Here is a 57,242-nt window from a genome sequence, read left to right as displayed (position 1 = left end):
GGCACCAGCGACCTGCCCAGCACCGTAGTGGCCGTGCTGCTGCCCAGTGGTGCCATGAAGGCCGTTCGGGTAGAAGAAGGCGCCCCCGACGAGCTGATGGGCTTTATCAACTACCTGCGCGCCCAGCTCGACCCCCTGGCCGGCCTGGTGCAAACAGCCGACCGCTAAAGCGGCCCGGCCCTGTTGTAGCGCGGAATTTTACTCCGCGCCTCCCCTCGCTGCCGGCCGGGGCCGCGGAATAAAATTCCGCGCTATAACAGACCGGGGCTACACCGTAACTTTGGGTAAGCTCCTAGCCTCCTGCAAGCCATGACTGCCGCCACCCGCCTCGACTACGCCAACATTGGCCTGATGCTGCTCTCGTTTGCAGTGGCGATGTTTCTGCCATTCGAGCTGTTCCTGTTTTCCTACGCCGTGCTGGGGCCGGCCCACTACCTCACCGAAATTTCCTGGCTGCACCAGCGCAAGTACTTCACCCACGGCCCGCGCGACTACGTGGCCTTGATTGCGCTGGCCATTGTGGCCGCCTTGTTTTTCCTGAGCTACAGCAGTACGCTGCTCGAACCCATCCGGCCCAGCACAGGGGTGCCCTACAACACGGTGGTGTACCTGGCCTTTGCCGGTGCCCTGATAATGGTGGTAGTAAAAAGCACGTTTTACCGCGTGGCAGCCGTGGCCCTGCTGCTGCTTTGCGCCACGTTTTCGCGGAATTACATCCTGTTTTTCTCGTTTTTTCTGCCCACCCTCATCCACGTCTACCTGTTCACGGGCTGCTTTATTCTGTACGGCGCCCTGAAGTCCAAAAGCCGCACGGGCCTGGTTTCGCTGGCCGTGTTCATGCTCTGCCCCCTTCTTTTTTTGGTGATAAAGCCCCTGGGGGCGCCCGCCAGCGCCTACGCCACCGCGGCCTACCAGATGTTTGAGGGCGTCAACTCCAGCATCATTCACTGGCTCGACCCCAGCGACACCAGCAATGTCAGCATCCTGAGCAAGGTGTATGCTTCGCCGGTGGGTCTGGTCATCATGCGCTTCATTGCCTTCGCCTACACCTACCACTACCTCAACTGGTTTTCCAAAACCAGCATCATTCAGTGGCACCAGATGCCCAAGGCCCGCATTGCCGTGGTATTGCTGCTGTGGCTAGCCTCGGTCGGCGTCTACGCCATCGACTACCAGCTGGGCATGAAGTGGCTGTTTTTCCTGAGCCTGGCCCACGTCTTCCTGGAGTTCCCGCTCAACCACCTCACCATTATGAACATTGGCCGGGAGCTGAAAGGAATGGTGTTCGGGCGGAAGCAGGAGGCTGCGGCCAGGGCAGTGAAAGCGTAGCAACTACACTGGCGCGAGTTTAGGCAAAGCCGTAACTCGTGACAAGCCATGACGGGGAGGCTGCGCCTCCCCTGCCGCGCCAGCGGCAAGCCGGAACCGCGCCATTAAAACTTTTGCCGGAGTCTTGCTGATGCGAGGCGCAGCCTCGCCCGAAAGAACAGTCACGAGTTACGCTTCACTTCGTTACGCTAAACTCGCGCCAGCCCAGCGCCTTGTCTTACTCTTTCCTCACCCGCTCCAGCAGCAGCTGGTTCATGGGGTTGGCTTTCAGGCCGCGCACATTGTTCTGGGTCAGGCGCACCACCTCATCATAATAAAGCGCGATAACGGGGCTTTCGCGTACTACAATGCGGTCCATGGCCTGGTAGAGCGCGGTGCGCTTGCCAGCATCCAGCTCCCGGCGGGCCTGGTCGTAGAGCCGGTCGTACTCCGCGTTTTTGAAGTGGGTTTTGTCGGGCCCGGCCGGGCTGAAGTTAGGGCTGTAGAACAGGGCCAGGTAGTTTTCGGCGTCGGGGTAGTCGCCCAGCCAGCTTTTGGCGAAAAAGGCCGCCTTGCCATTGTCGACCAACTCCTGCTGGGCGGCGCTCTGGTTGATGTCAATCTGGACCTGCACGCCCACGTTGGCCCACTGCTTCTGCATGTACTCGCTGATTTCCTTGCGCTCGGCCACCGTGCTCAGGCGCAGGCGCAGGGGCCGGCCGGGGCCAAAACTTGCTTCCTGCAGCAGCTGCCGGGCCTTCTGGGGCTGAAAGGTGTAGCCCGGCACCTTTTCCTGGCTGAACGAGGGCAAGGCCTGGGGCACGAAGCCGGAAGTGCCCGGCTGCCCCACGTGGTTGAGCACGTAGGCCAGCATCTCGGGCTTGTTGAGGGCATAGTTCAGGGCCTGGCGCACGCGTCGGTCGCGCAGGGCGCGGCCCTGCACCGCCTGCTCCCCCGTCAGGTTGGTCGAATCCATTTGAAAGCCCAGGTACTCGGTGTTCAGGTAGGGCACCTTCTGCACCGTGAACTTGCCCCGGAAGTCCTGGCGCACGCTGCCGTCCGGGTGCAGAATGAGGTCGCGGGAGCCTTCCCGGATACCAGAAAGGAAGTCCAGCTTGCCCTGCATAAAGGTCAGGAACTCGGTTTTGCGGTCGGCAATGAAGCTGATGGCTACCGCGTCGAGGTAAGGCAGGGGCTGGCCCTGCTCGTCTTTGCGCCAGTAGCCGGGGTTGCGGTGGTAAAGCAGCACGTTGCCCTCGTCCCAGAGCTTAAACCGGAAGGGGCCGGTGCCCACGGGGTGCTCGCGGAAGTCCTTGCCGTACTTCTGCACGGCCTCCCTGGGCACCACGTAGGCGTAGGGCATGGTGAGAATGCCCAGGAAGGGAATGAAGGGCTCCTTGAGGTGAATGCGCAGCGTGGAGTCGTTCACGGCCACGAAGCAGGTGTCGCTGGGCTCGCCGGCGGCGTTTTCCAGCACCTTGCCCCGGAAAATCCAGCCGCCGGGGCTGGCCGTGGCCCCATCGAGCAGGCGCCGGAAGGAATACACGAAGTCGGCTGCCTTTACCTCCCGCCCTTTCCCTCCAGGAAACGCCTCGCTGTCGTGGAAGCGCACGCCTGGCCGCAGCCAGAAGGTGTAGCGCCTGCCATCCGGCGAAATCTCGAAGCGCCGGGCCAGGGCCGGGCCGGGCAGCAGGGCCGAATCCAGCTCCAGCAGGCCGTTGTAGAGCTGCGACACGGCCCAGGTGTTGGCCTGGTTGCGGGCAAAGGCCGGGTCGAGCGAGGTCAGGGCCTCGGGCTGGTTGTAGCGGAACACGCGCCGCTCCTCCACGGGCTGCCGGGCAGCATCGTGGCAGCCGGCCAGCCCGGCCAGTACGGCAAGCGGCAACAGCCGTTTAGCTAGCGGAGCGGCTTGGCGAGCCAAAAAAGGGGCCATGCGAACAGGGAAAGAATGTATCTTTGTGCAATGCTACGGCAAAAGTTTTTGGTTGTCAGTTGTCAGTTGTCAGTTGTCAGGTCGTTCTTTTGACCTGCTAACTCCTTACGATTTAACTGACAACTGACAACGAACAACTGACAACTAGTTAAGGACAATGGGAAAAATTATTGCGGTAGCTAACCAAAAAGGCGGCGTGGGCAAAACCACCACCGCCATCAACCTCGCGGCCTCCCTGGCGGCCCTGGACTACCGTACCCTGCTCGTGGACGCCGACCCCCAGGCCAACGCCACCTCCGGCGTGGGCTACGACCCCAAGGACATCCAGAACAGCATCTACGAGTGCATGGTGGACGGCATCAACGCCCAGGACATCGTGCTGCCCACCAACGTGCTGCCCCACCTCGACCTCATGCCCTCCCACATCGACCTGGTGGGCGCCGAGGTGGAGATGATAAACCTGCCCAACCGCGAGGAGAAGATGAAGGAGGCCCTGCGTCCCCTCGCTGCCGAGTACGACTTCATCATCATCGACTGCTCGCCCTCCCTGGGCCTTATCACGGTGAATGCCCTCACGGCGGCTCACTCGGTTATTATTCCGGTACAGTGCGAGTACTTCGCTCTCGAAGGCCTGGGTAAGCTCCTGAATACCATCAAAATCATCCAGAGCCGCCTGAACACGGAGCTGGAAATCGAGGGCATCCTGCTCACCATGTACGACGTGCGCCTGCGCCTCTCCAACCAGGTAGTTGAGGAAGTACGCATGCACTTCCAGCAGCTGGCCTTCGACACCATCATCCCCCGCAACGTGAAGCTGAGCGAGTCGCCCAGCTTCGGCATCCCGGCCATCCTGCACGACGCCGAAAGCAAAGGCTCCATCAGCTACCTCAACCTGGCCCGCGAAATCGTAGAAAAGAACAGCGTGGAAGCCAGCCCCGAGGAAACGGCGGAGGACGAGCGGATTTAGAGTTTGTACCTTGGTGAGGTATGCCTTATGAAATAATTGACAACCCACCTGCTTTCACTCCTGCCGAACAATCAGATGCTCGCTGGAATGAGGCGAAGCAACAGCTTCCTCTTGGCACAACCCTCAGCGGAAAAATCTTTGCCCGGGCTCCTTTTGGTGTATTCTACGATGCTGGCGTAGGCTTCCCGGTGCTCATGGAAATACTGGATTTAGACACCCATAATCCGGGTGGGTTGAGATTCCCTGGGGATTACCCCGCGCTTAACAGCGTTATATCCGGTGAAGTATCAGGTTTTAGGGAGAACAACCGGCAAATACAGGTTGTCAAGGATTACGCAGCCCTCATCAACCCTGACCTTGCTGAGCGACTACGCTACCAAGAAGAAGGCCGTCTGCCAGACCATCCACTAATCAGCATCCACCCCAAAGTCAGATTAGGCTTCGCCTGCCTGATTGGCACTCAGATAAGTGTTATCGATGTACTGGATTGGCTAGCGGGCTCGCTGAGTATCGACAGCACCATTGCAGCATTCCCCGGCTTGACCATGGCAATGGTAAGCGCTTGCTTACAGTACGCCGCCGACCGCGAGAAGCACGTCCGGCCAGCCGGCTGGTAATTCGCCAGGCTGCCTGGCTCGTCCCCGCCCCTACCCGCGTCATCGCCCTCTTTCTTCGTTATGCCCTCCTACTCCGAAACCACCGGGCTGCCGCCCGATTTCCGGGTCAGCTACTCCCTTTTCAGTCCCGAAGAAGGGGGCCGGAAGCGCCCCCATTACCAGCACATCCGCTGGGACTTTTCCTACGAGGCCATTGCCACGCGCAATTTGCTGTTCATGATTTGGCCGGAGTTCATCACGCCAGCGGGCGATATGCTGCCGGAAGGCGTGCCCATGCCTCAGCACGGCCTTGCCGACATGTTTATTATTTCACCCCACCACCGCGAGTTCCATACCCGGCACATTCATCGCGGGCTACGCGGCTACCTGCACGAGGGCCACCGTGTAGGCGTGTGCGAAGTGGTAGAAGTGCTGGGCCTGCACACCAACCCACGCAGGTAGCAAAAGGCAAGCCCCTGCTTTTCTGAATACCCTTTACGCCCTCGAGAATACCCCTTACTCCGCTAAGAATAGTCCTTACACCGCTCCGAACACGGTTTATGCCTGTGTAAGGGGTGTTCGAGGCAGCAGCCCACGGCTTCAGCGGGCTGCCCGGCCTCTCCTTTAGACTCTTCGCCGATTTCTCGCCCGGCATAGCGCAGCCCTGCCTAAGTTTCCGTAATTTTGACTTTCGCTTTTGCCGCCATTTATCGCAAAAGCCCCAAAGCTGAGATGACCGCAGAGAAGAACGACGAGAAAACCACCCCGGCAGCCGCCGCCCAACCCGTGCCCAAGCGAAAAATCGGGGGCCTCGGCCGGGGCCTCAACGCCCTGATTGAAGGCAGCTACGAAAAGAAAGGCGAGCGGCAGGGCGACCGGCTGGTGCCCCACCCCGTCAACTCGGTGGGCTTTATTGCCGTCGAGCACATCGAAACCAACCCCTACCAGCCCCGCACCCACTTCGACCAGGAGGCCCTGCAGGAGCTGGCCGACAGCATCAAGATACAGGGCATCATTCAGCCCGTGACGGTGCGGCAGCTGGGTACTAACGCCTACCAGCTTATCTCGGGTGAGCGCCGCTTGCAAGCCTCCAAGCTGGCCGGCCTCGATACCATTCCCGCCTACATCCGCAAGGCCGACGACCAGCAGATGCTGGAAATGGCCCTGATTGAGAACATTCAGCGCGAAAACCTGAATGCCATCGAAATTGCCCTCAGCTACCAGCGCCTGCTCAGCGAGTGCAACCTGCGCCAGGAAGAGCTGGGCGACCGGGTGGGCAAAAACCGCTCGACGGTGACCAACTACCTGCGCCTGCTCAAGCTGCCGCCCGACGTGCAGATTGGCCTGCGCGATGCCGAAATCAGCATGGGCCATGCCCGTGCCCTCATCACCATCGACGACCCCAAGCTGCAGGTGGAGCTGTTCCGCAAGATTGTGGCCGAGGAGCTGTCGGTGCGCCGGGTAGAAGAGCTGGTGCGCAATGGCTGGGGCCGTCCCACCTCCGCAAACGGCGGCAGCACAACCACCCGCAATGAACCCGCTCAGCCGGTGATTCCGGCCGCCGAGCTGCGCCGCACCGAGCGCCACCTCACCGACCGGTTTGGCTCGCGCGTGCAGGTGCGCCCCGGCCCCAAGGGCAACGGCGAAATTAAAATCGCCTTCGACTCGGTAGAAGACATGCAGCGCATTCTGCACATCCTGCAGCCGTCGTAAGCCGGGTGAAAACCAGAAATAGCACGTCATGCTGAGCGCAGCGAAGCATCTCTACCACGAGAGTAACCCCTCTTTATAGGAGTTACTGCTGCGGACAAGATGCTTAGCCAGGCTTAGCATGACGTTCTTTTTTCATTAACCTCCAGTTCTGGCGCAGCTCAACTTTTAACTAACTGCCAGGTGCTAATTCCGGCTTTTTCCCGTTAAAGGGCTTCATGAGTAACCTATTCTATCTGGTTAGGGCTTTGCTGGGCATTTTCCTGCTGGGACTGGGGCCGGTTAAGGCCCAGGCTCCCGCTACCCGCCCCGATACGGCCCGGGTAAACCAGGCCCCGCCGGTTTCGCGCAAAGCCCAAGCTGCGGCCGACTCGGCCAAGCGCACCGAGCGCCTGTTTGGCCTGCGCCTCACCCGGCCCGGCAAAGCCGCCCTGCTGGCGGCCGTGCTGCCCGGCGCCGGGCAGGTGTACAACCGCAGCTGGTGGAAGCTGCCGCTGGTGTATGGCGCCCTGGGCGGCGTAGGCTACGGCGAGTACTTCTACCAGAGCCGCTTCCGCGAATACGTCGATGCCGAGGAGCTGGTAGCTACCGGAACCCCCATCGGCAGCACCGCCCTGGGGCCCCGCGCCCGGCAGGAGCGCAGCCTGGAAGCCATTCAGCGCGGCATTCAGTTTTACCGGGGCTACCGCGACATCTTTATCCTGTACTGCGGCCTGGCTTATGGCCTGCAAATCGTAGACGCTCTGGTTGACGCCCACCTCAGGGACTTCGACGTGAGCGACGACCTGGCCCTGCACTGGGAACCAACCCTGATGGCGGTGCCCGGGCGGGCCTCGGCCCTGCCCACGGCCCCCGGGGTTATGTTTGCGCTGAAATTGAAATAGGAAGTTAGTTGTCAGTTGTTCGTGGTCAGTTGTCAGATTTCACCGGAGTCTTTGCCAACCGATATCAGAACAACCCGGACAACTGACAACGAGCAACTGATAACTACCACCCATGAACATTCTTCTTATCGGCTACGGCAAAATGGGCCAGACCATTGCTGCGCAGGCTACCCAGCGCGGCCACCAGATTGCCGGCATCGTGGACCCGCACGCGGGTGAGCTGCGCATTGCCGACTTCACCCCGGCCACGGCCGACGTCGCCATTGAGTTTACCCACCCCGACTCGGCGCTGAACAACATAACCGCCTGCCTGCGCCAGGGCATTCCGGTAGTGTGCGGCTCTACCGGCTGGCTGCACCGCTTCGAGGAGGCCCGCAAGCTGACGGAAGAAACCAAGGGCAGCCTGTTCTACGCCTCCAACTACAGCGTGGGCGTAAACCTGTTCTTCCACTTCAACGAGTACCTGGCGGCCAAGATGCACCAGTTCGGCGGCTACGACGTGACCGTGCGCGAGGTGCACCATACCCAGAAAGTAGACCAGCCCAGCGGCACGGCCCTGACCGCAGCCGAAGCCATTATCCGCCACTTCCCGAGCAAAACCACCTGGCGCAACGCCCCGGCCGAAAGCCCCAGTGAGCTGGCCGTGCTGTCGGAGCGCATCGGCAACGTGGTGGGCACTCACGTGGTAAGCTACACCTCGGCCGTCGATACCCTGGAGCTCAAGCACGAAGCCCACAGCCGCGAAGGCTTTGCCCAGGGCGCCCTGCTGGCGGCCGAGTGGCTGCCGGGCCGCACGGGCGTGTTCGGCATGAAAGAGCTGCTGGGGCTGTAGTGTTCCGCAGCCGCGGCTTAGCTTGCACCTTATTTTCGGTTTCACTTCCTCATCTGCACCTCTTTAGCGCCAGCTCTGGCCCGCGCTGCTCCTTATGGCACTGTTAACTTCCCAACGCCGCGACCCCAACGCCCCGCCGCCCCCGCCCAAAACCAAAAGCCGGGAGTGGGCCGACTCGCTGATTTTCGCCGTGGTGGCCGCCACCCTTATCCGCTGGGCCACGTTCGAGGCTTATACCATTCCCACGCCCAGCATGGAAGACTCCCTGCTGGTGGGCGACTACCTGTTCGTGAGCAAGCTGCACTACGGCCCCATCACACCCCAGACGCCCCTGCAGGTGCCCCTCACCCATCAAACGATTTGGGGCACGGGCATTAAGAGCTACTCCGAGCTGATTCAGCTGCCCACCTACCGCCTGCCCGGCTTTTCGGAGGTGAAGCGCAACGACGTGGTGGTATTCCACGTGCCCTGGGAGGCCCAGTACCCCGCCGACCTGCGCACCAACTACATCAAGCGCTGCGTGGCCATTGCCGGCGACACCCTGGAAATTCGCAATGGCCGGGTGTTCCTCAACGGCAAGCCCGGGGAGGCGCCGGTAAACCTGCAAACCACTTACTTCATGCAGGTCGACAGCCCCAACGACGAGGTGCGCAACGCCCTCCGCGAGCAGGGCGTGATTGACTACGACCAGCCCGGCGGCTTTCCCGCCGCCCAGCAGGACCCCGCCACCGGCAAGTACGGCTACGTTATCAGCTGCACCGAGGCCACGGCGGAGTATTTCCGCAAGCAGCCCTACGTGCGCGACATTCAGGTGATTCAGCCCCCGGTAACGCTGTTCCCCGATGTGGCCGACTTCCGCAACACCAATGCCATGAGCGCCGTGCAGCGCAAGTGGCAGCTCGACAACTACGGCCCCCTGCCCATTCCCAAGAAAGGCCAGACCATTGCCCTGACGCCGGCCAACGCGGGCATCTACTTCAAGATTATTGCCTACTACGAGCGCAACCCGGGCATTACCTGGCAGGATGGCATGATTTACCAGAACGGCAAGCCCCTGAGCAGCTACACCATCAAGCAGAACTACTACATGATGATGGGCGACAACCGCCACAACTCCGAGGACTCCCGCTTCTGGGGCTTTGTGCCCGAAGACCACATCGTGGGCAAAGCCGTGCTCATCTGGCTGTCTATCGACCCCCACGCCGACCTGCTGCACAAAGTGCGCTGGAGCCGCCTGTTTAATATTATTTAGGCTGAAGTGATGAAGTGAAAAGACGTGTCATTGCGAGGCGCAGCCGAAGCAAACGAAGTTCGGCGTAGCCAATCCGTCCTCTAGCATTCAGACACACGCTGATGTGATGTATAGAAAAGCCCCAATGCCGGACCTGGCGTTGGGGCTTTTCATATTAGTGGGCTGGTGACGGATTGGCTACGCCGAACTTCGTTTGCTTCGGCGTTGCCTCGCAATGACACATCAGCACATAAGCAAATCAAAAAATCAGCTCATCAAAAAAATTACCACTCAATCGGCGCCATGCCCTTCTCCTGCAGCCAGGCGTTGGTTTTGCTGAAGGGCTGGCTGCCGAAGAAGCCCCGGTCGGCGGCGTAGGGCGAAGGGTGAGCAGCCTTAAGAATCAGGTGCTTGCTCTCGTCAATCAGCTCGGCTTTTTTCTGGGCGTAGGCGCCCCAGAGAATGAACACGACGTGCTCCTTGCCTTCCGATACTTTGCGGATAACGGCATCGGTAAACTCCTCCCAGCCCTTTTTCTGGTGGGAGCCCGGCTCGCCGGCCCGCACGGTGAGGGTAGCATTGAGCAGTAGCACGCCCTGCCGGGCCCAGCGGTCGAGGTTGCCGTTGGGCGGCGGAGGCGTGCCGGGCAGGTCGGCCTGCAGCTCCTTGAACACGTTGTGCAAAGAAGGGGGCGTGCGAATTCCCTCATTCACGGAGAAGGCCAGACCATGGGCCTGATTTTTGCCGTGGTAGGGGTCCTGCCCCAGAATGACCACGCGCACCTGCCCGAACGGGCAGGCATCGAAGGCGTGAAAAATCTGAGGGCCGGGCGGGTAAACCGTGGTAGTAGCGTACTCCCCTTTCACGAAGGCGATAAGGCGCTGAAAGTACGGTTTTTCGAATTCATCGGCGAGCACCGGACGCCAGCTTTCGGCTATCTTTACCATCGGCTTGAAAACAAAATAAACAGACTGACACGGCGTTGAATCGCCGCTTTTGCGTAAAACCAATTCCTGCGGGCTTGTGTTAAGTCCGTAGCCTCTTCAGCCACCCACTGCCATGCCCACCACCACTACGCAGGGCGTCACCGTTTCGGTTACGACCAACTACCTGCCCGATTACTCGAGCCCGGCGCAGGAGCATTTTGTGTTTGCCTACAAGATTGAGATTCGCAACAACAGCGAATTTACCGTAAAGCTGCTGCGTCGGCACTGGTACATCCACGATGCCACCGGCGTTATGCGCGAGGTGGAGGGCGAAGGCGTAGTGGGCCGCCAGCCGGTACTCGAGCCCGGCGAAGCCCACCAGTACGTGAGCGGTTGCAACCTCAAGTCAGGCATGGGCAAGATGCACGGCACTTACCTGATGGAGCGCCTGGCCAATGGCCAGGAATTCTCGGTCGACATCCCTGAGTTTACCCTCATGGTGCCGTACCGGCTCAACTAACCTTAGCATTGCTGCTCCACTCATAGCACGCGTCATGCTGAGCGCAGCCGAAGCATCTTGCCGGCGGCAGTAAACCCAATCGATAGGATTACTGCTGCGAGCAAGATACTTCGACAAGCTCGGCATGACGTTCTATTTTTACAGGCATTAACTGCCTCACGCTTGTTTCAACTCCTCGCTTACCTCCGCTTCTGGCTGCGCTCCGGCAACGAGCACGGCCTGCACTCGCCCTTTGTCTTTACCGTGTACGCCACGGTGGTGCGGCACACGGGCACCTTCGCCGCCTACGAGCGGGTGGAAAAGCGGCGGCAGCAGCTGCTGAGCAGCGACACTGTTATTTCAGTAGCCGACTTTGGCGCCGGCTCCCACACCGGGGCGGGCCGGCAGCGCCGGGTGGCCGACATTGCCCGCACCGCCGCCAAGCCGCCGCGCCTGGCGCAGCTGCTGTTTCGGCTGGCCAACCACTTCCGGCCGGCTACCATTCTGGAGCTGGGCACCTCGCTGGGGCTCACTACGTCTTACCTTGCCGCTGCCGACTCCCGTAGCCGCGTCGTCACCTTCGAAGGCTGCCCCAACACCGCGGCCATTGCCCGCGAAACCTTCGCCGCGCTGAATCTGCGCAACATTGAGCTGGTGGAAGGCAACCTCGACTACACCTTGCCCCCTACCCTGGCCGCCCTGGGCCAGCCCCTGGATTTCGTTTTCTTCGACGGCAACCACCGCTACGAGCCCACCCTGCGCTACTTCGAGCTCTGCCTGGCCCACCGTACCGACAACTCGGTGTTTATCCTCGACGACATTCACTGGTCGGCCGACATGGAGCGGGCCTGGGAAGCTATCAAGGCTCATCCCGATGTGATGCTGACTGTCGACTTGTTTTATATCGGGCTGGTGTTCTTCCGGAAGAATCAGCCCAAGCAGCACTTCTGGCTGCGGGTGTGACGGGCTCTTTACAGCTCGAATCAGATTAGTTTGGAAGCAAGAAATAATTACCAAGTGCTACTACTTTCTGGTCAGTCGTATCCGAAGAAGAGACTTGGAAGTCCCTCAAAATCTTCCTGGCGCTTGCCGTATTGAATTTTGTCAGCGCAACGTATGCATCTGCTCTAATCCACTCTACTTCCGTTTTATCAACCAAAATCTGCCCCAGCATCTTTGTTGCTGGCTTATAGTTAATATCACCAAGCCCGCTAATGGCATACCGTCTGAACTCCATTTGTCGGTCTTCGATTTTCTCAGTCAAAATAGGCCCGATGTAATAGCCAGCTTCTTCAATTGGGCGCTGCAAATACTCTTCCGCAACAGATTGACTAACAAACACTCTGTAATAGGGGAATGCACAGTTTTTATCAACAAATTGCCCTATATAGAAGTAAAAAGCCAACCCCACGCAGGCAGTAGCTACTGCTGCTTGGTTTTGCTTGTTTAGAATACTCTTAGAGATAAAAACCCCAAGGTTGGCAAGCACCAGCCAGAACAATGTCTTGTAGAAAAATATTGTTGAAAGTGCTTGGTTGAGCAGCACTAGCTTGTTGTCAGTTGACGTCGACAGGTCATTGTCTGTCAAGGTGAACAAGTGCCATAGCCCAATGACCGCAGCGCTGGTCAAGGCGTAAGGAAATAGCTTTTTGAGAGCATTCATCCTGTTGCTGCTACCGAATGGCCTCCCGCACCCGCGTAAGTTTCACCAACAAATCCTCCAGCTGGTCGAGCGGCAGCATGTTGGCGCCGTCGCTCTTGGCGGTTTTGGGCGTGGGGTGAGTTTCGATGAACAGGCCGTCGGCGCCCACGGCAATGGCGGCCTTGGCAATGGTTTCGATGAGGGCGGGCTGGCCGCCGGTGACGCCGCTGGCCTGGTTGGGCTGCTGCAGGGAGTGGGTCACGTCCATCACCACAGGCACATCGAAGCGGCGCATCACGGGCAGGTTGCGGAAGTCCACCACCAAATCAGAATAGCCGAAGGAGTTGCCGCGGTCGGTGAGGATGACGTGCTCGTTGCCCGACTGCCGCACCTTATCCACGGCAAACTGCATGGCCTCGCCGTTCAGGAACTGCCCTTTCTTCACGTTTACCACTTTGCCGGTTTTGGCGGCGGCAATCAGCAGGTCGGTCTGCCGGCACAGGAAAGCTGGAATCTGCAGCACGTCGACGTACTCGGCGGCAAAGGCCGCCTCGCCCGACTCGTGAATGTCCGTCACGGTGGGCACCCCGATTTCGCGGCCTACCTTCTGCAGAATGCGCAGCGCGGTTTCGTCGCCAATGCCGGTAAAGGAATCCAGCCGGGAGCGGTTGGCCTTACGGTAGGAGCCTTTGAAGATGTAGGGAATCTGCAGGCGGTCGGTGATGCCCTTCACGCGCTCGGCAATGCGCAGCGCCATGTCTTCGCCCTCAATGACGCAGGGACCGGCCATGAGAAAGAACTGGCCGGAATCGGTGTGGTGAAAGTTGGGAAGGGCGTTGACGAGGTTGGAGAGCATAAGTTGGTATGGAGTAGAGAGTAGTAAGTAGCAGGAGATTATCAGGAGGACTGATTAGACCCTTGTAACTCTCTACTCTTTCTTTTTCAAACAAATAAACAGCTCCCGGCCAGCCCGGGGCTTGATGGAGTTGTAGGCGGTATCGAAGTGCTTGAACTCGAAGAAAGGCGCGAAGTACTCGCGGTATTCTGCGCGGCTGCCGCCGAAGGGCGGCTCGGTGCCCGGGCCTATTTCCCCTTCGAAGAGCAGGCCGGCCAGGGTGCCGCCGGGCCGCAGCAGGCCGGCGCACTGCCGGGCATAGGCTTCGCGCAGCTTGGGGTTGAGGGCGCAGAAGAAGGTCTGCTCCACAATCAGGTCGTAGGGCACATCCTTGGGCAGCTGAAAAAAGTCGGCCAGCAGCAGGTGGGCCTTGGGGAATTCGGGCACCCGCTCCACCAGGGCGGCCAGGGGCTCCCGGGCCAAATCGGCCACGAATACATTCTGAAAACCTGCCCGGTGCAGGTATTCCGCCTCGTAGGCGCGGCCGGCACCGGGAATCAGAATACGAGGCTGCTGGCGCACATCGAGCTGGTCGAAGTAGGCTTGCAGCGGCGGGGTAATGCCGTGCGTGTCCCAGGCATCGCGGCCGTCGAGGTAGCGGGCTTGCCAGTAGGCAGCGTCGAAGGCGGAAAAAACCGTTTGCATGCTGACAAAGTATAACGCCAAGTTGTGCGGGCCAAGAAGTCCGCTATTTTTACACCCAAAGGTACGCCGGCTTCCCTGGCTTCGTTCGTTACCTTACACCCGCATTTTTCGCTTAACCCCTCCTGCATGGACCCAAACGAAACCCCCGAACCCCGCTCCAACAACCGTGTACTGCTCTGGGTAGCCCTGGTGCTTGTGCTGCTTGGCATCAACGGGGTCCTGTTCTACCTCAACCAGCAGAAAGGCCGGCAGAATGAGGTGCTTACCACCGAAGTAAAGGCCAAGGACAGCAAGCTGCAGGAACAAATTAAGCAATACGAGGCCCTCAAGGCCGATTTTGAGCGCCAAAGCCAGGAGCTGCAGGCCCTGGGCCTGAGCAACGACTCGCTGGAGGCCCGCATTGCCGCCATCAATGCCGACCTGCTCAAGCTACGCTCTTTTAAAGCCGGCAGCTTTTCCATTGCCCAGCAGAACCTGTTCAAGCAGCGCGCCCAGAACCTGGAGGGGCAGCTGCGCAAGAAGGACACCGACATTGCCGAGCTGAAGAAGGACAACGAAACCCTCTACACCGAAACCACCACGCTGAAGGAAAAGCAGAATAAGCTGACCGACACCATCAGCACGCTGGCCCGCAGCAACCAGGAGCTGGCCGAAAAAGTGACGGTGGCCTCGCGCCTGCAGGCCGAGAACATCAAGATTGCCATTATCACCTCCAAAAACAAGGAGAAGGACGACGACAAGGACGAGTTCAAAGCCAAGAAGGTGGAGAAAGTGAAGGTGAGCTTTAGCCTGGCCCGCAACGACGTGTCGCCCAAGGAAACCAAGGCCATCTACCTGCGCATTCTGGAGCCCGACGGCGCCGCCCTCTACAACCTGAGCACCGGCGGCGGCACCTTCACCGTGGACGGGCAGGAAGCCTTCTACACCCAGAAGCAGGACGTGGTGTACGACAACTCCAAGCAGCAGCTGCAGTTTACTTACGCCAAAGGAGCCGACTACAAGAAGGGCATGCACACCGTGGAGCTCTACGAGAGCGGCACGCTAATGGGCAAAACCACCTTTACCCTGAAGTAGTCTGAACCACGGATTAGCTTCGCTGAACTTCGTTTGACACGGATTTTTCAGATTTCACGGATTTTGTAGCCGATTCCTCATTCCGGTTCGCGTATAAAAAAGCCCGCTTCGTTGCTGAAGCGGGCTTTTTGTTGCGTCGTATTGTTGGTCGTTAAACCAGCTCTTTGGCGGTCTGGGCAGTAGCGGTTTCGTACTTATCGAGCTTGGCCAGCACGGCGGAGATGTTCTCGGTAAGCAGGGTGATGACGGCGCCTTCGGGTGCGTTTTCCAGCGCGTGGTCGATGGCCTCCATCTCGTTTTCAATGTAAGTAATAGACAGGTCGGGCTTGTCGAGGCGCAGGCCTTTTTCCATTAGGGCCTTGATTTCCTCGGCTGTCTTGCCGCGCAGGTCGCGGTCCTGACGCAGAATTACTTCATCGAAGATGCGGCCCGCGATGCGGGCAAAGCTCAGCGTGTCTTCGTCGCGGCGGTCGCCCAGGCCCGACACCACGCCGATTTTGCGGGTCGCGGTGGTGGCATCCATGAACTCAGCGTACTTGCTGATGCCCGCCGTGTTGTGGGCGTAGTCGACCACCACCTCGCACTTGGGAAACTTGTAGATGTTCATGCGGCCCGGCGTTTTGGCGGCCGAGGGAATGAAGGTGCGGAAGGCCGTCTTGATGTCGTCGCGGTCGAACCCGGCCAGGTAGCCGGCCAGGGCCGCGGCCAGGCTGTTCTCGATGTTGAAGCCGGCCCGGCCCCCGAGGGTGATGGGAAACTCCGCGGCCCGGTCGATGCGCAGCTTGTAGCTGTTCTTGTAGATGGTGATGTAGCCTTCCTCGTACACGGCGGCCACGCCCCCGGCTTCCACGTGCTCGATGATGCGCGGGTTTTTCTCATCCATGCTGAACAGGGCCACGCGGCAGTCCACGGTGCGGGCCATGGCATACACCAAGTCGTCGTCGGCATTGAGCACGGCCCAGCCGTTTTTGCGCACGGTGCGGGGCACCACGCCTTTCACGGCAGCCATTTCCTCCACCGTGTAGATGTCGCGCATGCCGAGGTGGTCGGCGGCTACGTTGGTTACCACGGCAATGTCGCAGGTGTTGAAGCCCAGGCCCGAGCGCAGCATTCCGCCGCGGGCGGTTTCCAGCACGGCGTAGTTCACGGTGGGGTCTTTCAGCACAAACTCGGCGCTGACGCCGCCGGTGCAGTCGCCCTTCTCCAGCTGTACGCCCTGAATGTAGATGCCGTCGGTGGTGGTGAAGCCTACTTTATAGCCTTTGCTGGCCACCAGGTGGGCAATAAGGCGGGTGGTGGTGGTTTTGCCGTTGGTGCCCGTGATGGCAATGATGGGAATGCGGGCCGTGGAGCCGGGCGGAAACAGCATGTCGACCACCGGCGCGGCTACGTTGCGGGGCAGGCCATCGGCCGGCGAGATGTGCATGCGGAAGCCCGGCGCGGCATTCACTTCAATCACGGCCCCGCGGCTTTCGTTGAGCGGCACGGCAATGTCGGTGGCCATCAGGTCGATGCCGCAGATGTCGAGGCCCACAATGCCGGCCACCCGCTCGGCCAGCAGCACATTGTAGGGGTGCATCTGGTCGGTTACGTCGCTGGCCGTGCCGCCGGTGCTGATGTTGGCCGTGCTTTTCAGGTAGAGCGTTTCACCGGCTGGCAGCACCGACTTCAGGCTAAGGTCTTTGCTTTTCAGAATGGCCAGGGTATGCTTGTCGGCTTTGATGGCCGTCAGCACCTTTTCGTGGCCCACGCCCCGGCGGGGGTCTTTGTTTACTTCGTCGATGAGCTGCTGAATGGTGTGCACACCATCGCCGGTTACAGCGGCGGGGGTGCGCTTGGCAGCGGCCACCAGCTTGCCATTTACGACCAGCAGGCGGAAGTCGAAGCCTTCGATAAACTGCTCTACAATGACGGCGCGGGAATACACCTGGGCAGCCTTGAGGCCTTCCACGGCATCCTTCCAGTTCATGATGCGGATGGTGGCGCCCTTGCCGTGGTTGCCATCGAGCGGCTTGGTCACGATGGGAAAGCCCAGCTCGTCGATGGCGTCGCGCAGGCCTGCCTCGGAGTACACGGTGGTGCCGCGGGGCACCTGCACGCCGGCATCCTTGAGCATGGCCTTGGTGCGGTTCTTATTGCCGGCCACTTCCACCCCGGCGTGGGAGGTGTAGCTGGTAGTGGTGGCCCAGATGCGCTTCTGGTTGACGCCGTAGCCCAGCTGAATGATGTTGCTGTTCTTCAGGGCGATGTAGGGAATGTTGCGTGAGGCGGCTTCGGCTACGATGCTGTAGGTGCTGGGCCCGATGAACTCATCCTCCCGGATTTCGTGCAGCTCCTCGATGATGGGCTTGATATCGACCTTCTGCTTGCGGCAGGCCGCTTCCACGATTTCTACGGCGGCCTCCAGGGCCCGGCGGCCGGCCCGCTCTTCCTGGTAGGCAAACACCACGTACTCCACGCCTTCTTCGCGGGCGGGGTAGCTCTTGCCCCAGTACACGGGCATGCCAGCCATGCGCTGCAGCTCCAGCGCTACGTGGTAGATGACGTGGCCCAGCGGCTCGCCGTCGTTGAGCTGCTCCAGGTCCAGCGGGGGGCGGTTGGCCGACTGCCGGCCGCCGCTCATGCCCTTGGGCTGGGGCTGGCCAATTTTGGGAAACAGCTTGATGAGCCGGCTGCCCAACCCCGTCACGGTATTGGACCAGCGCCCGGCAAACTCCTCCAGGTCTACTTTGGAAACAATGAGCTTGGTGTGCTTAACCGACCAATAGCTTGGTCCGCGCATGGTGCGCAAGTCAATAATCTTCATAAATGAAAGAAAGGTGGGAAGGCGTTTGGGCAGCCGTACGTAAGGTTTTCCGGCTTGGGTGCGTAATGTAGGCACAATGCCGAGCAAAACCCAAGGCCCTTGGTATTTCTGCACAAAACAGCCTCCACTGCCGCCTCTATGAACCAGTTCTTCCTAAAGCGTTTTCTAGAAATCGACCGAACAGACTGGCTGAAAAGCAAAAATTCCGCTCCATAAGTCAAAACTTACGAAGCGGAATCAGGCATTGGAGGTGACGAGCGGATTCGAACCGCTGTAGGAGGTTTTGCAGACCTCTACCTAGCCACTCGGTCACGTCACCGGGAGTGGTCTTTGGGAGGGCAAAGGTAAGCAGCCGGGTTGGGGTAGGCAAGGCTTCCACCACAAAAAAAGCTCCAGCCTTGCGGCCGGAGCTTTTTTCTTGTGGTGGAAGCTAAGCCTTAGGCATTGGCTTCGTCGCTGGTCGAAGCAGGGGGAGTCTGCTCGCCATCGGTATTGGCGATGGTAGCGGCGGTTTTGGCAGCTTCCTCCGCGCTGGCGTTGCCGTCGGCAAGCTCCTGCGAGTTGTCGGGGCCGGCAGCGGGGTTTTCTACCTTGGCAGCGGCAGCAGCTTTCAGCTTCTGCTCGCCGGCCTTGCGCTCGTTGCCCATCATCTGGTCGCGCAGGGCGCTCAGGGCGTCGAGGTCGCCGAGGGTCGACTTGTCTTCGGTCTGCTTCTTCAGGTCGCTCATTTTGCCTTCGCCCTGGGCGTCGCCGCCTTTGGCGTTGGTCTTCTTCTTGAACTTGGCGTTGCGGCTGTCGTCTTCGGCAGCAGCGGCGCTGTTGTACACGGCCGTGTGCGAGAGCACGATGCGACGGTCCTCTTTCGAGAATTCCGTTACGCGGAAGTCGAGGGCTTCGCCGCTTTCAGCGTTGGAGCCATCTTCCTTCACCAGGCCCTTGGGGTAGGCAAAGCCTTCGATGCCGTAGGGCAGCTCCAGCACGGCGCCACGCTCCGACTTCTCGGTGATGGTAGCGCGGTGGGTCGAGCCGGGGGTGAACACGGTAGCGAAGGTATCCCAAGGGTTTTCCTCCAGCTGCTTGTGGCCCAGGGCCAGGCGACGGGCGCCCAGGTCCAGCTCCAGTACTACCACGTCGAGACGGTCGCCCACCTTCACCATTTCGGAGGGGTGCTTGATTTTCTTGGTCCACGACAGGTCGGACACGTGCACGAGGCCGTCCACACCCTCTTCCAGCTCTACGAACAGGCCGAAGTTGGTCAGGTTACGCACGAGGCCGCTGTGCTTGCTGCCTACGGCGTAGGTGGTAGCGAAGTCGCCACGGGTCCAGGGGTCTTCGGTCATCTGCTTGATGCCCAGGCTCATCTTGCGGTCTTCGCGGTCCAGCGTCAGAATCTGCGCTTCTACCGTGTCGCCCTGCTTGATGAAGTCCTGCGGGTTGCGCAGGTGCTGGCTCCAGCTCATTTCCGAAACGTGGATGAGGCCTTCTACGCCCGGTACCACTTCCATGAACGCGCCGTAGTCGGCCACGTTTACGATGCGGCCCGAAACCTTGGAGCCCGGCTGCAGGTCGGCCGGCAGCGAATCCCACGGGTGGGGAGTCAGTTGCTTCAGACCCAGCGAGATGCGCTTCTTGGCTTCGTCGAAGTCCAGCACCACGATGTTGAGCTTCTGGTCCAGCGTCAGCACTTCGCTCGGGTGCGCGATGCGGCCCCACGAGATGTCGGTGATGTGCAGCAGGCCATCTACGCCGCCGAGGTCGATGAACACGCCGAAGTTGGTCATGTTCTTGATGTTGCCTTCCAGAATCTGGCCTTTCTCCAGGTTGTTGAGGATGGCTTCGCGCTGCTGCTCGAGGTCCTTCTCGATGAGGACTTTGTGCGACACCACTACGTTGTCGAAAGCGGAGTTGATTTTCACAACCTTCACTTCCATGCGACGGCCAACATAAATGTCGAAGTCGCGGATGGGCTTCACGTCAATCTGCGAGCCGGGCAGGAAGGCTTCTACGCCGTCGAGCTCCATGATGAGGCCGCCCTTGGTGCGACGCTTCACTACGCCTTCCAGGATGGTATCCATCTCCAGCGCATCGTAGATGGCTTTCCAGGCCTGCTTGATTTTGGCTTTCTTGCGGCTCAGGATGAGCTGGCCGTTCTGGTCTTCCTGGTCTTCGATGAACACCTCCACCTCGTCGCCGATTTTCAGGTCGGGCAGGTCGCGGAATTCGGCCAGCGACACCAGACCATCGGACTTGAAGCCGATGTTCAGAATCACATCGCGGTCGGTGATGCCCACCACGGTGCCTTTGATTACTTCTTCTTCCTGGACAGTGGTCAGCGTGTCGCCGTACATCTGCTCCATGCGAGCGCGCTCGTCAGCGGAGTAGTTGCCGCCGAAGCCGCTAGCGCCTACATTGTCCCAGTCGAAATTGTCAACTAATTCAGTTGCCATAAAAAATTGTCGGGCCTCAGTTAATACACGTGGCAGCCGAAGCCCGGGCCGTCACGCATGTAGTTTGATGCTCTTGCCGTTGCGTCGGCAAGGCCCGTCGCCTTGACGGGGGCGCAAAGGTACGGGATTTTAAGGGCTTTTGCTAGTCTGGTTTTTGACTAACGCATGAAGTTTCATGACAGCAATTGCTATTAGAGAAGGCCATAGCACCCAGACACAGTTTACTGCTATAGCAACGAATCCATTATTACTGCCCAGGTAGCCGTTTAAGGTTGCGAGAGTACTGAATGAGATTAGCACAACAATTGGCACAATGAATTTCGAGTAGAAACCAAAAGTGTTTCTGCTCCCAGTTTCAACCGCATACTTGGCTTTCTTCTTGGCTCTGATTACTGCCCATAATTGTATTGGCCAACTGATTGCGGCAAATAAAGCGAAGAAGAAAACGGTGCGAGAGAAGTCAAACATTCAATTAGAACTGTGGGAAATGGGTAAAAGTACCGACACAATTAGCAGTACTAGCTTGCACATGACTTGCAATAGCCCATTTAGTGAAGTGTGTCAACCTCAATTATTTGGCTACCAAATCCCATAATCTTAACACTACGCCGCCAAATACGGCACAACGCCCCTGGCGCGGGTTTAGCGCAGCGTAGCTCGTGCCCACCTTTCGGGCGAGGCTGCGCCTCGCAACAGAACGAGGCAACTGTTTTTCTATGGCGCCGGCCCGGCTTGCCGCTTCGCGGCAGTGGAGGCGCAGCCTCCACAACATAACCTGGCACGAGTTACGCTGCGCTAAACTCGCGCCAGCGAGGCTCTAATCCAATAACCTCACCCCGGCCATAGCAGTAAAGAAAGCTTAACCATTCACCAACTCTTTCTTTCCCTATGAGCTACATCAAAGCCGGTACCGACGCAGCGGGCAACTCCATCAACATCTACTACGAAGACTGGGGGCAGGGCAACCCCGTGGTGCTGATTCACGGCTGGCCGCTCGACCATACCATGTGGGAGCACCAGGCCATCGGGCTGGCCAAAAGCGGCCTGCGCGTGATTGCCTACGACCGCCGCGGCTTCGGCCGCTCGTCGCGCCCCTGGACGGGCTACGACTACGACACCCTGGCCGCCGACCTCAATGCCCTGCTGGAAGAGCTGGATTTGAACAACGTGACGCTGGTGGGCTTCTCCATGGGCGGCGGCGAAATAGCCCGCTACCTGGGCACCTACAGCGACGCCCGCATTGCCCGCGTGGCCTTCGTGAGCGCGGTAACGCCCTTCATGCTCAAAACCGACAACAACCCCGAAGGCGTGCCCGGAGATGTATTCGACCAGATGAAGGACGGCCTGAAAAAAGACCGGTTCGACTTCCTGCGCACCTTCGCCAAGTCGTTCTACGGCATGGGCCTGGTAAGCCACCCCGTGAGCCAGGCGGTGCTCGACTGGCACCAGACGGTAACTTCGCTGGCCGCCCCCAACGCTACCATTGACTGTGCCACCGCCTTCGGTAAAACCGACTTCCGGGCCGACCTGGCGACTATCAAAGTACCTACGCTGGTTATTCACGGCGACAGCGACCAGACCGTGCCCTTTGAAGCCAGCGGGGAGCGCACCGCCAAGCTGATTCCGCAGGCTGAGCTGAAGGTGTACAAAGGCGCCCCACACGGACTGTTCTTTACCGACAAGGACCAGCTGACTACTGACCTGCTGGCTTTTGCCGGACGTTAGACCCCATCCTCTGCCCCTCCCCCGGGGGAGGGAGCCGGTTCTGCCGGAGGTTTAAAGCAAGAATCCCCGTCGCAGCTGGCTGCGACGGGGATTCTCTTTCTAGTAGTATGAGGGAAGTTAAGCCGCCTGCCCCATCTGACGCAGGAAGGCTACGTGCGAGGCAATGGCCGTGCGGGTGTGGCGGTAGTTGTTGTACTTGATGTTGAACTCATCGCACACCTGCTGCACAATCTTGCTGATTTCGGGGTAGTGCACGTGGGAGATTTTCGGAAACAGGTGGTGCTCAATCTGGAAGTTGAGGCCGCCCACAAACCAGCTGACCAGCTTGCTGTTGGTGGCGAAGTTGGCCGTGGTGCGCACCTGGTGAATGGCCCACTCATCTTCGAGCTTGCCCGTGGTGGCGTGGGGCACGGGGAAGGCGGCGTCTTCCACGGTATGCGCCAGCTGGAACACGATGCTGAGCACAAAGCCCGTTACCATCATGCTAATCATGAAACCGGCCAGCCAGCCCCAGAAACCGAAAATGTAGAGAGGCAGGCCCACAAACAGCACCAGGTTCAGCGCTTTAAAGCCCCAGAACACCAGGTGGTCGCTCAGGGTCATGTCCTTTAAACCCATTGAGCCGATTTTGCGGCTGAAGTACTTCTGGTAGTCCATCACGAAAATCCAGGAGATGTACAGCATGCAGTACAGAAACCAGAAGTACAGGTGTTGGAAGCGGTGCAGGCGGTAGCGGGGCTGGTCGGCCGTCATGCGCATCCAGGGCTGAATGTCGATGTCGTCGTCGTGCCCGTCGATGTTGGTGTAGGTATGGTGGATGAGGTTGTGCTTGGCGTTCCACATGTAGGTGCTGCCGCCCATCACGTTGAGGGTAAAGGCCGCTACCTTGTTAAGCCAGCGGTACTCCGAAAAGCTGCCGTGGGCGCCGTCGTGCATCACGTTAAAGCCGATGCCGGCCCCAACCGCTCCAAACAGCGCACACTCCAGCAGGGCCCAGGCCAGGGGCGGTGTAAAAAACACCACGTGGATGTAGAGGCCAACGAAGGCCGTCACCAGCAGCACGGCTTTCAGCACGATGCGGAAGTCGCCCGTCATCTGCTTACCGGACTCTTCGAAGTACTGGTTTATTCGGGTGCGAAGCTCAGTATGAAACGAGCGAGTAGAAGCAAATTTGGGTAAAGCCATAAAAAGAGTACAGGTGGGAATCCGACAAAGGTACCCCCAACCAACGTAACTCGGCCGTAGTAAGTTTACTACCCCCTGCTCTTAGTGCAAATACGCGTGCCAGTTCTGGTCGATGGTGCCGGCCGAAAGCTTGAGAAAGCCGGCCAGCGTGGGCTTCTTGGGCTGCTGCCGAATGGTAAGGCCGGCCTCGCCGGGCGTGCGGTGCCCCTTGGCGTGGTTGCAGCGGGCACACGCCGTCAGCAGGTTAGTCCACGACGACTCCCCGCCCCGGGAGCGGGGCATGACGTGGTCAAGAGTAAGGTTCTTGGTGGAGCCGCAGTACTGGCACTCGTAATGGTCGCGCTTGAAAATATTGTGGCGGCTGAGGGCAATGCCTTTGTAGGGCACGCGCACGTAGCGCTGCAAGCGGATTATACTGGGCTTGGGATACGACTGGGAGATAGTACGCAGCGTGCCGTGTTCCGACTTGGCTATCATCTCGGCTTTGTCGAGAAACAGAAGCACGAAGGCTTTTTGCACGCTGCACAGGGTAATGGCGGTATAGTCGCCATTCAGCACTAACACTTTTTGGTCCATACGCGCTTGGGAAAAGAATCTAACCCGCCGAAAGCTAAGGGATTCTACGCGCATTAACAAGCTGCGTTAGGTTAAGTTCACCCGGCAGTTGTCCGTTGTCAGTTGTCGGTTGTCAGTCCATTTTGACTGGCACAACCTGACAACTAACAACTGTTAACCGACAACTAAAACCCTACTCTGGCAGCAGGCGCTTTATCAGGCGCAGCTTGTGGGTGTAGCGCTGCCACTCGCGGTTGTAGATGCCGTTGTGGTCGAGCGTATCGATGCGCACCTCGCCGTGGGCGTGCATGATTTGGGTGTCTTCCAGCACCATGCCCACGTGCACGATGCGGCCTTCGGCATTGTCGAAAAAAGCCAGGTCGCCGGGGCGGGCCTGGGCCACGAAGTGCACGGGGCGGCCGTGGTCAATCTGCTGGCGGGCATCGCGCGGCAGCTGAATGCCCACCAGGCCGTAGAGCTGCTGCACCAGGCCGGAGCAGTCGAGGCCGAAGATGCTTTTGCCGCCCCACACGTAGGGCGCCTTCAGGTACATGAGGGCGGTTTTGCGCAGCAGATTGGCCTGCCGCGCCGGGTCGGGCGCGGCCGTGGGGTTGGTGGCGGTGCCGTTAAAGAAAAACTGCCGCTCGCCCAGGCGCAGGTTCATGCCATCGAAGAAAGGCAGGCGGCAGCCCAGGGTAAGGGGAATCTTGGTTTTGGCGTCGCTCACGGCCTGCACCACGTCCAGGGCCCGGGGGTGGTCCTGGGCGCACCAGGCGGTGTAGTACTCCGGGCTGACGGGCATGTGCTGCTTAAGGTCAATCCAGCCGATGTACTGGTCGGCCGCCAGCTGCACCTGCACCCAGCTGCCCTGGGTTAACAAAATAAGGTAGCACTCGCCAAACAGCAGCTCGGTCACCAGCTCGGCTTTGTCGGACGGCTCGGCGCGGACGGGGACGGCGCTCAACGCGCAGATTCCTGGGTTCAATGGGTAAACGGGTGAATGGGTGAATGAGCGAACGCAAAGAACGGAAGCAGAACGCGCATCTAGCATCCTTGCCATACGCTCCGCCTATTCTCACATTCACTCATTCGCCCATTCAGCCATTGACTACATCCGTTCCATATCGCGCTTCTGGGCCTTTTCCTTAAGGTCGTTGCGCTTGTCGTAGAGCTTTTTACCCTGAGCCAGGGCAATTTCCACCTTGGCAAAGCCGCGGTCGTTCACAAACAGGCGCAGGGGAATGATGGTCAGGCCCTGGTCCTGGCTTTTGCCGGCCAGCTGCTTGAGCTCGCGCTTGTTAAGCAGCAGCTTGCGCTCGCGCATGGCGTCGTGGTTGTTGTAGGTACCCAGCGAGTAGGGCGCGATGCGCACCTGATGAATCCAGAGGCTGCCATCGGAGTGAAACAGGCAGTAGCCGTCGCCGAGGTTGACGTCGCCGGCCCGGATGCTTTTTATTTCGGTGCCCTGCAGCATGATGCCGGCGTCGTATTTGGCCAGGAAGGTGTATTCGTGGCTGGCGCGGCGGTTGCGGATGTTGATAATGGCGGGTTGGTCGTCTTTCTTGGCCATGCAGATTCTTAGTTTTCGGGCGGTGCTGCCTCGCCTTGCAGCGCGGCGAAGCGGGCCGCCAGGCGGGCGCGGGCCACAATGCGCTGCCCGGTGTGGCCGCTGGCTACCAGCCGCTCCCCTACCCGGGCTTCTACGGCGCAACGCAGCGCCGGGCCGTGCAGGGCCGCAAAGGTAGCCTGAATGGTGAGGGTTTCGCCCGCAAAGGCCGGCGCATGATGCTGAATGCTGAGCTCGGTGCCAATGCCCTCCTCGTCGGCTTCCTTCATCTCCAGCACAAACAGCCGCCCGGCCCACTCCATTTCCCGGGCCAGGGCAAAGGTGCTCAGCACGGCGTGCACCAGGCCGCCGGATTCGGCCCCGAAATCGGCAAAGTCGGCAGGCTGCACGGTGTAGTGGTGGGTTTTGACGTCGCCGGGCTGGAAGGGGTTAGTCATTAGCAAAATAATGAAATTGTGTCATTGCGAGTGAAGCGAAGCGGAACGCGGCAATCCTTCCTCTAGCATTCAGGCGCCAATGAGGTGTGACACCTTAACGTGTAGTAATCAAGAAAAAAGAGTGTATCACATCCTTAGGCTAGTCGCTGAGAACAGGACGGATTGCCGCGCTCCACTGCGTTCCGCTCGCAATGACAAAGACCGGACGTACCATTCCTCAAGTCAGCTTCAGCCGGGGGTCGGGGCTCATAAGCTGGGTGGCCAGGTCGCCCGCCTCGAGCTGGAAGTGGGCCGTGACGGCCACCATGGCGGCGTTGTCGGTACAGAAGGCAAAGTCCGGGATGAACACCTCCCAGCCCTGGGCTTCGGCTTCCTGCTGCAGGGCCGTGCGCAGGCCGGAGTTGGCGGCCACACCGCCCGCCAGGGCTACCTGGCGTAGGCCGGTATCGGTGGCCGCGCGGCGCAGCTGCCGCAGCAGCGTGGCCACAATGGTATGCTGAATGCTGGCGCAGAGGTCGGCCAGGTTTTCGGCAACGAAGCTGGGGTTGGCGGCTACTTCTTTACGGAGAAAGTAAAGCACCGAGGTTTTCAGGCCGCTGAAGGAAAAGTCGTAGCCGGGCATGGCACCCACGGGAAAGGCAAACCGTTGGGGGTCGCCCTGCCGGGCCAGCTTGTCGAGGTGGGGGCCGCCGGGGTACGGCAGGCCCAGCAGCTTGGAGGTTTTGTCGAAGGCCTCGCCGGCCGCGTCGTCGATGGTCTGGCCAATAACCTCCATATCCAGGGCCGAGCGCACCACCACCAGCTGGGTGTGCCCGCCGCTCACCGTGAGGCACAGGAAGGGAAAGCTGGGCTTGGGGTCGCGGATGAAGTGGGCCAGGATGTGCGCCCGCATGTGGTTGACGGCAATCAGGGGCTTGCCCAGGGCCAGGGCAAAGGTTTTGGCAAACATGCCCCCTACCAATAAGGAGCCCAGCAGCCCGGGGCCCTGGGTTACGGCCACGGCGTCGAGCTCGTGCTTGCTGATGCCGGCTTCCTTGAGGGCGGCCGTCACCACCGGCAGCAGGTGCTGCTGATGGGCCCGGGAGGCCAGCTCGGGCACCACGCCGCCGTACTGCTCGTGCACTTTCTGGGTGGCCACGAGGTTGCTCAGCAGCTTGCCGCCGGCCATCACCGCCGCGCCGGTGTCGTCGCAGGATGATTCGATGGCCAGGATGCGGGGAAAGTCAGGCATAGGGAAGCGGGCTAGTAGAAGGCCGCCGCTGTGGTGGGGCCATTCGGGATTTCGCGGTTTGGAACGATATTTAAGGAGTACGAGCCGGAGCTCTGAACCACAAAGTTCGCGCCCCTGTCTTACTTTTTCGGTCAACCCTGAGCCCGCGCAGTGCGTTTCGGCTGGGGGCTGATTGTTTTAACCCGCTAAAAAGCCGCAACTTTGCGGTTTCAACTGCGCTTTTTTTCTGCTCGCTCTTTTGTCCTTAACCGCTGTGCGTCGCGTTCTTTCCGTCGTCTTAAAAGTACTGCTGGGCCTGGTGCTGGTGCTGGTACTGGCGGTGGCCGGCGTGCTCATTGCCCTGCGGGTGCCGAGCGTACAGACGAACATTGCGCGCAAGGCAGCAGCCACCCTCACCCGGCGGCTGGGCCAGCAGGTAAAGATTGGCCGCGTGGACATACGCCCCTTTTCGCGGGTGCTGCTCGAGGGTGTGCAGGTGCTGGACCGGGCTGGTGGTGAGCTGTTCAGCATTGGCCGGGCCGACGCCGACATCGCCCTGTTCTCGGTGCTCAACCCCAACCAGCTGCACATCGGCAAGCTCACGCTGCACGAGCCCCGCTTCGAGCTGAAAAACCTGGCCGGACAGCCCGACTCCACCACGCTGGACCAGTTCATCAGCTCCGTGAAGCGGCTGATAGGCCCCAAAACCGATACTTCGACCACGGACTTCGACTTTCGCATCTCGGAGATTGGCCTGCGCAACGGGCACTTTGCCATTGAAAAGGTGGGCGACCCGCGCGAGCCATATTATGGCAAGAGCATCGACTATGACCACCTGGTGGTCGACAGCATCTACGCCGATATCTCCCACCTGCACTTTGGCGACACGCTGCGGGCGCGGCTGATGGGCCTGCGGGCCATTGAAACCCCGTCGCAGACCCGGCTGCGGGAAATCACGGCCGACATTCAGTACCACGAGCATTTCTGGGAGTTCAAGGACCTGAACCTGCGCGTGGGCCGCAGCCAGGTGCGCGACTACGTGCGCTTTGAGTACCGCACCTTCAGCAACTTCACCGACTACAACGACTCGATGAAGACCATTGCGCGGCTGCGCGGCTCGCGGGTGTACTCCGACGACATCGCCAAGTTTGCGCCGGCCCTCACCGACTTGCACGAGTCGGTGATGATATCGGGCGAGGCCGAAGGCTACGTGCGCGACTTCAAGGTGAACAACCTGGACGTGCGCTACGGCAAGGGCACCCACATTGTGGCCAAGCGCGCCCACGCCGACAACCTGCCCAACTACCGCGACAGCTTCATCGACCTGCGCCTGCTGCCCTCGGTGGTGGAAACCACCGACCTGCAGCACTGGCTGCCGGCCGAAGCCAACACCATTGTGCAGCGCCTGGGCCGGGTGAAGCTCGAAGGCCAGGTGCTGGGCTTCTACAGCGACTTTGTGGCCAACGCCCGCTTCGACACCGAGCTGGGCCAGGTGGTAACCGACGTTAACCTGAAGCAGAAGGGCGACCTGCGCACGGCCGTGTACTCGGGCAACGTCAAAACCGACAACTTTCAGCTGGGCCGCTTTCTGGGCGACGAAAGCATTATCCGCGACGTGACCATGAGCGGCAAGGTGGCCGGCGTGGGCTTCCTGCCGCCTACGGCCCGGGGTGAAGTCACGGCCGGCGTGAGGCGAATCTGGCTTAACGGCTACCGCTACCAGAACATCGTGGTGGACGGCGACTTCCACCAGATGTCGTTTGATGGCCACCTCAGCGTGAACGACCCCAACCTGAAGCTGGTAGCCGACGGGCAGATTGACCTGGACCATGCCCACGAGGAAGTAGACCTGACCACCCGGATTGAGAAAGCTGACCTGCGGGCCATCGGCCTGTTGAACAAGCCCCTTATTGTGAGCACCACGGCCGATGTGCAGCTGCGCGGCGTGGCCCTCGACTCGCTGGTGGGCCATGTTTACCTGCGCAACTCCCGCTTCAGCCTGCAGGGCCGGCAGCTGGAGCTGGACACGCTGGACGTGGTGAGCACCCGCAACCGCCGCAACGAGCGGCGCGTGTCGCTGCGCTCGGAAGCCGCCAACCTGCTGGTGAGCGGCACCTTTAACACCTCGGACATGGTGCGCGACGTGCAAACCCTGCTCACCGAGTACCGCCTGAACTTCGAAAGCAACGAGGCCGCCACCAGCGACTACTACCGCCGCAAGCGGCAGCGGCAGCTGCCCGTGTATGAGGTTGACATGCTGCTGGACCTGAAAAATGCCAACCCCGTGCTGGCCCTGTTCGTGCCCGAGCTGCGCGTCTCCCCCGGCACCCGCATCGACGGCTCGTTCCGCAACGGGCAGACCTCCATCTTCCAGCTGGGGGGGCACCTGGACAGCCTCCGCTACGGCCCGGTGCAAACCACCAACGTGGACTTCGACTTCCTCACTTCCAAGCTGCCCTACAAGCCCGACGTACTGGCCCAGGCCAGCGTGACGTCGGAGCGGCAGGTGCTGCCGGGCCTGGGAGCCACCAACAACTTCATTGTGGAAGGCGTGTGGGACCAGCAGCGCATCAACTTCTCGACCTCCCTGGCGCAGACGGGCACCACCAACAAGGCCACCATCAACGGTTCCCTGGGCTTTCTGCCCCGCATGGTGGAAGTGGTGTTCCGCCAGTCGCAAATCAACCTGCTCGACAAGCAGTGGACCATTGCGGCGGAAAACTCGGTTCGCATCTCCAACTACGGCCGCGACTTTGACATTAAAAACCTGACCTTCAGCAACGGCGAGCAGTTTGTGGGCGCCCAAGGGTTTATCTCGGAAGATGTGAGCCAGCCCCCGCTGCAGCTGACGGTAAAGGACTTTGAGCTGGCCACCCTGAACACCCTGACCGGGCAGCGGCTGGGCGGCCGCGTAAACGCCCAGGGCACTATGAGCGGGGTGTACGGCCCGCTGCTGATTAACAGCACCATCGGGGTGGATTCCCTGACTTATGACGGTACCCTGATTGGCCAGGTAGCCGGGCGGGGCGACTGGGACAACCGCGCCGGCAAGCTGCGCGTGAACCTCGACGTGGCCCGGGGAGGACAATCGGTGCTGACCGTGCTGGGCGACATCGCCCCGCAGGACCCGACTAACCAGTTTAACCTCACCGGCACCTTCAACAACGCTCCCATTGTGCTGGCTCAGCCGTTTCTGGGCTCGCTGTTCAGCAACCTGGGCGGCACCGGCCGCGGCGAGCTGCGCCTGAGCGGGCAATTCTCCAGCCCCAACCTCACGGGTGGGGTTGATGTGAAAAACGGGCGTCTCACCTTCGACTACCTGAAGACGACCTACACTTTCGCCGACCGCATCAACTTTACCATGAACAGCATCAGCTTCCGCAACGTGCGGCTGCGCGATGCCCTGGGCAATATCGGTACGGTCGACGGCGTGGTGCGCCACAAAGGCTTCGACAACATGAGCCTGGACATCTCCGCCAGCTACCGCAAGCTGCAGGTGCTGAACACCACCCGCAAGGACAACGACCTGTACTTCGGCACCGCCTATGCAACCGGCACGGCGCGCGTTACCGGCCCGGTGTCGGACCTGAGCGTAACCGTGCGGGCCAGCAGCGACGCGGGCACCCGGCTTTCGCTGCCCCTCGACAATGCCGCCCGCGCCCAGAAAGCGGGCTACATAAAGTTTGTAAACAACAACGTATCGGACACGGTAGCGGCCAAAAAGGCCCTGCCCGTGGCCGCGCAGGAAAAGCTGGACCTGTCGGGTATTCAGCTCAACTTCAACCTGACGGTGACGCCGGATGCCTATGTCGAGATTTTGCTGGATGAAAGCACCGGCGACATCATCCGGGGCTCGGCGGCCGGGCAGATTCGCATGAACATCGACACCCGCGGGGAGTTCAACATGTACGGGCAGCTGGAGATTGTGCGCGGCGCCTACAACTTCACCCTGCAGGGCCTGATAAACAAAGAGTTTCAGGTGCGCCCGGGTGGCCTCATCACCTGGAACGGCGACCCGCTGGCCGGCGAGATGAACGTGACGGCTACCTACACCCAGCGCACCTCGCTGGCGCCGGTGCTGCCCTCGGGCTCCACCTCGAGCCGCGCCGTGGTGCCCGTAACGGCCGTGATGAGCCTGACCGGGCCGCTGCTGCTGCCGGCCATCCGCCTGAACCTGGAATTCAACGATGCGCCGGGGACGCTGCAAAGCGAGCTGGCTGGCTTTACCTCGGCCCTGCGCAACGACGAGCAGGAGCTGAACCGGCAGGTATTCAGCCTGCTGGTATTTAAGCAGCTCTCACCGCCGGGCTCCTTCACCCAGATTTCCATTCGGGGCAACGACAACACCGTGCAAAACAGCCTGGGCCAGATTCTGAGTACGCAGCTAGGCCTGCTGACTTCCCAGATTGACCAGAACCTGGAAATCGACTTCAACATCAACGGGCTGACGGCCGAGCAGCTGCAGGCCCTGCAGGTGCGCCTGAGCTACTCCTTCCTGAACGGGCGCCTGCGGGTGACGCGCGAGGGGGGCTTCACCAACACGGCCGCCGCCGGCACCCCCGGGGGAAACCTGCCGGGCAGCTCCGGCCAGGCTTCCCTGCTCGGCGACCTGAGCCTGGAATACTTCCTGAGCAGCGACGGCAAGTTCCGCGCTAAGATTCGCTACGAAACCACGCCCCGCGACCTGGAAAGCAACCAGGCCCGCGCCGGCCTCTCCCTGCTGCATACCGAGCAGTTCAACACCTTTGGGGAGCTGTTCCGCCGCATCGGGCCCCGCCGCAAAGAGCGCAACACCCAGAAAGCCCGGGAGGGCCGGGAAATCCTCAATGTGAATGAGGACCCGCGCACGGTGATGTGAAATCAATGAGCAGTGTACAGTTAGCAATGAACAATGCCACCACGCCGGGCTGGCCATGCAGGCTCACAGAACGTAATTGTTCACTGCTCACTGCCAACTGTTCACTGTCAAGAGTACCTTTGCCGAAATATGGCCGCACCTACCTCCCCGTCTACCCGCAAGAAAAAGCTAGGCTCCTACCCTACTTTCCTGGTGGTGTTCAGCATCACGCTGGCCTTGGTAGTAACCGGCTTGTTTGGTCTGCTGCTGGTGCACGCCCACAAGCTGAGCGAAGTGGTACGCGAAAACCTGGAGGTGCAGGTGTACCTCGACCGTAACCTGCCCGAAACCGAGCTGCTGCGCCTGCAGCAGGACCTGGGCAACCTGCCCTACGTGGCCCAGAAGAACGGCCAGCCCCAAATCAAGTTTGTGAGCAAGGAAGAAGGCGCCCGGCAGCTACTACAAAGTACGGGCGAAGACTACCGACAGATGCTGGGCGACAACCCGCTGCGCGATGCCTACGTGCTGAAAATTAAGCCCGAATACACCGACACCACGCAGCTGCGGAAGCTCAAGCAAAACCTGAGCACCGAGCGCGGCGTGTTTGAGGTAGAGTACCCGCGCGACTTCTTTGCCCTCATCAACGAGAACATCACCAAGCTGAGCCTGGTGCTGCTGGGCTTTGCGGCAGTGCTCGTCACGGTGGTTATAGTATTGATAAACAACACCATCAAGCTGGCCTTATTCTCGCAGCGCTTTCTTATTCGCTCCATGCAGCTGGTGGGTGCGACGCGGCTTTTTATTCAGCGTCCTTTCCTGCGCCGGGCAGCCTGGCAAGGCCTGGCCAGCGGCCTGCTGGCGGCGCTGATTCTGGTGGCGCTGCTGCAATATGCCTACCTGGAGGTGCTGGAGCTGCGCTTGCTGCGCGACGACCTGCTGCTGGGCGCTATGCTGCTGGGCATTATTGCGCTGGGCGTAGTCATTGGCTTTTTCAGCTCCCTGCGGGCTGTGCACAAATACTTAAAAATGTCGCTCGACGACTTGTATTGATTTCGTAGTTGTCAGTTGTTCGTTGTCAGTTGCCAGTATCGTTCTGCCGGCTGCTTTACGAGAACAAGCTGACAACTGACAACCAACAACTGACAACTACCCTATGCAACCCTCCAAACCTGCCCCTGCTTTTGCTTTTGGTCCCCGCAACTTCCGCCTGATGTGGCTGGGCATTGCCGTGTTGGCCGCCGGCTTCATCACCATGAAGTTCGGCGACAAGGAACAGTACGGCGAAGACTTCATTGGCATTACGCTGGGCCCCCTTCTGCTGGTGCTGGGCTTCGGCATTGAGTTTGCGGCCATTATGGTGCGCGACAAGTCGCTGCACACGGCGCCGACGGCCGCCTCCGCCGCCTCCTTCACCTCGCCCGACGCGGCGGCTGCCCCGGCTGCTCCCACGGCTCCCACCGCCCCGGCTTACAAGCGGCTGTAAGCCTTTTCCGATGAGACGGTGGCGCGCCTGACCCCTGGCTCAGCCCGGCCGCCACTGCTCATTGCTCACTGTTAATTGTTCATTGCAAAATGACGTACTGGCACGCGCTGCTGCTCGCTATTGTGGAGGGCATTACTGAGTTTTTGCCCATTTCCAGCACCGGGCACATGATTATTGCCTCGGCGCTGCTGGGTATTCAGCCCACGGCGTTTAACAAGCTCTTCATGGTGGTGATTCAGCTGGGCGCCATCCTGTCGGTGCTGGTGGTGTACTGGAAACGCTTTCTGCAAAGCATAGACTTTTACCTCAAGCTGCTGGTGGCCTTTCTGCCGGTGGTGGTGGTGGGCCTGCTGCTGAAAAAGCACATCGACGCCCTGCTCGAGTCGGTGCCGGTAGTGGCCAGCACCCTGCTGCTGGGCGGCATTGTGCTGCTATTCATCGACCGCTGGTTTCCCCAGGAAGACCCGGGCGAGGGCGGGCACCCCGTCACCAACCCCAGCTTCCGGCAGGCGTTTGTGATTGGCGTGTTCCAATGCCTGGCCGTGATTCCGGGGGTGAGCCGCTCGGCCGCGACCATCGTGGGCGGCCTCAGCCAGCGGCTGACGCGCAAAGCCGCCGCCGAGTTTGCGTTTTTCCTGGCCCTGCCCACCATGACGGCGGCGGCCGCCAAAGACTTGTACGACTATTACAAAGACGCCAAAGCCGCGGGCGTGGACTTCAGCCGGCTGTTTTCGGGGCAGGAAGTGAAGCTGCTGCTGCTGGGCAACGTGGTGGCCTTTGTGGTGGCCCTGCTCGCCATCCGCCTGTTCGTGGGCTTCGTCACCAAGTACGGCTTCCGCGCTTTTGGCATCTACCGCATCATCGTAGGCGCCCTGCTGCTGATTCTGCTGGGCCTCGACCTTCCCCTAGAAATTCTATGAGCCCCAAAGCCCTGGCCGACTTCGACTTTGAGACCGGCGAAATCCTGCTGCTCGACAAGCCCCTCACCTGGAGCTCGTTTGATGTGGTGCGCAAGGTGAAAAACACCCTGCGTATCCGCAAAATTGGTCACGCCGGCACCCTCGACCCCCTGGCTACCGGCCTGCTGATTCTGTGCACGGGCAAGAAAACCAAGGAAATCGACCTCATTCAGGCCCAGGAAAAGGAATACACCGGCACCTTCCGCCTGGGCCAGACCACCCCCAGCTTCGACCTGGAAACGGCCGTTGATGCCACGCAGCCCTACGAGCACCTGAGCGAAGAGCAGCTGCTGGCTGCTACCCGGCAGTTTGTGGGTAGCATTCAGCAAACGCCGCCGCTGTTTTCGGCCGTCAAGATTGATGGCAAACGGGCCTACGAGCTGGCCCGCAGCGGGCAGGAAGCCGAGATTAAGGCCAAAACCATCGAGATAAAAGCTTTTGAGCTGACCCGCATTGCCCTGCCGGAAGTCGACTTCCGGGTGGTATGCTCCAAAGGCACGTACATCCGCAGCCTGGCCCGCGACTTTGGCGCCGCCCTGGGCTGCGGAGCCCACCTCAGCAAGCTGGTGCGCACCCGCATTGGGGCCTTCTCCCTGGCCGATGCCTGGACCATGGAAGCCGTGCAGGCCCTGCGCCCGCCCCGCCCCGAAGGCGAAGCCGGACCCCGGCCCCGCCGGGAGCGGCAGCCCGAGCGCCGCGCCGGCCTGGAGTTTTACCAGGCCACACATGCCGACTCTGCTACTCCCCAAACGCCGGACGCGGAATAAGCCTTGCCGGATATGCGCATTCCCCCGCTCTACCTGACTTTGCTGCTGAGCATGCTGGGCCTGACGGCACGGGCGCAGTCTCCGGCCCCGGCCACTCAAACCGACCCGCGGAAGGCGCAGTTTTTCACCCAGGACGTCACCAACTTCTGGCGCGCGTTCGACGCCTGGCAGACCGGGCAGCCCGGCAACCCTTTTGCCGAGCTGTACTACAAGCCCGCCAGCCCCGGCGCCCGCATTCTGCTGGAGAAAAACGGCCTGGCCCACCCCGACTCCTTGCTCAGAGTAGTACAGCGCCGACATGCCGACTATGCCCGGGTGCGCCCCGCCACGCTGCGCATGGCCGAGGCCATTCCGCAATGCAAAAAAGCCTTTGCCGCCCTGAAAAAGCTGTATCCGTCGGCCGTGTTCCCGCCCGTGTTTTTTGCCATTGGCGGCTTTCAGGTGGGCGGCAACTCCGTGGCCCTGGGCCAGCTGGTGGGGGCCGAGATGAACGACCCGGCGGCCATTGCCCCTCTCGTCACCCACGAAGCTATTCATGCCCAGCAGCATATACCCTACAAGTATAAGATTCTGCTGGAGCAGTGCCTGATTGAAGGCAGCGCCGACTTTCTGGCCGAGCTGGTTTCGGGCCAGCCAGCCGGCGGGGCCAACTACGACTACGCCCGGGGCCGGGAGCCGCAGCTCTGGCGGGAGTTTGAGCGCGACCAGAACCTGGGCGAAGACGACAGCTTCGCTCTGTGGCTCTACGGTGGCCAGCGCCCCGCCGGCCGCCCGGCCGACCTTGGCTACTACATTGGCTACCAGATTACCAAAGCCTACTACGACCGTGCCTCCAACAAGGGCAAGGCCGTCAGGGAAATTCTCAACATTGCCGATGCCCGTCAATTCTTAACGCAGAGCGGCTACGCCGAGCGTTTCAAGTAAGCCCGGGCCTTTTCCGTTACTCCCCGATGCAAGTATTCCGCGACCCTGCGCTTTTCCCGTTCCTCACGAATGCCGTGGTTACCAGCGGCACCTTCGATGGGGTGCACGTGGGGCACCAGCGTATTCTGAGCCGGCTGCGCGAAGTAGCCCAGGCCAGCGGCGGGCCCTCGGTGGTGATTACCTACTGGCCCCACCCCCGCCTGGTGCTGGGGCCGCCCCCCACCCACCCCGAGCTGCTGGCCCTGCAGCTGCTCAACACCCTGGACGAGCGAATTGCCAAGCTCGAAGACGCGGGGGTCGACTATCTGCTCATCGTGCCCTTCACCCGGGAATTTTCGGAGTGGACCTCGGAGCAGTACATCCAGCACCTGCTGCTGCGCACCGTGGGTGCCCGGCAGCTCGTTATCGGCTACGACCACCGCTTTGGCAAAAACCGCGAAGGCGGCTTCGACTACCTCAGCCAGCACGCCGACCGCTACGGGCTGACGGTGGAGGAGATTCCGCGGGAAGACGTGGACGCCGTGGGCGTAAGCAGCACCCGCATCCGCCGGGCCCTGCTCTCGGGCGACATTGCCACCGCCAACCGCTACCTGGGCTACTGCTACCCGCTTACGGGCACCGTGGTACACGGACAGAAGCTGGGCCGCACCATCGGCTACCCTACCGCCAACCTGGCCCTGACCGAGCCGCTCAAGCTGGTGCCCGCCCGGGGCATCTACGCCGTATGGGCCATTACGACCGCCGGCAGCCGCCACCAGGCCATGCTCAGCATTGGCGTGCGTCCCACAATTGGCGCGGATTTAGAGCAGACCATTGAGGTGAATCTGCTCGACTTCAGCGGCGACCTCTACGACCAGGAGCTGACCCTGGAATTTGTGGCCTGGCTGCGGCCGGAGGAAAAATACCAGGGCCTGGACGCGCTAACAGCCCAGCTGGCGTTGGATGAGCAGGCTACCCGGGCCGCGTTGGCCTAAGCCCGGCTTTTCAGTTATTCTAACTATCATTACCCCAATGAACTACTTGCGCATACTTGTTTTATGCTGCGGCTGGCTGGTAAGCTTCAGCGCCGCCCAGGCCCAGGGCCGCATCAAAGGCGTGGTGCAGGACTCGATTACCAACGAGCCCCTGTCGTTTGCCAGCGTCTTTCTGGCCAACACGACCCTGGGTGCCACTACCACGGAGTCGGGCACGTTCGACTTCGCCAAGGTGCCGCCCGGCACCTACGAGCTGGTGGGCTCCTACGTGGGCTACCGCCTGGCCAAGCAAACCATTACCGTTGGCCCCACGCCTTTGCAGGTGACGCTGCGCCTGGCCCCCACCGGCCAGCAGCTGGGCGAAGTGGTGGTGCAGCCCGCCCCCAACAAGCCCGAGGAGTACAAGAAATTCACCGAGCTGTTTCTGGGGGGCACCTCCTTTTCGGCCCAGTGTACCATCAGCAACCCCGAGGCGGTGCGCGTGCTTTTCGACGACACCGACAATGAGCTCAGCGTCCGGGCCAAGGAGTATGTGCAGATTGATAACGACGCGCTGGGCTACCGCCTGAAATACTTCGGCCTCGACTTCAGCCATAACGAAGACGACGGCTCGGTTGCCTACGTAGGCCAGCCCGTGTTTGAGGAAATGACCTCGCCCGACGAAGCCAAGCGCCGCAAGTGGGCCGCCAACCGCCTCACCGCCTACAAAGGCTCTTTCATGCACTTCCTGCGCAGCGTGTACCAGAACCGGCTCAAGGAAGAGGGCTTCCTGGTGCAGCAGGTGCGCGTGCTGTACAACCCCCGCTACGAGCAGATTGAAAAGCAGCGCGAGGCCCTGCAGAAAAGCCGGCCCGACGGCGCCTTCACCGCTGCCGAGCAGGACTCCCTGGACCGCTGGGCCCGGGCCGTGCCGGTGACGGCGACGCTTAACACCAACGCCCTGCCCATCGACAGCATCCGCCGGGTGTCGGCCGACGGCAGGCATACCTACCTGCGCTTCACTGGCGAGCTGCAGGTTGCCTACTTCGGCGAAGCGCCCGACCCGCGCTACAAGCGCAAGATGTCGCCGCTGGGTGCCCCGCCCCGGGGTACCACCTACCCGGCCAACCGCCAGGTATCGCGCCTGAAGCTGCAGGGCAAGGAAGCTGAGATTCAGGCCAACGGCTCCCTGCTCAACCCCCTGGACGTGTACAACGGCGAGTACTGGGGCTTTGAGCGCATCGGCGAGTTCCTGCCCGTCGACTATAACCCGCCGGCATCGGCTACGGTCCGGCCAGCGGCTCCGGCCCGCCCTGCCCCGCCCCGCAGGTAATAAGTGCGCTCTGGCGGCTCACTGGAAGCACCTCCCTGGCGCTTACAGTATGCTGTAAAGCCGCCTGCCTGCGTCTCTGGGACTGCGCCATTTAGAACGCACCCCAAGTTGGAATAGGGGTATTCCATACCGGCTCCCCCTCTCCCTTTCGGAAATGCGAATTAAGCATTTTTTGGGGGCGGGGGGTGAGGCGGACGGCAGAACAAAGCCAGTACACCAACTTGGGAGTGCCCTTTGCGCAGCTCATCCTCTATCCGGTCGTTCAACGACGAGACGCAAGATGTTGCGTCTCTACCTCTTTCGCCTTGCGCGGCTTCCTGCTTTTTCCGGCGGCCCGGCTACGAGCTTTGCGCAGGCATGGCGTAGCCGGGCCGCTGCCGTAATTTGCCGCTCCATTTCCCACCTCTCCCATGATAAACAAAGTAGTACCCGATGCCCAGGCTGCCCTCGAAGGCATAGCCGACGGCATGACCCTGATGCTGGGTGGCTTCGGCCTGTGCGGCATTCCCGAAAACTCCATTCAGGAGCTGCTGCGCCGCGGCGTGCGCAACCTGACCTGCATCTCCAACAACGCCGGCGTCGACGACTTCGGCATTGGCCTGCTGCTGCAAACCAAGCAGGTGAAAAAGATGATTTCCAGCTACGTGGGCGAAAACGCCGAGTTTGAGCGCCAGCTGCTGAGCGGGGAGCTGGAAGTGGAGCTGATTCCGCAGGGCACCCTGGCCGAGCGCTGCCGCGCCGGCGGGGCCGGCATCCCGGCCTTCTACACCCCGGCCGGCTACGGCACTGAGGTAGGCGAAGGCAAGGAAAGCCGCGAGTTCAACGGCAAGATGTACCTGCTGGAAACCGCCCTGCACGCCGACTTCGCCTTCGTGAAAGCCTGGAAGGGCGACACCGCCGGCAACCTCATCTACAAAGGCACGGCCCGCAACTTCAACCCCATGATGGCCACGGCCGGCAAAATCACCGTGGCCGAGGTAGAAGAGCTGGTGCCCGCCGGTGAGCTCGACCCCAACCAGATTCATACCCCCGGCATCTTCGTGCAGCGCATCTTCCAGGGCGAGAAGTATGAGAAGCGCATCGAGCAGAGAACTGTTAGGGCTTAGGGACTTAGGATTTAGGACTTAGTAAGTTCTTTTAATTAAATCGTGCTCGTTCCAAAAGCTTATGACAGGCATTCATCAGAACAACTAAGTCCTAAGTCTCTAAGTCTTAAAACCTAACTCATGCTGGATTACCGCTCCCTACAAATTTGGCGGCGCAGCCATCAGCTTACGTTGGTTATCTATGCACAGACTCAGTCTTTTCCGCGCGAAGAGCTTTTTGGTTTGATTAGCCAGATGCGTCGAGCAGCTTCCTCTATCCCAACCAACATTGCGGAAGGCTGCGGCCGTGGCTCAGATGCGGAGCTGGCAAGGTTCCTAACCATAGCCGCAGGCTCGGCAAGCGAACTTGATTATCAGCTACTTTTAGCACACGATTTGGGGTATATCCAGCCTGAAACCTGGCTACAATCACAGAGTGAGCTCACTGAAATTCGGAAAATGCTCACTCAATTCATTCAGACTGTAAAGAAGCGAATTGCGGCTTAGCTTTTCTAAGCCCTAAGTCCCTAAGACCTAAAACCTATGTTGGACAAACACGGCATCGCCAAGCGCATTGCGCAAGAAGTTAAAGACGGCTCCTACGTCAACCTGGGCATCGGCATTCCCACGCTGGTGGCCAATTACATTCCCGAAGGCATCAGCGTGGAGCTGCAGTCGGAAAACGGGCTGCTGGGCATGGGCCCCTTCCCCACCGAAGACCAGGTCGACCCCGACCTCATCAACGCCGGCAAGCAGACCGTCACCACCCTGCCCGGCTCCAGCATCTTCTCCTCGGCCGACTCCTTCGGCATGATTCGCGGCGAGCACGTGGACCTGACCATACTCGGGGCCATGGAAGTATCGGAGCGCGGCGACATCGCCAACTGGAAGATTCCCGGCAAGATGGTAAAAGGCATGGGCGGCGCCATGGATTTGGTGGCCTCGGCCAAGAACATCATCGTAGCCATGCAGCACGTGGCCAAGGATGGCAGCAGCAAGCTCCTGCCCGACTGCACCCTGCCCATTACGGGCCTGCGCTGCGTGAAAAAGATTGTGACTGAGCTGGCCGTACTCGACGTGACGCCCGACGGCTTCGTGCTGCGCGAGCGCGCGCCCGGCGTGACCGTGGGGCAGATTAAAGCCGCCACCGCCGGCAAGCTGGTGGTGCCGGAAGGTGAAGTGCCGGAGATGCAGGGCGTATAGCTGGCCTGCTGCCGCGGCTGCCAACCAGGACGCGGCCTGTAACTGGTGCTCCCGCGTATCCATTGCGAGGGAGACACCTGTTGCAGGCCGCGTTTTTTCTATAAAAAAACCGAGATAACAGCTTTGCCTCGTAATTTAGTGCGCTTTTTAAAATCAGGTAATTATGCGTCGGAACCTCTACCTTTCTTTTGTACTTCTAGCCGTTGCTCCGCTCGTAGCAGTTCAGGCCCAGACCTCACCCAGCATCGTACGGGCCGACCTGCCGGCGGTAAACGACACCCTGCGCCTGAGCCAGGCCGCCGCCGTGCTGCCGGCCACCGCCCCGCCCCTCACGCGCCGCGGCGCCAACCAGACCTGGAACTACTCTTCTCTGGTGGCCGTGAGCCAGCGCGTAGAGCGCTACCTGGGGCCAGCCACGGTAACCGGGCAGCTGATACAGCTCACGTTCAACTCCCTGTTTTCGGGGGCCAACCGCGCCAACCTGGCTTCGCCCACCAACCTGCCCTTGCCCGCCGGTACGGCCCTGCCCATCTCCGACGTGCACGAGTTTTACAACGCGGCCACTGCCGACTACCGCTCGGTGGGCTTCTCGGCCAACCTGAGCGGCACGGGCGTGCCGGTAACCTACCAGCAGGGCAAGCAGGACATTATCTATAAGCTGCCCATCAGCTACAGCAGCCTGCCCGACTCCTGCAATTCCTACTTTGAGGTAAGCGTGCCCATGACCGGCTTTCTGAGTCAGCGCCGCAAGCGTGTAAACAAGGTAGACGCCTGGGGCACGCTCACCACGCCCTTTGGCACTTTCCAGACGGTGCGCCTGGTGACGCGCCTGGAAGACCACGACAGCATTGCCATCGGCGGCATGGCCGGCCAGGGCATTACCCTGCCCGTGCGCCGCGAATACAAGTGGCTGGCCCGCACCAGCGCGGCCTTGCCCAGCAAAGTGCCGGTGCTTACCATCACCACCACCATGGTCGGGGGCCAGGAAACCATTACCAATGTGGAGTACCGCGACACCTACCGCCGCCCGATGACGCTGGGCACGCACGACGCCGCAATGGACGCCGCGCTTGCAGCATATCCCAACCCTTCGGCCGTGGGCAGCCCGCTGACCCTGACTGTGCCTGCGGGCAGTGCTGCGCTCCAGGTTAGCGCCACGGATTTGGCCGGGCGTCAGCTTTTCCGCCGGCAGCTTACCGGCGTATCGGGCAGCATCGAGCTGGGCGCCGAGCTGTTCGGCAGCTTCCGCGGCGTGGCCCTGCTGACCGTGACCACCGCCCGCGGCACGGCCACCCGCCGGGTAGCCCGGCTCTAAGGGTTGCTGGTTTCTTGTTTCTAGTTTCTGGTTGTCGCTCGAACAAGATACCAGCAACCAGTAACAAGAAACCAAAAACTCCTCCTTCCCAGGATTAATTTTTGGCTGATACGGCACCGTTAGCGGCTGCTTTTCGTTAAAAAACCCGTCGGTCCTCAAGCCGACGGGTTTTTTAACGGGTAAATTTGCCGGTACCTGACGCTGCCACGGGCGGCAACCCGTCCGGCATAGCCCTCATTCTTAACAAGCTAGGCACTTTCGTCTCTTACATATGTCAACAACTTCCTCCAACGGTAAATCTGCTGCTTCCACTGCCAACGGCAAAGCTACCAGCGGCTCCCACGCCAAGAAGGTAGGCAAGCCCAGCGTGGATGAGCGCCTCACCCCGACCGCCGTGCCGGCCCACAAGCTGGTGCTGCGCACGCTGCGACGCTCCGACTTTAAAGCTGTGAAGGACATCATGGACAAGGTGTACTCCAACATGGAAGGCTCCTGGTCGGCCGACGAGTTCAGCGCCCTGCTGCGCAAGTTTCCCGAAGGGCAGATTGGCATCGAAGACAACGGCAATCTGGTAGCGGCAGCCCTGGCCATTATTGTGGACTACAGCAAGTTCGGCGACAAGCACACCTACGCCAAAATCACGGGCAACGGCAAGTTCGACACCCACGATGCCGACGGCGACACGCTCTACGGCGTCGACGTATTCGTGGACCCTGAGTACCGCAGCCTGCGCCTGGGACGCCGCCTCTACGACGCCCGCAAGGAGCTGTGCGAAAACCTGAACCTGCGCGCCATGGTTGCCGGCGGCCGTATTCCCGGCTACGCGGCTTACGCCGGCGAGATGACGCCGGCCAAGTACGTGGAAAAAGTGCGCAACAAGGAGCTGGTTGACCCCATCCTCACCTTCCAGCTGTCGAACGAGTTCTACGTCCGCAAAATTATCCGCGGCTACCTGCCCTACGACTCCGAAAGCAAGGCTTACGCCACGCTGCTGGAATGGATTAACGTGTACTACGAAGAAGAGGAAAAGCTCATCGGCAACCAGAAGTCCAACGTGCGCATCGGCATTGTGCAGTGGCAGATGCGGGCCACCCGCAGCCTGGAAGACCTGCTGCAGCAGATTGAGTTTTTCGTGGACACGGTGAGCGGCTACAAGGCCGACTGCGTGATGTTCCCGGAGTTTTTCAACGCTCCGCTCATGGCCCTCACCAACGAGGACTCGCCGGCGGTGGCTATCCGGGCCATGGCCGCCTTTACCGAACCCATCAAAACCAAGATGATGGAGCTGGCCGTCAGCTACAACATCAACATCGTGGCCGGCTCCATGCCCGTGTACGAAGACGAGAAGCTGCACAACGTGGCCTACCTCTGCCGCCGCGACGGCACCATGGACGAGCAGTACAAGCTGCACGTGACGCCCGACGAGGCCTCCTACTGGGGCATGCGCGGCGGCGACAAGCTCAAGTGCTTCGACACCGACTTCGGCAAAATCGGCATCCTGGTGTGCTACGACGTGGAGTTCCCCGAGCTGGCGCGCATGCTGAGCGACGAGGGCGTGAAAATTCTGTTCGTGCCCTTCTGGACCGACACCAAGAACGCCTACCAGCGGGTGCGCATCTGCGCCCAGGCCCGGGCCATCGAAAACGAGTGCTACGTGGCCATCACCGGCTCGGTGGGCAACCTGCCGCGGGTGGAGAACATGGACATTCAGTACTCGCAGAGCGCCGTGTTCAGCCCCTCCGACTTTGCCTTCCCCCACGACGCCATCGTGGCCGAAGCCACCCCCAACACCGAGATGACACTCATCGCCGACCTGGACCTGGACCTGCTCAAGGACCTCAACACCAGCGGTGCCGTGCGTAACCTGCGCGACCGCCGCAAAGACCTGTACTCGCTGAGCTGGACCATTAAGAAGAGCGAGCGCGACGAAGAGCTGCTGGAGCAGGGCGTGGAGCGCCAGCCCAAAGTCAGCCGGCGCAAGGCCGTAGCGGCAGGCTAAGGCCCCCTGCATTTACGCCATAATCGAAAAGGGGCAGCCGTCGCGACGGTTGCCCCTTTTGTTTTGGGCCAGGCCCGAACTGCTAATAATAGACTACTTGGCGAGGATAAGGGGCTCAGTGGAATAATCGAACCCGTAAAATTTACCGTACTGCACGCGGGCCCGCCGCATTGTTAAAGTAGAATCAAGCACTAAGCCCGTAGGTCGCACTTCGTAGAATAAGGTAGGGTTGTAAGCGTGCCGTAGACGGCCTTTCTCGTCTTCCCACTCTTCTCCGTACTCCAGAGTACCTGAAAATTCCCGTTTACCGTCTCCGTCAGCATCCCGGGCCGGGCCATCGAACGTTGGCAGCGTATCAATCATCGTAACCAGCTGTCCCTGGATGAAAAAACGCCGGGCCAGGTCTTTTGAAGGCCGGTTATTAAACACTACCAGCAGCTCGCCCGAAGCTTTGCTGGTAGGCAACCACAGTGGATAAACCTTCCGAATAGTTGAATCAACTAATTCCGGGTCATAGTCACAGCCATTCATCGTATCACGAAAAATCGTTTTGCCCGACCACCGGATGCTGAACATGATGCCAATATCACAGGGGTCGCGCACGACTGTCGAAGCAGGGCGGGGAATGCTCTGGTAGCTGACGACCAGGCCGGGTGCCAGCGTGGTGTTATCATTAATCTCCAGGCTATGGAGGGCGGGCACGTCTCCGTTGTCAGCAGGAGCCGGCCCTGTTGCACTAACAGAGCCCTGGGGCGATAGAGAAGCGCGGGAGTTAGGGTCAGGCGAGCCTGCTGCCTGCTGGGATATGGAAGGCTGACCAGCAGGCGCTGATGAGCCTCCACATGCCGCCAGCGCACAGGCCAAGCCAAGAGCAGCCAGGTACAAGCGGTTACCATGCTGAGGCAAGAGCATAAATTCTATTTGGAAGGGTTGGGCGACAAGGCAGCGGTGGAACTTTCGGCTTCAGCGCCCAGCAGCTTGTAATACACCACGGTGGCGTGCAAGGTCCCGTCGCTGCTGCGGGCGTAGTCGGGGATGCGGCCGGCCCGCTGGTAGCCCATGCCCTGGTAGAGCGGCTCGGCCACGTCGCCTTCGCGGGTGTCGAGCACCAGGGTGGTGCGGCCCAGCTGCCGGGCCTGCGTTTCCAGGGCCTGCAGCAGCTGACGGCCAATACCCTGGCGGCGGGCCTTGCTGTGTACCATCATCTTGGCTACTTCGGCGCGGTGCAGGCCGTTGGGCCGGGTGGCTGGGTCGAGCTGCACGGTGCCCAGCACCTCATTGGTTTCGGCATGGCGGGCCACCAGGAGCAGCCGGGGGCCGGCTTCGAGGTCCTGCACCACTTCCTGCCAGTATGCGGTGGCACCTTCCGGGCTTAGCGGCGCCAGAAAACCTAGCGCCGCGCCGCCATCGACTACGTGCTGCAGCAGGCCGGCCAGCTGCGGGATAAGCGCGCTTGCTTCGCTCACCGGAAGGGCAGATACAATAATGCTCATCGGGAAAAGTGAATGATGGTCCATGCCGGGAGCAGGACTGGTTTGAGCCAGGGGGTGGCCTTTTTTGCGTAAACTTAGGGCCCCAATACCACTCTTAATTCCTCCTCCCCACCCTATGCGCGCTTTCATTACCGGAGCCAACCGGGGCCTTGGCCTCGAACTTACCCGCCAGTACCTGCAGCGGGGCGACACCGTGTTTGCCGCCGTGCGCCAGCCGGCGGAAGCCACCGAGCTGCACGAGCTGGAACAAGCTTACTCCGACCGTCTTTACATTGTGCCGCTGGACGTCACTCAGGAAAATTCCATCCGCTCGGCCGTGCAGGCCGTGGCGGCTACCACCGACGGCCTGGAGATTCTGCTCAACAACGCCGGCGTGTATCCGCACGCCGGCTCCGGCGATGCCCAGCAGCGGCTGGGCCAGCTCACGGCCGAAGACGCCGTCGAAACCATGATGGTGAATGCCATCGGGCCGCTGCTGGTGGCCCAGGCCCTGCTGCCGCTGCTGCGCGCCGGCCGCAAAGCCCGCATCATCAGTCTGTCGTCGGGCTATGGCTCCCTTACCTGGAAAGCCTCCGGCGACCCCTACCACTACAGCGCCAGCAAAGCCGCCATGAACATGTACATGCGCAGCCTGGCCGCCGACATCGGCCACATGGGCCTGATTTCAGTAGTCGTCGACCCGGGCTGGATGCGCACCGACATGGGCGGCGCCCACGCCACCCAGGACCCTGCCGACTCCGCCCGCGGCATCATCCGCCTGGCCGAGCAGCTGCACGCCGAAGAAAACGGCAGCTTCGTCACCTGGCAGGGCCAGCCCGTGCCGTGGTAATTGTTGTTTTTTTTTGATGTGCTGATGTGCTAATGTGCTAATGTGCTAATGTGCTGATGTGCTGATGAGTTGATTAAAAAAGAACGTCATGCTGAGCTTGCCGAAGCATCTCTACCACGAGCGTAAACCCAATCAAAAGGAGTTACTGCTGCGGGCAAGATGCTTCGACTTCGCTCAGCATGACGTTCTTTTATTCTTTTTTTTCACATCAGCACATCAGCACATCAGCACATCAGCACATCAGCACATCAGCACATCAACAAATCAGCACATCAAAAAATCAGCACATCAAAAAATCAGCTGTTCGCTGCCAGGTAAGCGTGGTCGCGCAGCACGGTATGGAGGAAGGGCAGGTCCTGCAGGGTGGTCTGAATGCCAGTTAGGGCTTTCACCTTATTCGCCACCTCATTGAGCAGCATGTAGTTTTCGCGGGATGTCGCCTGGTGCAGAATCTGGCGAATGGTGGCCACATCGTGGTCGGCAAGGCGGGCGGCCTCGGGAAAAACCACCTGATAGGCCTGCGGGGCACTTGTTTCGGGTGCCAGCAGCGTGGCTTGCTGGGCCCGGGGCAGCAATCGTATCACGGTGGTGCCGGCTGCCATGTCGCCCAGGCGCTGCCCACGGCCAGAGGCGGCAATGGTGATGATGGCCACCAGTCCGCCCATAAACCCGGTATCGATGATGCGCAGCAGCCAGCGCATCAGGTAATCGCCAACCCGGGGAGCCGTCCCATCGAGTCGCATCACCTTGATGTGCCGGGCTTTTTTGCCCAGGCTCTGGCCATTGAAAAAAATCTCACACAGCAGGTGGTAGAACACGTAAGGGATGCCAACGATGAAAATGACAATTCCCAGCACCAGCTCATTGTGGCCCACATCTTCCGACCTTACCGCACTGAATACCAACACCCAGGCCACCAGCCAGGCGAATAGGATGAGGTTGTCGATGATGGCCGCCACGATGCGCTCGCCAAGACTGGCGACCTGGTATTCCAGCGTAACGTTCTGGGTGGTGTGAATGCGAATGGTGCTCATGGATTGAGGAGGCAGACCAAATGGTAGGGAGCAGCCCAGAAGTCAGACGGCAAATCAGGGGCCTGCAAGATGGTTTACAGGGGCGGCTTTTGCGGCTCCGCTGGTTGCCAAAGCAGAAGCCGCCCCGAAAAATACAGCTTAGCAGCTTGCTGCCACTGCTGCAGTGAACTGCCGGCTTAGCTCGGCTTCCAGCACCGGCACGGCGGCCACCAGCTGCTCGTAGGAGTCGATGACGAAGTACACTTCCTGAAACCGGTCTTTGGCAAAGGGCGTGGCCAGCACCTCGGCCACGTCGAAGGGCTGCCTACGCGGCTCCTCGCTCAGGCAGAAGCGCGTTTCGCCGCCCGACGACAGGATGCCGGCCCCGTAGATACGCAGCCCGCCGGCCTCGGCTATCAGGCCAAACTCAACCGTGAACCAGTACAGGCGGGCCAGCAGCTCCACGGCTTCGGCGTGGTGCAGGAAGCGCAGGGCCAGCACGCCCAGCTGCTGCAGGAAGTCGGCAAAGAACCGGTCGGTCAGCAGGGGCACGTGGGCAAACACGTCGTGAAACATGTCGGGCTCCTCCAGGTAGTCGAGCTGGGCCGGGGTGCGCAGCCAGGTGGTGGCCGGAAACTGCCGGGCCGCCAGCAGCTCAAAAAAGGTGCGGTCGTCCACAATCCCCGGCACGGCCACCAGGCGCCAGCCCGTGGCCAGCAGCAGGCGCGGGTTTACCTCGTCGAAGTCGGGAATCTTGTCGGCTACGAAGCCTACGCGGGGTATGCCGTCGAGAAAGCGGGCGGAGGCCACCTGGGGCAGCACCTGCAGCTGGCGCTCAAACAGGGTGTGCCACACCCAACGGTCGTCGGCGGTGTAGGCGGTATAGTCTTGCTGCAGGGGCATGAAGGGGGCGAGGGATGCGGCGTTTTTCATAAAGCTGAAGAAAAAATGGGTTGGGAGAAAAATAAAAAAGCCTGCCTCCGGGTGGGAAGCAGGCTTTTGCAGGTTTTGCAAACAGGTTGGGCCGGGGTTAGCCGGGCCACGCCAGGGCCGCTTCGCACCGGGGCAGTGCGTAATAAGCGTAGCGGTAATAACGGCGGGAAACCTTGGCGGACATAGTACAAATATAAGGGCAAAACGGACTTTTGCAATTCCAGCTTAAGTCTACAATGGATACCAGTGGCTGCTTACCTTTAAGCCTTTCAACTACGTGCCATGCGGGAAGCCCTTTTTTTGCGTCAGAACCAGGAGCGCTGGCAGCAGTACGAGCAGCAGCCGGCCCGCCACCCCGATGAGCTGGCCGCCCGCTTCGTGGCCCTCACCGACGACCTGGCCTACGCCCAGACTTTCTACCCGGGCTCGCCCACCACGGCCTATCTCAACGGACTGACGGCCAAGCTGCACCAGCGCCTGTACACCAACAAGCCCGAGGGCAGCCAGCGCCTGGGCTATTTCTGGGCCGTGGAGCTGCCCCTGCTGGTGGCCCGGCACCATGCCACGCTGGCCCTGGCAGCGGTGGTGTTTCTGCTCTTTAGCCTGGTGGGGGCTCTGTCGGCGGCTTACGATGAGTCGTTTGTGCGCGTGGTGATGGGCGACGCCTACGTGGACCAGACCATTGCCAACATCCGCCGCGGCGACCCCATGGCTGTGTACAAGGGCCACGACGAAACAGTGATGTTTCTGGGCATCACCTTCAACAACATCTACGTTGCCCTTACCGCCTTTGCCCTGGGGGCTACCTTTGGCCTGGGCACCATCTACTCCTTGTTTCGCAACGGCGTGATGCTGGGGGCTTTTCAGTACTTCTTCTACCAGTACCACGTGCTCAAGGCCTCGCTGCTCACCATCTGGATTCATGGCACGCTGGAAATCTCGGCCATCATCCTGGCGGGGGGCGCGGGCCTGGTTATGGCCCGGGGCCTGGTGTTTCCGGGTACCTACAGCCGCAAGGAGTCCTTCCGGGCTTCGGCCCGCGACGGGCTGAAGCTGGCCCTGGGGCTGGTGCCCATCTTTGTAGTGGCCGGCTTCCTCGAAGGCTTTGTGACGCGCCACACCGAAATGCCGCTTTATGCCAGCCTGCTTATCATTGGCGGCTCGGCCGCTTTTATTGGCTGGTACTTTATTGTGTACCCGCGGCAGCTGCAGCGGCGGCAGCCCAGCGCCGATGAAGCCCCGCTGAGCGTGCGTTAGTTTTCTGATTTCCCTACTTAACCCCGCTTTCGGCGGCTCCACCTGACCTTTTTATGGCTGCAAAATTTATCCACGAAGCAGAATTCCGTCGGGAGCGCGACTTTGGAACCAAGGTCAGCGCCACGTTTGAGTTTCTAACTGCGCAGTTCCGGCCGCTGCTGAAGTGCGTAGCGTATTTCGTGCTGCCGGCCGCGCTGCTCTGCGGCATCGGCATGGGCCTGCTTTTCAATAACCTGACGGCCCTGATTCCGGCGGCGGGCAGCAGCCCAAACCGCAATGCAGTTTCTTCTATGGGAATGAATGCGCTTGTAGGCGGCGGCCTTTCCACCATCGGCCTGACGGTGGCTTTCCTGCTGCTATCGACCACGGTATACGCCTACATCCGCCTGCGTATGGATACCCCGGCGGCCGAGCCGGTACAGCCGGCTCAGGTGTGGCAGTACATCCGCCCGCGCCTGGGGCGCGTGGTGCTGGGGACCCTGATGCTGGGGGGGCTGGCAGCGGTGCTTTTCCTGGGCGGCTTCGGAGTCATTATTGCCACCCTGGCCCCCCTTATGCGAAGCGGCGACGTCGGCCCAATCCTGTTAGGCGTAGGCTTGTCCTTTCTGGTGTTTGGCTTTATGATGTGGGCCATGGTATGCCTGTCCATGTACTTCCCCGCCATGCTGCTGGAAGACGCGGATGTGTGGACTTCCCTCCGGCGTAGCTTTTACCTGGTCCGGGGCAAGTGGTGGTCGACCCTGGGGCTTTACATGGTAATTACCTTCATTCAAAGCTTTATCGCCTACCTCTTTGCCATTCCGATGTACGGCGTCATGTTGGTGCAGATGCTCAAGATTCCCGGCTTCGACTCTCCTGTTCTGAGCGTCGTGACGGCCAGCATTTATGCCATCGGGGCGGTCTTTACCATGGTTCTCCCGCTGATAGCGCTGGCTTTTCAGTACTTCAACCTGGTGGAGCGCAAAGACGGGGTGGGCCTGCAGCAGCTGGTAAACAGCCTGGGCCAAACTCCGGCGCCCCAGGTAAGCAACGCGGCCTTCCGGCCCGATGAAGAAGGCGAGTACTAGTTTTTTGGGTATTAGTTGTCAGTTGCTCGTTGTCAGTTGTCAGGTTGTTCTTACAAAATTGACTTTAGTATAATCCTGACAACTGACAACTGACAACTGACAACTGACAACTGACAACTGACAACTGACAACTGACAACTAAAAAAACTCCCCCCATTGTATTCCTGAATCCTATCCGTTGCTCTTGCCTAAGTTGAAAGCCTTTTTTTCGTGGACCATCCGGCGGGGGTGGGTGGTGCTGTGGCTGGCGGTAATGTGGCCGGCGACTACCCTGCTGGTGCCCGGCCCGGCCCTGGCCCAGGCTTCTGCTGCCCCGTTCCCCTCCGACCGCAGCACGCCGCTGCCCGCGCGGCAGCCCGACCAGGCCCGGCTGCGGGAGCTGGCGGCCCAGCGCGAGTTCCGCTACGAGGAGGCCGAAGAAAGCTCCGGCTTCTGGGACGCCCTTTGGGCCCGGCTGTGGCGCTGGCTGAACCGCCTGCGGGAAACCCCCACCGGCCGGGTTACCACCAACTACCTGCTGTATGCCCTAGTGGTGGTAACGCTCGTTTTTGCCGTGCTCAAGCTGCTGCAGGTAGACCTGAGCGCGGCCCTGGGCCGGGGACCACGCCGGGCCGGCCTGGCCTACGACACCGAGGGCGAGAACATTCACGAGGTGGACTTCCGCAGCCGCATTGCCGAGGCCGAGGAAGCCGGCAACTTCCGCCTGGCCACCCGCCTGGGCTACCTGCAGCTGCTGAAGCTGCTCACCGACCAAGGCCTGATTCGCTGGCAGCCCGACAAAACCAACCACACCTACCTCACCGAGCTGCGGGCCGGCAGCCTGCGCGAGGCGTTTCGGGAGGCCACCCGGCAGTTTGAGTACGTGTGGTATGGCGAGCTGCGCCTGAGCCTGGGCCTGTACCAGCAGGTGCGCGCCGACCAGCACCAAGTGGCTGCGCAGCTGACCGGCCAGCGTGCCGCTACCCTTTCCCAGCCCGCCACCTGATGCCCCAGCTCACCACCTTCCGCCTCTACCTGCTGGGCATGGGCCTGCTGTTTGCGGCCTACGTGGCCCTGGAGTACAACCGGCCCAAACCCCTGGACTGGACGCCCACCCTGGCCAACAAGGACAAGATTCCCTACGGCACCTTCGCCCTCTACGACCAGCTGCCCCGCCTGCTCGGCACCGACTCCGTGGAGGTTGTGCGCCTGCCCGTGTACAGCCAGCTCACGGGCCTCAGCCAGGTGGATACCGGGGCAAGCTCAGAAGCAGAAGAAGACGCTGAGAGCAGCATTGTTGAAGCCTCCGACAGCAGCGCGCTAGTTTTGCCGGATTCTATACCGGATGCCGAGGCCAGGCGGCGGGAACAACTACTGCACGCCAGCGAGCAGGAAAGCACCGAAATTCCCCTGCGGGACGTTGCCGCCAACTATGTATTCGTCGGCCCGGACTTCGACCTCAGCAAGCTCGATGCGCGGGCTCTGCTGCAGCATGTGCACCGCGGCAACGACGTATTCATTGCCACTTCCCGCCTGCGCAGCTACCGCAGCTGGCTGAGCGACACGCTGGGTTTCAGCATCACCCAGGTAGAGCTGCCCACGCAGCGCAATGCCAAAAAGCAGTTCGTAGCCGATTCCGTGACGCTGCAATTCACCAACCCCGCCCTGGCCCGGTCCCGCTACCGCCTGGCCGGCACCGACAACAATTCCCGCATCGAAGTGAAAGCCGGGAGGGCGGGCCGCACCCTGGCCACCGATGCCCAGGGCCGGCCGGTGTACGTGCGCCTGGATTCCGGGCAGGGGCATTTTTACATCTGCTCGGTGCCCCTGGCGTTCAGCAACTACTACCTGCTGCGGCCCCGCACCACGGGCTTTGCCGCCGGGGCCCTGGCCTACCTGCCCGCCCGCCGCAGCTGGTGGGACGAGTACCAGAAGCAGGGCCCCATTGGCGAGCAGTCGCTGCTGCGCGTGCTCATTGCCCACGATGCCCTGCGTGCCGCCTACTACCTCACCTTGCTGGGCACGCTGCTGTTTGTGGCCGTGTATGCCCGCCGCCGGCAGCGCATCATTCCCACCATCAGGCCCCTGCCCAATACCACGCTGCTGTTTACGCGCACCGTGGCCGGCCTCTACCGCCAGGGCAGCAACCACGCCCTCATTGCCGAAAAGAAGGTGGGCCTGTTCCTGGACTACCTGCGCACCCGCTTCCAGGAGCCCAGCCCCGACCTCAACGACGAAGCCTTCCGCGAGCGGCTCAGCCAGAAAGCCGGCCTGCCCCGGCCTCGGCTGGATGAGCTGCTGCGCCAGGTGAACTTCGCCCGCAGCGCCCCTACCATAAACGACCAGCAGCTCTTGAAGCTAAGCAAGGCCCTAAGCGAGTTCCGCCGCGAAGCCAACCGCCGATAATCGCTGATTACCGCTGATTTTTCTGATTACCCTGATTTTTAATTTTCCAGTCGATTATCTCCCCTTGAGCATACGGCTGCTTATTCACTTCAACTTCCGCCTATCCCGTCAGGCTCCCCTCCCCCACAGGGGAGGGGCCGGGGGTGGGGCTGAACACCCCTTATGGAACCCGAAAACCCCGAACTCCAGCCCGAATCCACCTTCGCCCCCCGCACCGACTTTGCCCGGCTCACGGCCCGCACCGAGGCCATCCGGCAGGAGATAGGCAAAATTATTGTGGGCCAGCAAGATTTGCTGGAGCTGCTGCTCACGGCCATCCTTGCCGATGGGCACATACTGCTCGAAGGCGTGCCCGGCGTGGCCAAGACCCTCATGGCCAAGCTGCTGGCCCGCACCCTGGAAGTACCCTTCAGCCGCATTCAGTTTACGCCCGACCTTATGCCTTCCGACGTGCTGGGCACCTCGGTGTTTCAGCAGCACAAGTCGGGCTTCGAGTTCCGGCCCGGCCCCATCTTCGCCAGCGTGGTGCTGATTGACGAAATCAACCGCGCCCCGGCCAAAACGCAGTCGGCCCTGTTTGAGGTGATGGAGGAACGCACCGTAACCCAGGACGGCACCACCTACACCATGAAGGAGCCTTTCCTGGTGCTGGCCACCCAGAACCCCGTGGAGCAGGAAGGCACCTACCGCCTGCCCGAGGCCCAGCTCGACCGCTTCCTGTTCAAGCTGCACGTGGGCTACCCCAGCACCGCTGAGGAAGTACAGATTCTGCAGGGCCACCACGCCGGCCGCGGCAGCACCAACCTCGACGCCGTGCAGCCCATCCTCTCGGCCGCCGACCTGGGCGAGCTGCGCCAGCAGGTGCGCCGGCAGCGCGTGGAAGCCAACATTCTGGAGTACATCGCCAAGCTGGTGGGCCAGACGCGGGCGCACAAGGCCCTATACCTGGGCGCGTCGCCCCGCGCCTCCCTGGCCCTGCTCAACGGCGCCAAGGCCCTGGCCGCCCTGCGCGGCCGCGACTTCGTGACGCCCGAAGACGTGCAGTTCCTGGCCCCCAGCGTGCTGCGCCACCGCATCATGCTCACGCCCGAGCGTGAGATGGAAGGCGGCACGCCGGATGAGGTGGTGAAGCAGATTGTGCAGACGATTGAGGTGCCGCGCTAGGGTAAATTAAAAAATATGAATTAAAAATTAAAAATTGGGGGCTATGAAAGAGGAGAATGTGGTTTTGGTGAAGAGCTATGCTTTTTCAAAACGCTCAGTTCTGTTGTACAAGCTCTTAATAAAAAACAAACAGCCTCGTCCTCTGGCCGACCAGATACTGCGCTGTGGTACTTCAATTGGCGCCAATGTAGAAGAAGCAATTGGCGGATTCTCACGCCGCGACTTTGCTGCCAAATGCGGCATCGCCTACAAAGAGGCTCGCGAGTCCCACTATTGGCTTCGACTGTTGCGGGATACCGAATGCATTGAGCCCAGGCTTGCAGAATCATTATTAAAGGACGCCGATGAGTTAAAGCGAATACTTGCGGCCATTATTTTGTCCTCACGGAAGGCTCCGGAAAAAGAAATTAATTTTTAATTTTTAATTCATAATTTTTAATTGTCTTTCTTCCTCACCCGCCGCTTCTTCCTCGCCCTGGCTACCCTCATCCTCGGCTTCACGGTAGCCTTTTTCCTGCCGTGGCTGTTGGGTCCTATGCGCATCGTGCTGGGCCTGCTGACAGCCCTCACGCTGCTCGATGCCGTGCTGCTCTACGCCCCCGTGAAAGGCCAGGCCGCGCCGGTGTTCGGGCGGCGGGTAATGGGCGACAAGCTGGCCAACGGCTCCGACAACGACATTCGCATCTACCTCGAAAACCACTACCGGTTTCCCATTCAGACCGAAACCATCGACGAGATACCGCACCAGTTTCAGCGGCGCGACGTGCTGTTTGAGGCGGCCGTCAAGCCGGGGCAGACGCAGATAATTCACTACCAGCTGCGGCCCGTCAAGCGCGGCGAGTACGAGTTCGGGTCGCTCAACATCTACGCGGCCTCGCCGCTGGGGCTACTGCGGCGGCGCTTCCGCTACGAGCAGGGGCGCACCGTGCCGGTGTACCCTTCTTTTCTGCAGATGCGGCAGTACGAGCTGCTGGCCATCCACAACCGCCTCACGGAAGTGGGCGTGAAGCGCATCCGGCGCGTGGGGCACAGCATGGAGTTTGAGCAAATCCGGCCCTACGTGCCCGGCGACGACCCGCGCAGCATCAACTGGAAGGCCACGGCGCGGCGGGCCGGCACCGGCGCGGCCGACGCCCTAGTGGTGAACCACTTTCAGGACGAGCGCGCCCAGCAGGTGTACTGCCTGATTGATAAGGGCCGGGTGATGCGCATGCCCTTTGATGGCCTCAGCCTGCTCGACTACGCCATCAACGCCACGCTGGTGGTGAGCAACATCGCCCTGCTCAAGCACGACAAGGCCGGGCTCATCACCTTCTCCAACCGGCCCGGCGCGGCCCTGGCCGCCGACCGCCGCCCCGGCCACCTGCTCAAGCTGCTGGAAATCCTGTACCGCCAGAAAACCCGCTACCTGGAAACCGACTTCGAGCTGCTCTACACCCGCGTGCGCAGCCAGGTAAAGCAGCGCAGCCTGCTCATCCTGTTCACCAACTTCGAAACCCTGCACGGCCTGCAGCGCCAGCTGCCCTACCTGCGGCGCCTGGCCAAAGACCATCTGCTGCTGGTGGTGTTCTTCGAAAACACCGAGCTGCGCGCCTACCTCGACGCCCCCGCCAGCAGCACCGAGGACGTATACAACCAAACCATAGCTGAGAAATTTGCCCAGGAAAAGCGGCAGATTGTGCTGGAGCTGCAGCGCTACGGCATCTACTCCCTGCTCACGGCGCCGCAGGATTTAACGGTAAATACCATCAACAAATACCTGGAATTTAAGGCCAGGGGATTGATATGAGTTTTTTCACGCAGTGTTTCGCGGTGGCTTGCGCAGTGTTCCGCAGTGATGTTCTGAAACGACACAGCGGAACACTGCGGTTTAACCCCGTGAGCCGCAGGAAGGCGTTAGCAAAACACTGCGTGAAAATGGCCCTGCTACTATTGGCCGGACCGGCCGTAGCCCAGCCGGCCCACCACCTCATGCCGGTTCCCACGGAAATGAAGTGGGGCCAGGGCCGCCTCAGCCTGAAAACGCCGCTGAAGCTGCAGCTCGACGCCAGCGCCGACGCCAGCGTGCGCCAGGCCGCACTGCGCACCCTTGCCCTGCTGCAAGGCCCCGCCCAGCCTGCCAGCGGGCCGGTGCTGCAAATTCGCTACGGCCGCCTGGGCCTGCCCGAAAAGTTCGACGAGGAGCGCTACAGCCTGCGCGTGACGCCCATGGGCGTGAGCATCGACGCCCCTACCAGCCTGGGCGTGCTACGGGCCCTGGCTACCCTGCAGCAGCTGCCCGTGGCCGAGAAAAAGCAGCGCTACCTGCCCGAAGTCGACATCCAGGACCGGCCGCGCTTTGCCTGGCGGGGCCTGCTCATGGATGCCGCCCGGCACTTCCTGCCCGTGCCCGTAATCAAGCGCAGCCTCGACGCCATGGCCGCCGTGAAGCTGAACGTGCTGCACTGGCACCTGAGCGACGACCAGGGCTTCCGGGTGGAAAGCCGCCTGCTGCCCCGCCTGCACGAAGTGGGCGGCGCCGACGGCTACTACACCCAGGCCGAAGTAAAGGACGTGCTAACCTACGCCGCCGCCCGCGGCATTCGCGTGCTGCCCGAGTTCGACATTCCCGGCCACTCCATCGCCTGGATTGCGGCCTACCCCCGCCTGGCGTCCAACGACTCGACCTATGCCGTGTACCAAAGCTGGCGCCTGGCCAACGTGGCCATGGACCCTACCCGCGAAACGACCTACACCCTGCTGGATTCGCTGCTAACCGAGATGACGGCCCTGTTTCCGGACCCTTACTTCCACATTGGCGGCGACGAGAACGACGGGCGGCAGTGGCGGCGCAACCCGCGCATCGTGGCCTTCATGCGCGAGAAAGGCATGGTGAAGGCCGATGGCAAAACCATCGACAAGCACCAGCTGCAGACTTACTTCAACCGGCGCATCCTGGCCATGCTGCAGCGCCAGGGCAAAATCATGGTGGGCTGGGACGAGATTCTCGGGCCCGACCTGCCAAAAGACGCCGTGATTCAAAGCTGGCGCGGTAAGAAGTGGCTGGTCGACGCCGTGAAGCAGGGCCACCCCGCCCTGCTGTCCGAAGGCTTTTACCTGGATTTGAACTACAGCGCGGCCACCCACTACGCCGCCGACCCCATACCTATTGGTAGCACCCTCACGCCCG

The 57,242-nt window shown here is 60.9% G+C and carries 52 protein-coding genes and 1 tRNA gene (2 of these 53 cut by a window edge); 35 read left to right on the top strand and 18 right to left on the bottom strand.

Annotation, left to right across the window (positions count from 1 at the left end):
- Positions 1–168 carry the 3' portion of a DUF6438 domain-containing protein gene (locus tag ABD919_RS22360; RefSeq protein ID WP_345238314.1) on the top strand. It extends 402 nt beyond the left edge of the window, so the window shows 168 of its 570 coding nt (coding positions 403–570); the start codon falls outside the window, past its left edge; the stop codon is at positions 166–168.
- 141 nt (positions 169–309) lie between these two features.
- Positions 310–1,329, top strand: coding sequence for a hypothetical protein (locus ABD919_RS22355; RefSeq protein ID WP_345238313.1), 1,020 nt, complete (start codon positions 310–312; stop codon positions 1,327–1,329).
- Positions 1,330–1,546: 217 nt separating this feature from the next.
- Here ABD919_RS22355 and ABD919_RS22350 read toward each other — a convergent pair whose 3' ends face one another.
- On the bottom strand, positions 1,547–3,193 hold the full coding sequence (locus tag ABD919_RS22350; protein ID WP_345238312.1) for an ABC transporter substrate-binding protein: 1,647 nt from the start codon (positions 3,191–3,193) through the stop codon (positions 1,547–1,549).
- Between the two features lie 205 nt (positions 3,194–3,398).
- Between ABD919_RS22350 and ABD919_RS22345 the strand changes: the two genes are divergently transcribed.
- The 7 genes from ABD919_RS22345 to lepB all read left to right on the top strand — a co-directional run bounded on the left by ABD919_RS22345 (position 3,399) and on the right by lepB (position 9,482).
- Entirely contained in the window at positions 3,399–4,208 is an 810-nt protein-coding gene (locus tag ABD919_RS22345; protein ID WP_345238311.1) for a ParA family protein, read from the top strand.
- A gap of 20 nt (positions 4,209–4,228) precedes the next feature.
- A complete protein-coding gene (locus ABD919_RS22340; RefSeq protein ID WP_345238310.1) occupies positions 4,229–4,825 on the top strand; it encodes a DUF433 domain-containing protein in 597 nt (198 codons plus the stop codon).
- Between the two features lie 60 nt (positions 4,826–4,885).
- On the top strand, positions 4,886–5,266 hold the full coding sequence (locus tag ABD919_RS22335) for a hypothetical protein (RefSeq protein WP_345238309.1): 381 nt from the start codon (positions 4,886–4,888) through the stop codon (positions 5,264–5,266).
- A 270-nt stretch (positions 5,267–5,536) separates the two neighbouring features.
- Positions 5,537–6,517, top strand: a complete 981-nt coding sequence (locus tag ABD919_RS22330; protein WP_345238389.1) for a ParB/RepB/Spo0J family partition protein — start codon at positions 5,537–5,539, stop codon at positions 6,515–6,517.
- 215 nt (positions 6,518–6,732) lie between these two features.
- Positions 6,733–7,398 carry a DUF5683 domain-containing protein gene (locus tag ABD919_RS22325; RefSeq protein WP_345238308.1) on the top strand — a complete coding sequence of 222 codons (666 nt, stop codon included), beginning with the start codon at positions 6,733–6,735 and terminating at the stop codon, positions 7,396–7,398.
- 112 nt (positions 7,399–7,510) lie between these two features.
- Complete coding sequence (gene dapB / locus ABD919_RS22320) at positions 7,511–8,230, top strand: 4-hydroxy-tetrahydrodipicolinate reductase (RefSeq protein ID WP_345238307.1); 720 nt, start codon at positions 7,511–7,513, stop codon at positions 8,228–8,230.
- Positions 8,231–8,324: 94 nt separating this feature from the next.
- On the top strand, positions 8,325–9,482 hold the full coding sequence (lepB, locus tag ABD919_RS22315; protein ID WP_345238306.1) for a signal peptidase I: 1,158 nt from the start codon (positions 8,325–8,327) through the stop codon (positions 9,480–9,482).
- A gap of 263 nt (positions 9,483–9,745) precedes the next feature.
- Here the strand turns inward: lepB and ung are convergent, their stop codons facing one another.
- On the bottom strand, positions 9,746–10,408 hold the full coding sequence (gene ung, locus ABD919_RS22310; protein WP_345238305.1) for a uracil-DNA glycosylase: 663 nt from the start codon (positions 10,406–10,408) through the stop codon (positions 9,746–9,748).
- Positions 10,409–10,520: 112 nt separating this feature from the next.
- Here ung and apaG point away from each other — a divergent pair, with 112 nt between their 5' ends.
- Entirely contained in the window at positions 10,521–10,907 is a 387-nt protein-coding gene (apaG, locus tag ABD919_RS22305; protein ID WP_345238304.1) for a Co2+/Mg2+ efflux protein ApaG, read from the top strand.
- A gap of 162 nt (positions 10,908–11,069) precedes the next feature.
- Positions 11,070–11,849 carry an O-methyltransferase gene (locus ABD919_RS22300; protein WP_345238303.1) on the top strand — a complete coding sequence of 260 codons (780 nt, stop codon included), beginning with the start codon at positions 11,070–11,072 and terminating at the stop codon, positions 11,847–11,849.
- Positions 11,850–11,874: 25 nt separating this feature from the next.
- Here the strand turns inward: ABD919_RS22300 and ABD919_RS22295 are convergent, their stop codons facing one another.
- From ABD919_RS22295 to ABD919_RS22285, 3 genes are all read right to left on the bottom strand, one after another.
- On the bottom strand, positions 11,875–12,549 hold the full coding sequence (locus ABD919_RS22295) for a HEAT repeat domain-containing protein (RefSeq protein ID WP_345238302.1): 675 nt from the start codon (positions 12,547–12,549) through the stop codon (positions 11,875–11,877).
- A 10-nt stretch (positions 12,550–12,559) separates the two neighbouring features.
- Entirely contained in the window at positions 12,560–13,384 is an 825-nt protein-coding gene (gene kdsA / locus ABD919_RS22290; protein ID WP_345238301.1) for a 3-deoxy-8-phosphooctulonate synthase, read from the bottom strand.
- Positions 13,385–13,456: 72 nt separating this feature from the next.
- Positions 13,457–14,068, bottom strand: coding sequence for a methyltransferase domain-containing protein (locus ABD919_RS22285; RefSeq protein WP_345238300.1), 612 nt, complete (start codon positions 14,066–14,068; stop codon positions 13,457–13,459).
- A gap of 126 nt (positions 14,069–14,194) precedes the next feature.
- Between ABD919_RS22285 and ABD919_RS22280 the strand changes: the two genes are divergently transcribed.
- Positions 14,195–15,142 (top strand): hypothetical protein, encoded by a 948-nt coding sequence (locus tag ABD919_RS22280; RefSeq protein ID WP_345238299.1) that lies wholly within the window; start codon positions 14,195–14,197, stop codon positions 15,140–15,142.
- A 151-nt stretch (positions 15,143–15,293) separates the two neighbouring features.
- On the opposite strand, the gene cphA is transcribed toward ABD919_RS22280, so the two are convergent.
- The 3 genes from cphA to rpsA form a co-directional block, all read right to left on the bottom strand.
- Complete coding sequence (cphA, locus tag ABD919_RS22275) at positions 15,294–17,948, bottom strand: cyanophycin synthetase (protein ID WP_345238298.1); 2,655 nt, start codon at positions 17,946–17,948, stop codon at positions 15,294–15,296.
- A gap of 245 nt (positions 17,949–18,193) precedes the next feature.
- Positions 18,194–18,267, bottom strand: a tRNA-Cys gene (locus ABD919_RS22270).
- Between the two features lie 118 nt (positions 18,268–18,385).
- Entirely contained in the window at positions 18,386–20,395 is a 2,010-nt protein-coding gene (gene rpsA, locus ABD919_RS22265; RefSeq protein ID WP_345238296.1) for a 30S ribosomal protein S1, read from the bottom strand.
- Between the two features lie 888 nt (positions 20,396–21,283).
- On the opposite strand from rpsA, the gene ABD919_RS22260 reads away from it, so the two are divergent.
- Complete coding sequence (locus ABD919_RS22260) at positions 21,284–22,120, top strand: alpha/beta fold hydrolase (RefSeq protein ID WP_345238295.1); 837 nt, start codon at positions 21,284–21,286, stop codon at positions 22,118–22,120.
- Positions 22,121–22,237: 117 nt separating this feature from the next.
- On the opposite strand, the gene ABD919_RS22255 is transcribed toward ABD919_RS22260, so the two are convergent.
- The 6 genes from ABD919_RS22255 to tsaD all read right to left on the bottom strand — a co-directional run bounded on the left by ABD919_RS22255 (position 22,238) and on the right by tsaD (position 27,095).
- Positions 22,238–23,305: a fatty acid desaturase family protein gene (locus tag ABD919_RS22255; protein ID WP_345238294.1), complete on the bottom strand. Its 1,068-nt coding sequence runs from the start codon at positions 23,303–23,305 to the stop codon at positions 22,238–22,240.
- Positions 23,306–23,386: 81 nt separating this feature from the next.
- Positions 23,387–23,881, bottom strand: coding sequence for an HNH endonuclease (locus tag ABD919_RS22250; RefSeq protein ID WP_345238293.1), 495 nt, complete (start codon positions 23,879–23,881; stop codon positions 23,387–23,389).
- Between the two features lie 172 nt (positions 23,882–24,053).
- Positions 24,054–24,845: a C40 family peptidase gene (locus tag ABD919_RS22245; protein ID WP_345238292.1), complete on the bottom strand. Its 792-nt coding sequence runs from the start codon at positions 24,843–24,845 to the stop codon at positions 24,054–24,056.
- 123 nt (positions 24,846–24,968) lie between these two features.
- Positions 24,969–25,430 (bottom strand): SsrA-binding protein SmpB, encoded by a 462-nt coding sequence (gene smpB / locus ABD919_RS22240; protein WP_345238291.1) that lies wholly within the window; start codon positions 25,428–25,430, stop codon positions 24,969–24,971.
- Between the two features lie 8 nt (positions 25,431–25,438).
- On the bottom strand, positions 25,439–25,864 hold the full coding sequence (locus ABD919_RS22235; RefSeq protein WP_345238290.1) for a thioesterase family protein: 426 nt from the start codon (positions 25,862–25,864) through the stop codon (positions 25,439–25,441).
- A 217-nt stretch (positions 25,865–26,081) separates the two neighbouring features.
- On the bottom strand, positions 26,082–27,095 hold the full coding sequence (gene tsaD / locus ABD919_RS22230) for a tRNA (adenosine(37)-N6)-threonylcarbamoyltransferase complex transferase subunit TsaD (RefSeq protein WP_345238289.1): 1,014 nt from the start codon (positions 27,093–27,095) through the stop codon (positions 26,082–26,084).
- A 253-nt stretch (positions 27,096–27,348) separates the two neighbouring features.
- On the opposite strand from tsaD, the gene ABD919_RS22225 reads away from it, so the two are divergent.
- The 13 genes from ABD919_RS22225 to ABD919_RS22165 all read left to right on the top strand — a co-directional run bounded on the left by ABD919_RS22225 (position 27,349) and on the right by ABD919_RS22165 (position 43,932).
- Positions 27,349–31,932 carry a translocation/assembly module TamB domain-containing protein gene (locus tag ABD919_RS22225; RefSeq protein ID WP_345238288.1) on the top strand — a complete coding sequence of 1,528 codons (4,584 nt, stop codon included), beginning with the start codon at positions 27,349–27,351 and terminating at the stop codon, positions 31,930–31,932.
- A gap of 129 nt (positions 31,933–32,061) precedes the next feature.
- Positions 32,062–32,961, top strand: a complete 900-nt coding sequence (locus ABD919_RS22220; protein ID WP_345238287.1) for a cell division protein FtsX — start codon at positions 32,062–32,064, stop codon at positions 32,959–32,961.
- 103 nt (positions 32,962–33,064) lie between these two features.
- Complete coding sequence (locus ABD919_RS22215; protein WP_345238286.1) at positions 33,065–33,394, top strand: DUF3098 domain-containing protein; 330 nt, start codon at positions 33,065–33,067, stop codon at positions 33,392–33,394.
- A gap of 89 nt (positions 33,395–33,483) precedes the next feature.
- Positions 33,484–34,314, top strand: coding sequence for an undecaprenyl-diphosphate phosphatase (locus tag ABD919_RS22210; RefSeq protein WP_345238285.1), 831 nt, complete (start codon positions 33,484–33,486; stop codon positions 34,312–34,314).
- Entirely contained in the window at positions 34,311–35,120 is an 810-nt protein-coding gene (truB, locus tag ABD919_RS22205) for a tRNA pseudouridine(55) synthase TruB (RefSeq protein ID WP_345238284.1), read from the top strand. Before ABD919_RS22210 ends, truB begins: the two co-directional genes overlap by 4 nt.
- 12 nt (positions 35,121–35,132) lie before the next feature.
- Positions 35,133–36,044, top strand: a complete 912-nt coding sequence (locus ABD919_RS22200; RefSeq protein WP_345238283.1) for a gliding motility protein GldB-related protein — start codon at positions 35,133–35,135, stop codon at positions 36,042–36,044.
- Positions 36,045–36,070: 26 nt separating this feature from the next.
- Complete coding sequence (locus ABD919_RS22195) at positions 36,071–37,018, top strand: bifunctional riboflavin kinase/FAD synthetase (protein WP_345238282.1); 948 nt, start codon at positions 36,071–36,073, stop codon at positions 37,016–37,018.
- A 37-nt stretch (positions 37,019–37,055) separates the two neighbouring features.
- Positions 37,056–38,330, top strand: a complete 1,275-nt coding sequence (locus ABD919_RS22190; protein WP_345238281.1) for a carboxypeptidase-like regulatory domain-containing protein — start codon at positions 37,056–37,058, stop codon at positions 38,328–38,330.
- Between the two features lie 410 nt (positions 38,331–38,740).
- Entirely contained in the window at positions 38,741–39,436 is a 696-nt protein-coding gene (locus ABD919_RS22185; protein WP_345238280.1) for a CoA transferase subunit A, read from the top strand.
- A 120-nt stretch (positions 39,437–39,556) separates the two neighbouring features.
- Positions 39,557–39,922, top strand: a complete 366-nt coding sequence (locus ABD919_RS22180) for a four helix bundle protein (RefSeq protein WP_345238279.1) — start codon at positions 39,557–39,559, stop codon at positions 39,920–39,922.
- A 36-nt stretch (positions 39,923–39,958) separates the two neighbouring features.
- On the top strand, positions 39,959–40,618 hold the full coding sequence (locus ABD919_RS22175) for a CoA transferase subunit B (protein WP_345238278.1): 660 nt from the start codon (positions 39,959–39,961) through the stop codon (positions 40,616–40,618).
- 163 nt (positions 40,619–40,781) lie between these two features.
- Positions 40,782–41,933 (top strand): hypothetical protein, encoded by a 1,152-nt coding sequence (locus ABD919_RS22170; protein ID WP_345238277.1) that lies wholly within the window; start codon positions 40,782–40,784, stop codon positions 41,931–41,933.
- A 460-nt stretch (positions 41,934–42,393) separates the two neighbouring features.
- Positions 42,394–43,932 carry a carbon-nitrogen hydrolase family protein gene (locus tag ABD919_RS22165; protein ID WP_425556430.1) on the top strand — a complete coding sequence of 513 codons (1,539 nt, stop codon included), beginning with the start codon at positions 42,394–42,396 and terminating at the stop codon, positions 43,930–43,932.
- A 93-nt stretch (positions 43,933–44,025) separates the two neighbouring features.
- Here ABD919_RS22165 and ABD919_RS22160 read toward each other — a convergent pair whose 3' ends face one another.
- Complete coding sequence (locus tag ABD919_RS22160) at positions 44,026–44,634, bottom strand: hypothetical protein (protein WP_345238275.1); 609 nt, start codon at positions 44,632–44,634, stop codon at positions 44,026–44,028.
- Positions 44,635–44,849: 215 nt separating this feature from the next.
- On the bottom strand, positions 44,850–45,425 hold the full coding sequence (locus ABD919_RS22155) for a GNAT family N-acetyltransferase (protein WP_345238274.1): 576 nt from the start codon (positions 45,423–45,425) through the stop codon (positions 44,850–44,852).
- Between the two features lie 115 nt (positions 45,426–45,540).
- Here ABD919_RS22155 and ABD919_RS22150 point away from each other — a divergent pair, with 115 nt between their 5' ends.
- Positions 45,541–46,254, top strand: coding sequence for an SDR family oxidoreductase (locus ABD919_RS22150; RefSeq protein WP_345238273.1), 714 nt, complete (start codon positions 45,541–45,543; stop codon positions 46,252–46,254).
- 296 nt (positions 46,255–46,550) lie between these two features.
- On the opposite strand, the gene ABD919_RS22145 is transcribed toward ABD919_RS22150, so the two are convergent.
- A complete protein-coding gene (locus ABD919_RS22145) occupies positions 46,551–47,288 on the bottom strand; it encodes an RDD family protein (protein ID WP_345238272.1) in 738 nt (245 codons plus the stop codon).
- 138 nt (positions 47,289–47,426) lie between these two features.
- Complete coding sequence (phhA, locus tag ABD919_RS22140) at positions 47,427–48,200, bottom strand: phenylalanine 4-monooxygenase (protein WP_345238271.1); 774 nt, start codon at positions 48,198–48,200, stop codon at positions 47,427–47,429.
- Between the two features lie 282 nt (positions 48,201–48,482).
- Here phhA and ABD919_RS22135 point away from each other — a divergent pair, with 282 nt between their 5' ends.
- The 8 genes from ABD919_RS22135 to ABD919_RS22100 form a co-directional block, all read left to right on the top strand.
- Positions 48,483–49,457, top strand: coding sequence for a stage II sporulation protein M (locus tag ABD919_RS22135; RefSeq protein ID WP_345238270.1), 975 nt, complete (start codon positions 48,483–48,485; stop codon positions 49,455–49,457).
- Between the two features lie 53 nt (positions 49,458–49,510).
- On the top strand, positions 49,511–50,524 hold the full coding sequence (locus ABD919_RS22130) for a DUF7847 domain-containing protein (RefSeq protein ID WP_345238269.1): 1,014 nt from the start codon (positions 49,511–49,513) through the stop codon (positions 50,522–50,524).
- 193 nt (positions 50,525–50,717) lie between these two features.
- Positions 50,718–51,509, top strand: coding sequence for a DUF4129 domain-containing protein (locus ABD919_RS22125; RefSeq protein ID WP_345238268.1), 792 nt, complete (start codon positions 50,718–50,720; stop codon positions 51,507–51,509).
- Complete coding sequence (locus ABD919_RS22120) at positions 51,509–52,909, top strand: DUF4350 domain-containing protein (RefSeq protein ID WP_345238267.1); 1,401 nt, start codon at positions 51,509–51,511, stop codon at positions 52,907–52,909. The genes ABD919_RS22125 and ABD919_RS22120 overlap by 1 nt, the downstream gene beginning before the upstream one ends.
- 162 nt (positions 52,910–53,071) lie before the next feature.
- Complete coding sequence (locus tag ABD919_RS22115) at positions 53,072–54,073, top strand: AAA family ATPase (RefSeq protein WP_345238266.1); 1,002 nt, start codon at positions 53,072–53,074, stop codon at positions 54,071–54,073.
- 43 nt (positions 54,074–54,116) lie between these two features.
- Positions 54,117–54,491: a four helix bundle protein gene (locus ABD919_RS22110; protein ID WP_345238265.1), complete on the top strand. Its 375-nt coding sequence runs from the start codon at positions 54,117–54,119 to the stop codon at positions 54,489–54,491.
- A gap of 21 nt (positions 54,492–54,512) precedes the next feature.
- A complete protein-coding gene (locus tag ABD919_RS22105) occupies positions 54,513–55,862 on the top strand; it encodes a DUF58 domain-containing protein (RefSeq protein ID WP_345238264.1) in 1,350 nt (449 codons plus the stop codon).
- Positions 55,863–55,990: 128 nt separating this feature from the next.
- Positions 55,991–57,242, top strand: the 5' portion of a protein-coding gene (locus ABD919_RS22100) for a beta-N-acetylhexosaminidase (protein WP_345238263.1). Its footprint extends 755 nt past the window's final position; only the first 1,252 of its 2,007 coding nucleotides appear in the window; it begins with the start codon at positions 55,991–55,993; its stop codon lies beyond the right edge, outside the window.

Origin of the sequence: Hymenobacter saemangeumensis (assembly GCF_039541835.1) — a bacterium.
Classification (GTDB): Bacteria; Bacteroidota; Bacteroidia; order Cytophagales; family Hymenobacteraceae; genus Hymenobacter; species Hymenobacter saemangeumensis.
Note: the sequence above shows the minus strand (reverse complement) of the source record. Positions and strands in the feature narration are given on the sequence as shown.

Coding starts and splice junctions, on each gene's coding strand:
- ABD919_RS22355 (WP_345238313.1), top strand. CDS start 310: ATGACTGCCGCCACCCGCCTCGACTACGCCAACATTGGCCTGATGCTG.
- ABD919_RS22345 (WP_345238311.1), top strand. CDS start 3,399: ATGGGAAAAATTATTGCGGTAGCTAACCAAAAAGGCGGCGTGGGCAAA.
- ABD919_RS22340 (WP_345238310.1), top strand. CDS start 4,229: ATGCCTTATGAAATAATTGACAACCCACCTGCTTTCACTCCTGCCGAA.
- ABD919_RS22335 (WP_345238309.1), top strand. CDS start 4,886: ATGCCCTCCTACTCCGAAACCACCGGGCTGCCGCCCGATTTCCGGGTC.
- ABD919_RS22330 (WP_345238389.1), top strand. CDS start 5,537: ATGACCGCAGAGAAGAACGACGAGAAAACCACCCCGGCAGCCGCCGCC.
- ABD919_RS22325 (WP_345238308.1), top strand. CDS start 6,733: ATGAGTAACCTATTCTATCTGGTTAGGGCTTTGCTGGGCATTTTCCTG.
- dapB (WP_345238307.1), top strand. CDS start 7,511: ATGAACATTCTTCTTATCGGCTACGGCAAAATGGGCCAGACCATTGCT.
- lepB (WP_345238306.1), top strand. CDS start 8,325: ATGGCACTGTTAACTTCCCAACGCCGCGACCCCAACGCCCCGCCGCCC.
- ung (WP_345238305.1), bottom strand. CDS start 10,408: ATGGTAAAGATAGCCGAAAGCTGGCGTCCGGTGCTCGCCGATGAATTC.
- apaG (WP_345238304.1), top strand. CDS start 10,521: ATGCCCACCACCACTACGCAGGGCGTCACCGTTTCGGTTACGACCAAC.
- ABD919_RS22295 (WP_345238302.1), bottom strand. CDS start 12,549: ATGAATGCTCTCAAAAAGCTATTTCCTTACGCCTTGACCAGCGCTGCG.
- kdsA (WP_345238301.1), bottom strand. CDS start 13,384: ATGCTCTCCAACCTCGTCAACGCCCTTCCCAACTTTCACCACACCGAT.
- ABD919_RS22285 (WP_345238300.1), bottom strand. CDS start 14,068: ATGCAAACGGTTTTTTCCGCCTTCGACGCTGCCTACTGGCAAGCCCGC.
- ABD919_RS22280 (WP_345238299.1), top strand. CDS start 14,195: ATGGACCCAAACGAAACCCCCGAACCCCGCTCCAACAACCGTGTACTG.
- cphA (WP_345238298.1), bottom strand. CDS start 17,948: ATGAAGATTATTGACTTGCGCACCATGCGCGGACCAAGCTATTGGTCG.
- rpsA (WP_345238296.1), bottom strand. CDS start 20,395: ATGGCAACTGAATTAGTTGACAATTTCGACTGGGACAATGTAGGCGCT.
- ABD919_RS22260 (WP_345238295.1), top strand. CDS start 21,284: ATGAGCTACATCAAAGCCGGTACCGACGCAGCGGGCAACTCCATCAAC.
- ABD919_RS22255 (WP_345238294.1), bottom strand. CDS start 23,305: ATGGCTTTACCCAAATTTGCTTCTACTCGCTCGTTTCATACTGAGCTT.
- ABD919_RS22250 (WP_345238293.1), bottom strand. CDS start 23,881: ATGGACCAAAAAGTGTTAGTGCTGAATGGCGACTATACCGCCATTACC.
- smpB (WP_345238291.1), bottom strand. CDS start 25,430: ATGGCCAAGAAAGACGACCAACCCGCCATTATCAACATCCGCAACCGC.
- ABD919_RS22235 (WP_345238290.1), bottom strand. CDS start 25,864: ATGACTAACCCCTTCCAGCCCGGCGACGTCAAAACCCACCACTACACC.
- tsaD (WP_345238289.1), bottom strand. CDS start 27,095: ATGCCTGACTTTCCCCGCATCCTGGCCATCGAATCATCCTGCGACGAC.
- ABD919_RS22220 (WP_345238287.1), top strand. CDS start 32,062: ATGGCCGCACCTACCTCCCCGTCTACCCGCAAGAAAAAGCTAGGCTCC.
- ABD919_RS22215 (WP_345238286.1), top strand. CDS start 33,065: ATGCAACCCTCCAAACCTGCCCCTGCTTTTGCTTTTGGTCCCCGCAAC.
- ABD919_RS22210 (WP_345238285.1), top strand. CDS start 33,484: ATGACGTACTGGCACGCGCTGCTGCTCGCTATTGTGGAGGGCATTACT.
- truB (WP_345238284.1), top strand. CDS start 34,311: ATGAGCCCCAAAGCCCTGGCCGACTTCGACTTTGAGACCGGCGAAATC.
- ABD919_RS22200 (WP_345238283.1), top strand. CDS start 35,133: ATGCGCATTCCCCCGCTCTACCTGACTTTGCTGCTGAGCATGCTGGGC.
- ABD919_RS22195 (WP_345238282.1), top strand. CDS start 36,071: ATGCAAGTATTCCGCGACCCTGCGCTTTTCCCGTTCCTCACGAATGCC.
- ABD919_RS22190 (WP_345238281.1), top strand. CDS start 37,056: ATGAACTACTTGCGCATACTTGTTTTATGCTGCGGCTGGCTGGTAAGC.
- ABD919_RS22185 (WP_345238280.1), top strand. CDS start 38,741: ATGATAAACAAAGTAGTACCCGATGCCCAGGCTGCCCTCGAAGGCATA.
- ABD919_RS22180 (WP_345238279.1), top strand. CDS start 39,557: ATGCTGGATTACCGCTCCCTACAAATTTGGCGGCGCAGCCATCAGCTT.
- ABD919_RS22175 (WP_345238278.1), top strand. CDS start 39,959: ATGTTGGACAAACACGGCATCGCCAAGCGCATTGCGCAAGAAGTTAAA.
- ABD919_RS22170 (WP_345238277.1), top strand. CDS start 40,782: ATGCGTCGGAACCTCTACCTTTCTTTTGTACTTCTAGCCGTTGCTCCG.
- ABD919_RS22165 (WP_425556430.1), top strand. CDS start 42,394: ATGGACAAGGTGTACTCCAACATGGAAGGCTCCTGGTCGGCCGACGAG.
- ABD919_RS22155 (WP_345238274.1), bottom strand. CDS start 45,425: ATGAGCATTATTGTATCTGCCCTTCCGGTGAGCGAAGCAAGCGCGCTT.
- ABD919_RS22150 (WP_345238273.1), top strand. CDS start 45,541: ATGCGCGCTTTCATTACCGGAGCCAACCGGGGCCTTGGCCTCGAACTT.
- ABD919_RS22145 (WP_345238272.1), bottom strand. CDS start 47,288: ATGAGCACCATTCGCATTCACACCACCCAGAACGTTACGCTGGAATAC.
- phhA (WP_345238271.1), bottom strand. CDS start 48,200: ATGAAAAACGCCGCATCCCTCGCCCCCTTCATGCCCCTGCAGCAAGAC.
- ABD919_RS22135 (WP_345238270.1), top strand. CDS start 48,483: ATGCGGGAAGCCCTTTTTTTGCGTCAGAACCAGGAGCGCTGGCAGCAG.
- ABD919_RS22130 (WP_345238269.1), top strand. CDS start 49,511: ATGGCTGCAAAATTTATCCACGAAGCAGAATTCCGTCGGGAGCGCGAC.
- ABD919_RS22120 (WP_345238267.1), top strand. CDS start 51,509: ATGCCCCAGCTCACCACCTTCCGCCTCTACCTGCTGGGCATGGGCCTG.
- ABD919_RS22115 (WP_345238266.1), top strand. CDS start 53,072: ATGGAACCCGAAAACCCCGAACTCCAGCCCGAATCCACCTTCGCCCCC.
- ABD919_RS22110 (WP_345238265.1), top strand. CDS start 54,117: ATGAAAGAGGAGAATGTGGTTTTGGTGAAGAGCTATGCTTTTTCAAAA.